At 40.8% G+C, this 57671-nt stretch carries 33 protein-coding genes (2 of these 33 running past the window's edge); all 33 read left to right on the top strand.

From position 1 onward, the window contains the following. Positions 1-467, top strand: the 3' portion of a protein-coding gene (locus tag M472_RS29315; protein ID WP_021069433.1) for an N-acetylmuramoyl-L-alanine amidase. 241 nt of this gene lie to the left of the window's left edge; only the last 467 of its 708 coding nucleotides appear in the window; the start codon falls outside the window, past its left edge; it ends in the stop codon at positions 465-467. A 689-nt stretch (positions 468-1156) separates the two neighbouring features. Further along, positions 1157-1753, top strand: a complete 597-nt coding sequence (locus M472_RS29325; protein WP_021069435.1) for an RNA polymerase sigma factor — start codon at positions 1157-1159, stop codon at positions 1751-1753. 152 nt (positions 1754-1905) lie between these two features. Then, positions 1906-3087, top strand: coding sequence for a FecR family protein (locus M472_RS44415; RefSeq protein WP_158499880.1), 1182 nt, complete (start codon positions 1906-1908; stop codon positions 3085-3087). A 95-nt stretch (positions 3088-3182) separates the two neighbouring features. Further along, positions 3183-6740, top strand: coding sequence for a SusC/RagA family TonB-linked outer membrane protein (locus M472_RS29330; RefSeq protein WP_021069438.1), 3558 nt, complete (start codon positions 3183-3185; stop codon positions 6738-6740). A gap of 13 nt (positions 6741-6753) precedes the next feature. Further along, positions 6754-8208, top strand: coding sequence for a RagB/SusD family nutrient uptake outer membrane protein (locus M472_RS29335; protein ID WP_021069439.1), 1455 nt, complete (start codon positions 6754-6756; stop codon positions 8206-8208). Positions 8209-8257: 49 nt separating this feature from the next. Then, a complete protein-coding gene (locus M472_RS29340) occupies positions 8258-9139 on the top strand; it encodes a hypothetical protein (protein ID WP_021069440.1) in 882 nt (293 codons plus the stop codon). Between the two features lie 70 nt (positions 9140-9209). Then, positions 9210-10343, top strand: coding sequence for a TlpA disulfide reductase family protein (locus tag M472_RS29345; RefSeq protein ID WP_022829288.1), 1134 nt, complete (start codon positions 9210-9212; stop codon positions 10341-10343). A 6-nt stretch (positions 10344-10349) separates the two neighbouring features. After that, positions 10350-11381 (top strand): TlpA disulfide reductase family protein, encoded by a 1032-nt coding sequence (locus M472_RS29350; protein ID WP_021069442.1) that lies wholly within the window; start codon positions 10350-10352, stop codon positions 11379-11381. Between the two features lie 664 nt (positions 11382-12045). Beyond that, positions 12046-15063, top strand: coding sequence for a SusC/RagA family TonB-linked outer membrane protein (locus M472_RS29355; protein ID WP_158499881.1), 3018 nt, complete (start codon positions 12046-12048; stop codon positions 15061-15063). Positions 15064-15085: 22 nt separating this feature from the next. Further along, entirely contained in the window at positions 15086-18325 is a 3240-nt protein-coding gene (locus M472_RS29360; protein ID WP_031301474.1) for a SusC/RagA family TonB-linked outer membrane protein, read from the top strand. 11 nt (positions 18326-18336) lie between these two features. Beyond that, the gene (locus M472_RS29365) at positions 18337-20247 is read left to right on the top strand and encodes a RagB/SusD family nutrient uptake outer membrane protein (RefSeq protein ID WP_021069445.1); all 1911 of its coding nucleotides are present in this window, start codon (positions 18337-18339) and stop codon (positions 20245-20247) included. A 12-nt stretch (positions 20248-20259) separates the two neighbouring features. Next, on the top strand, positions 20260-21201 hold the full coding sequence (locus tag M472_RS29370; protein ID WP_021069446.1) for a DUF5017 domain-containing protein: 942 nt from the start codon (positions 20260-20262) through the stop codon (positions 21199-21201). Between the two features lie 25 nt (positions 21202-21226). Further along, positions 21227-23233 carry a DUF5074 domain-containing protein gene (locus M472_RS29375; protein WP_021069447.1) on the top strand — a complete coding sequence of 669 codons (2007 nt, stop codon included), beginning with the start codon at positions 21227-21229 and terminating at the stop codon, positions 23231-23233. 14 nt (positions 23234-23247) lie between these two features. After that, complete coding sequence (locus M472_RS29380; protein ID WP_021069448.1) at positions 23248-25260, top strand: NHL repeat-containing protein; 2013 nt, start codon at positions 23248-23250, stop codon at positions 25258-25260. 60 nt (positions 25261-25320) lie between these two features. After that, positions 25321-26238, top strand: a complete 918-nt coding sequence (locus M472_RS29385) for a hypothetical protein (RefSeq protein ID WP_021069449.1) — start codon at positions 25321-25323, stop codon at positions 26236-26238. A gap of 209 nt (positions 26239-26447) precedes the next feature. Then, the gene (locus M472_RS29390) at positions 26448-27761 is read left to right on the top strand and encodes an acetylxylan esterase (protein WP_021069450.1); all 1314 of its coding nucleotides are present in this window, start codon (positions 26448-26450) and stop codon (positions 27759-27761) included. Positions 27762-27777: 16 nt separating this feature from the next. Continuing rightward, entirely contained in the window at positions 27778-31446 is a 3669-nt protein-coding gene (locus M472_RS29395) for an FG-GAP repeat protein (protein ID WP_144062659.1), read from the top strand. Between the two features lie 56 nt (positions 31447-31502). Then, on the top strand, positions 31503-34646 hold the full coding sequence (locus M472_RS29400) for an MBG domain-containing protein (RefSeq protein WP_081643109.1): 3144 nt from the start codon (positions 31503-31505) through the stop codon (positions 34644-34646). Between the two features lie 3 nt (positions 34647-34649). Continuing rightward, complete coding sequence (locus M472_RS29405) at positions 34650-35543, top strand: PorP/SprF family type IX secretion system membrane protein (protein ID WP_081643110.1); 894 nt, start codon at positions 34650-34652, stop codon at positions 35541-35543. A gap of 32 nt (positions 35544-35575) precedes the next feature. Next, positions 35576-39220, top strand: a complete 3645-nt coding sequence (locus tag M472_RS29410) for a YncE family protein (protein ID WP_158499882.1) — start codon at positions 35576-35578, stop codon at positions 39218-39220. Positions 39221-39264: 44 nt separating this feature from the next. After that, positions 39265-40614, top strand: coding sequence for an acetylxylan esterase (locus tag M472_RS29415; RefSeq protein WP_158499883.1), 1350 nt, complete (start codon positions 39265-39267; stop codon positions 40612-40614). A gap of 146 nt (positions 40615-40760) precedes the next feature. Beyond that, positions 40761-41339, top strand: coding sequence for an RNA polymerase sigma factor (locus M472_RS29420; RefSeq protein WP_144062660.1), 579 nt, complete (start codon positions 40761-40763; stop codon positions 41337-41339). A 469-nt stretch (positions 41340-41808) separates the two neighbouring features. Further along, positions 41809-42837, top strand: a complete 1029-nt coding sequence (locus M472_RS29425; protein ID WP_021069457.1) for a FecR family protein — start codon at positions 41809-41811, stop codon at positions 42835-42837. Positions 42838-42876: 39 nt separating this feature from the next. After that, on the top strand, positions 42877-46410 hold the full coding sequence (locus tag M472_RS29430) for a SusC/RagA family TonB-linked outer membrane protein (RefSeq protein ID WP_081643111.1): 3534 nt from the start codon (positions 42877-42879) through the stop codon (positions 46408-46410). Positions 46411-46415: 5 nt separating this feature from the next. Then, on the top strand, positions 46416-47900 hold the full coding sequence (locus M472_RS29435; protein ID WP_021069459.1) for a RagB/SusD family nutrient uptake outer membrane protein: 1485 nt from the start codon (positions 46416-46418) through the stop codon (positions 47898-47900). 18 nt (positions 47901-47918) lie between these two features. Then, positions 47919-49163: a zinc metalloprotease gene (locus tag M472_RS29440; protein ID WP_021069460.1), complete on the top strand. Its 1245-nt coding sequence runs from the start codon at positions 47919-47921 to the stop codon at positions 49161-49163. 14 nt (positions 49164-49177) lie between these two features. Further along, a complete protein-coding gene (locus M472_RS44420) occupies positions 49178-50299 on the top strand; it encodes a TlpA family protein disulfide reductase (protein WP_081643112.1) in 1122 nt (373 codons plus the stop codon). Positions 50300-50318: 19 nt separating this feature from the next. Then, entirely contained in the window at positions 50319-51485 is a 1167-nt protein-coding gene (locus tag M472_RS44425; RefSeq protein WP_022829290.1) for a TlpA family protein disulfide reductase, read from the top strand. Positions 51486-51489: 4 nt separating this feature from the next. Beyond that, positions 51490-52035 carry an SRPBCC family protein gene (locus tag M472_RS29450; RefSeq protein ID WP_144062661.1) on the top strand — a complete coding sequence of 182 codons (546 nt, stop codon included), beginning with the start codon at positions 51490-51492 and terminating at the stop codon, positions 52033-52035. 524 nt (positions 52036-52559) lie between these two features. After that, positions 52560-55721: a SusC/RagA family TonB-linked outer membrane protein gene (locus M472_RS29455; RefSeq protein ID WP_031301480.1), complete on the top strand. Its 3162-nt coding sequence runs from the start codon at positions 52560-52562 to the stop codon at positions 55719-55721. Positions 55722-55737: 16 nt separating this feature from the next. After that, the gene (locus tag M472_RS45595; protein ID WP_021069465.1) at positions 55738-56640 is read left to right on the top strand and encodes a SusD/RagB family nutrient-binding outer membrane lipoprotein; all 903 of its coding nucleotides are present in this window, start codon (positions 55738-55740) and stop codon (positions 56638-56640) included. Continuing rightward, positions 56624-57481 (top strand): SusD/RagB family nutrient-binding outer membrane lipoprotein, encoded by an 858-nt coding sequence (locus tag M472_RS45600; RefSeq protein ID WP_021069466.1) that lies wholly within the window; start codon positions 56624-56626, stop codon positions 57479-57481. Before M472_RS45595 ends, M472_RS45600 begins: the two co-directional genes overlap by 17 nt. Positions 57482-57526: 45 nt before the next feature. After that, positions 57527-57671: the 5' end (the start) of a hypothetical protein gene (locus tag M472_RS29465; protein WP_021069467.1), read on the top strand. Its footprint extends 722 nt past the window's final position; 145 of the gene's 867 nt are visible here — the first part of the coding sequence; the start codon lies at positions 57527-57529; its stop codon lies beyond the right edge, outside the window.

The raw sequence follows: 57671 nt of genomic DNA on the forward strand, positions 1-57671 counted from the left end.
AAAATATGAGCGTAGAAGCTACGTTCAAAACTTTTAATCCCGTGTTTCTTCCCGGGAGGAGAGATTTGCAGACGGCCAGTTCTTTAAATGTTTCTGCGCAATTTGTGATCGGACGAGATGGTCGTATTTATCAGCTATTGGAAGAAAATCAATTTGCCCGACATACCATAGGGCTTAATTATTGTGCGATTGGGATAGAGAATATCGGTACACCAAGAAACCCATTGACAGAAAAGCAACTGCAAGCCAGTACAAAACTTATCAAGTACCTTCGTGAAAAGTATGCTATTGAATATGTCATAGGTCATCATGAATATCAGGCTTTCAAAAAGACACTTTGGTGGAAAGAGACGAATCCTACTTATATGACTTCAAAGCGGGATCCCGGAGATAAGTTTATGCATGCTTTGCGCAAAGAATTAGGGCTTCCGGTGACGCTTAAAATTGCTCCTTTGCCATCACAATAGTTTAGTGTGAGTGTTTAAATGAAGGATTTTTATGCGCCTCTCTGCCGGCGCGGGGCATGTTCGTTTCCTCCGGAGATTGCTGCGCAATTTTTCTTGATAAAAAGAAACCAAAAATCAAGGCTGTATCTTATTTGTTGCTCCAGTAACGTCATGGTGTTAAGCGCAGTCCCTAGGTCTCTTACACTCCAATCCCACGCAAGGACTGGGATCTGCTGGACATAGTGCAACATGCAAGAAGTAGCATACACCATGCCTACTTTCACGACCAAATAAGCTAAGGCCGTTTTAGGGCCTGTGAATAACAGAAGGGAACAAGCGATCAATAATCTACACGTGAAAAAGACGACCTTGTAACATATGGAGACTAAGGCCGTAAAGCTATCACATAGATTATCGTACATGTTGCAGTCACTAGAGGGTTCCAGTCATGGAGTGGGGCAGTGTTGTGGCGACCTAGGAAACCGCACGTGTAGCTTTATGTGCCGTGATGAACATAGGTTACACAGTCTTGATTTGTTTGCTTCTTTATTCATCAAGGAATAAAGAAGGTCCTGTCCTGACAAGGACTATTTTAATCCTTCATTTAAAAGCAACAATAGCCTATTACTCGAATGTTGTGTAGCATAAGTATTTATTAAAACGTTATTAATAAAAAATTTATAATTTTGTTGCGTTAAAAGTAATGTAGCTTGGAAAAGGAAGAATTTGGTGAAGGCAGATGGATCTCTGGTTTAATAGCGGGAGATAGAGAGGCTTTTTCTAAGCTTTATGAGTTGCATTCACCGTCTTTACTGCATAAATTAAATCAGTTACTTCCTGATGAAGACAGTGTGCTGGAAATCCATCAAATTTCGTTTGTTCGACTGTGGGATATTAGGGAGCGTATTCTACAAGAACACGGAGTGTGGCCTTTGCTGCATACCATTGCTCGTAATCTGGTGGTGGATTATTTCCGGAAATCCGCATCTAATGAGGCTGTTCGCAAGGCACTGTTGACACAAGCAACATTGTATTACGAAATGGAGGATGGGAGCGATCATATCGAATCAATGACGGAAGCACTGTCCGCAGCTATTGATCGATTGCCATCCAAGCGTAAGGAAATCTTTTTGTATTGTAAGTTTCAGGGGAAGAGCTATGAAGAGGCTGCTGAGGCTCACGGTGTGTCTGTGGGGACGATCAAAGATCACATGGCCAAAGCAATGCGCTTCCTGAAGAGTGAACTGGGCGAAAAGCTATTTGCCTTATTGGTAGCCTTGGTGGGGCTTTGGGTTAATAATAGATAGATTTCTCCATCTTCTGAAACGTCCCTTTGGAGGGATATCCCATATCATTTATATTTTTTTTGAAAAAAATAATTTTTAGAGCATAGACTTTGTCGTATCGCTGCGTATATAGATAAATGCGCATCACAGTGCGGCACAGGAAAACTGAAGTTATGTATAATAAAAAACAAGTTTTTGAACAATACTTGATGGGCAAATGTACGCCTGAGCAAGCTGCTTGGCTCGTGGATACATTTTCTGATGAGGAGTTCCGTGTCGAACTAGAACAGTATGTTGATGCGGTTTTTGAGGCAAAGGATGACGAGTCGGATCGGATAGCGGGTATTGTGGAGATATCCAGAGAAGAGTATCCTCAAATCGAGGCGGTCATTTTTGGCGAAGAGAGACCTGAGAAGATACATTTCTTGAGACCTCTGTGGCGATGGGTAGCGGTGGCAGCAGCAGTGGTGATCGGTTTTGTCGGCTATCAGCGAAATAAAGAGACCGTAACACCAGTAGCGGATAAAGTTAAAATCGCAGCGGAGCTACAAAAGCAAAAACCTGTATCGGATGGTGTGACATTAACATTGCCAAATGGTGAGGTTGTCGAGCTGTCGGATGGTCTGGAAACGGCATACACAAGTACAGAGAAAGAAAATGGTGATTCATTCTTTGAAATTAAAAAACTGAACGAAGCTACAGAGCCGATGATTCAAGTGGTGAGTGTGCCTGCTGGAAAGATAGGTGCCCTATTGCTGACGGATGGTACGAAAGTGTGGTTGAATGCGAGCTCTAAACTAACCTACGACGTAAACTTTATCGGAGGTGTCCGTAAAGTAGAGCTGGAGGGAGAGGCTTATTTTGAAGTTGCCAAGAATAAGGATAAGCCTTTCTTGGTGTTTTCTAACGATCAGAAGGTGCGAGTATTGGGCACGCACTTTAATGTGAAGGCTTATGGGGAGAATCGTACGACGACAACGTTGATGGAAGGAAGTGTGGAGGTTGCTACGGAACATAGGGCTTATACGTTAAAGCCTGGTCAGAGCAGTGTGGTCACTTGGGGAGGCGAAAATATTAAGGTCGGTCCCGCTCAGATGGACAAGGTGAATGCTTGGCGCGACAGTGAGTTTGCATTTTTCGACGCTGGTCTTGATCAGATTGGCAATGAATTGTCGAGGTGGTATGGTGTCGAGGTGCAGGTCGTGACCCGAGGAAAAGGTTATGGATTTACAGGTGCAATCTCTAAAAAACGAAGTTTAGAAGAAGTATTGGAAATACTCAATAGAACCGGTCAGATTCGATATCATATCGTACCTGTCGGTATAAAAGAAAGGAGGGTAGTCTTGATGGTGTAATTTTACGTGAATTCGAATTCAATCTAACTAACCGCTGCTTTGATGGGAATAAGCAGTCGTATACCGTAAATATTGAACTAATAAATTATTACTGAATGAATTTATCTAATGCTAGAGCATTACTGAGAAGTATAGCTTTGGGGAAACGTACAACTATCTTACTGGTTGCGCTAGCCTTTGCGCAAATGAGTATGGCGGCTTTCGCACAGCGCGTCAGCATCAAGAGAAAGGGCATGACACTTTCTCAAGTTTTTAATGAAATCAAGAAACAAAGTAACGTTGATTTCTTTTACAATGAATCATTGGTCAAATCCAATAGATCGGTCGATATCGATATGCAAAATGCAACGGTACAAGAGGTCTTAGATTATTGTTTTAGGGATCAGCCGTTGCAATATAGTATAGACAATAAGACGATTGTGATCTCCGCAAAGCCACAATCGATTGCACAGCAAAAAGTGCAAGTGCGCGGACGAGTGATGGATTACAAGGGTAAACCGCTAGCGGGTATCACAGTCAGCGAGAAAGACAATGCACGCAATACGGTAGGTACCGATGTGGATGGTACGTATGTGATCAATGTCAGCAATGGTAATGCTACGTTGGTATTCAAAAGTATGGGTTTTGAGACTTTGCAAATCCCATTACAAGGAAAAACCTGGACCGAGGTACGCCTTACAGCAGTAGAAAACCAATTGGAGGATGTCGTAGTTACAGGATATCAGAATTTGCAGAAAAAATCATTGACAGGATCGGTTGCTACTGTCAATATGGAACAATTGGAGACGATTTTTCAACCAAATATTGACAAGTTGCTTCAAGGACAGGTACCGGGAATGACGGTGATGAGTACTTCAGGTGCTCCAGGAGCAATGCCACAGATCCGTATCCGTGGTACAGCAACGTTAAGCGGTAATGCACAGCCGTTATGGGTGGTAGATGGTATTATACTGGATGATGCGGTGAATGTATCCGTAGATGATATCATGACCAACCGTAACCTGATTGCTTCGGGTATTGGCGGGGTCAACGTTGAGGATATTGAAAGTATCAACGTGTTGAAGGATGCGGCAGCTACTGCTATCTATGGTACGCGTGCTGCGAATGGTGTTATTGTCATTACATCGAAAAAAGGTAAAGCTGGTAAGACAAGAATTAATTTTACAAGTAACGCTACTCTAGGAGAGAGGCCCCGAATAGAAGATGCGTATATGATGAATTCGAAAGAGCGTATTGACGTAAATCGGGAAATGATCCGTCGTGGTGTTTTTGGGGCTACGACGCCTGGTCCTGGAGAATATAATACCGTGTCAGATTTCGAACGGTATTTTATCGATGTGATGGATAAACGGATGACCTGGGACGAGTTTAATCAAAAGGTTAACTATTTGGAAGAGGTAAATACAGATTGGTTCCAGCATCTATTCCGGAATTCGTTTTCAAACCGTCAGAATTTAAGTGTATCTGGTGGGGACGAGAAAACGACATTTTATGTTTCTGGTAGTTACCTGAATGATCAAGCTACAGCTAAAGATGTAGGTCAGAAAACATATACAGGGGCTGTAAAAGTGTACACTCATATTTTTAATAAGCTAAGGCTCGGAGCGACTATTGATGTCAATGCACGTGAAAATGATAGTTTCTTTGCGGTAGATTCGAAAGAGAATCCGTTTGAATATGCTATTTATACGACGCGAGCTATGCCGGCGTATCGTGAGGATGGTTCTTATAACCCTTTCTATATAAATGGTATGGAATATAACTTTTTGGAGAATAGGGACAGAGGATGGAGAGATTCCAGAAATTTTGGTATGAGAGGAAATTTGGATTTGGAGTATCGTATCATAAAAGATCTGACTTTTAGTTCCTTGTTCTCTTATGCTAAACAGAGTACGACGGATGAAGATATAGCTGTGGATGATAGTTATTTCGTACGTATGGGGAAACGTGCAAATCGCGAAATAGTCGAGGGTGACTATGTATATCCTTGGAAAGAAGGCGGCTATAGAAAAGATAGAAATGCTTATAATGGTTCCATTACTTTTCGTAATCAATTAATGTATAACCCTTTGATCAACAATGTACACTATCTGAATGTGATGGTAGGACAAGAAGTGAGAAAAAGTAAGACCACTAGTGTAACTACGGAGTTATATGGCTATTCGCATGATAGAGGACATCAATTGGTGCCGCAGTTTGACTACATGAAAAAAATGGGAATTCCTTATTGGAGAGAGAGTCTTGACGAAAGTGCCAACCTATCTTATTTTGGAGCCTTGAATTATACGTATGATAACAGATATACAGTAAGTTTTAATGTTCGGACAGATGGTTCGAATCGATTCGGCTTGAAGACAAATGAACTTTTTCAACCCTTATGGGCTGTTGGTGCAAACTATCAGATGAAAGAAGAAAAATTTCTTAGAGATATAGATTGGGTATCTTACCTTACTTTGCGTGGATCCTATGGTAGTCAAGGAAATGTTGCTGCTCAGGCTTACTCTGATCTAGTGGCTAGTATAGGTATTGTAGATCCAATAAATCCATCTAATTACTTAAGGATTAATGCTCCGAAGAACCCTAATCTAAAATGGGAGCAGACTTATACTGGAAATATTGCTTTGGAAATGGGCTTTTTCAAACGTAGGTTAATGGCCAATGTAGAGTGGTACCATAAAAAAGCACTCGATTTATTAGGTAGCCGTCAGGTATCGCAAGTAACAGGATTTGATCAAGTACAGGTTAACTGGGCGTCCATGCTAAACCAAGGATGGGAGTTCTCCTTTAATACGATCAATATCGATAACGAGAGTTTTAGATGGTCTACGAATATGAACTTTGGGTTTAACAAAAACAAAGTAATAGATATCTATGCTAAACCGACTGTTGCTGGAATGACAGATCAACGTCGTTCCAATTATTCGGCTACAGCAAAGATTGATTTCCCGATTGATGGAATTTGGTCTTACCGTTATGCAGGACTGAATGAGCAAGGACGTGCAACATTTTATACAGCTAAAGAGGGGGAAAAAGTGTTGAGCGGTATGATTAATACAGACGGGCTAGCTTATTCTGGTGTGATTAACCCGACTTCACAGGTCGGTTTTACTAATACGTTCTCCTATAAACGAGTGACATTGTCGGCATTATTCATCGGTAGTTTTGGTAATGTGATGCGTCTACGCAATTTATCTGATGGTCGTTATCTGACTTTCCCTGATCCTACCCAGAATATGTCAAAGGAATGGGTGAATAGGTGGCAAAATCCTGGAGATGAGTTAAATACGGATGTTCCTGTTTTGGAGACCAGAGAAGATATTGCTCTTACAGCGCTGAACCCTACGAATGGATCAATGTATGATAATTCTGATTTGCGCACGGTTTCGGCAGACTTTATTCGGTTACAGAATCTCTCCGTGAGTTATGATTATTTTACACCTCGTCTTCGTGCTGCTGGTATTCAAAATATTCGCTTGTCTTTGCAAGGCAATAATCTGCATGTATGGAAAAATAAAGCATTAAAAGGACAGGATCCCGAAGCGCAAGGGTCTGCGATGGCGTATAGAGATGCGACATCTGCAACCATTAATTTTGGGAATACTTTTTTGCCAGTTCCTCGTTCCTACTCGCTGTCTCTTATGGTTCAATTTTAAACCTCGAAGAATAATGAAAAAAATTTTAAAATATAGTTTGCTTTGTGTAGGGTTGTTGACCTTAAATGGATGTAAGGATATGTTAGATATCAAGCCCGTACATAGCATGATTCCAAAAACATTGGAGGATTTCGAAGCGGTTTTGTTGGGCGGCTACCCACGGTCTGACTTCTTTGTCAACACAGAAATGCTTACCGATAACGTGTATGTGAATTTAGAAGCAGATAATTATCCTGCGAGAGATCAGGTGCTATGGTATACTTTTGCTCCATCGATGTTGCAACCTGGTGTTTTGTCAGACCCTTATTGGGGGCAGTTATATAAAAGTATTTATTATGCAAACACCGTGTTGAGTTACTTGGATGAATATAGTGTTAAAGAAGGCGAAAAAGCTCTTTATGAGCAAGTAAAGGGAGAAGCTTACGCTTTACGTGCATACGCTTATTTTTATTTAGTTAACCTTTATGCAGATGTTTACAGTCCTGAAAATTTAAAATTACCAGGAGTACCTCTGTCTCTTGATGCCAGTGATGTAACAGAGACATCATCAAATAATACGAGAGCAACGATAGAAGCCGTGTGGAATCAGATTGTTGTGGATATAGATGAGGGAAGCCGACTATTATTAGGGAAACGTATTACCGATCGTTACCGTTTTTCGCATAATACCTTGCAATTGTTTCGTGCTCGGGTTGCGCTGATGATGGGCAATAATGAAGATGCTACTAAGTTTGCTGGACAAGTAATAGGAAACTATCCATTGGCCGATTTGAGTGGATTAGAAGAACGTATAGGAGAAGGAGTAGGGAAAGTCTTGAATTACCAATTTGGCTTTATTGATACGCAAGTTAATAAAGAATTAATGTTCTTTACCGGAGGAAAAGCTAATACAAACATTTATTATTTTTCTACAGGACCTCTTAAGCCCACAGAAGAACTATTGAATCTAACAAAACGCTACGGAGAAATGACCGATTATCGTCAATTGATTTATGATTCTTTTGAAGATCAGGGTACACAACAAGGAGTGAAGGTCGGAAGGACTGTTTATAAAATGTTTGCTTCGCAAGATTTGTTGTGGTACTATGTAGGTTTTAAGGCCTCGGAAGCTTATTTAATCCGCGCGGAAGCAAATGTACGTTTAGGGAAAAAGGACTTAGCTATAGCAGATGTTAATACGCTGTTGAGGAGCAGAATGCGCAAGGATCATATCGTCCAATTAAAGGTCGAGGATTACACTGAAAACAAGGATTTGCTAGATCGTATATTGGAAGAACGACGTTTAGAGCTGGCCTTCGATGGAGGACATCGTTTTATGGACCTTCGTCGCTTAGGAAAACCACAGATTCAACACGCATATAGAGATGCACAGGTGTATACTTTGGAAAAGAATGATCCTAGGTATATTTTGCAAATTCCACCCTCGGAAACAGAGAATAGTCCTGAAATGCCAATAAATCCAAGATAAAATGAAAGCAAAGAAATACTTATATAGTTTATTGTGTACAGTAGCAATAATGCAGCTAATAGGATGTACCAAAGAAGAAACGCCAATCCCCTCTGAGCATGTAGGAGTAGAAGAATTATTCAGCCCAGCTCTCGATGCTCATCCATTAGAGAAAAGCATGTTTAAAGAATATGGAGTCTGGGCTAGAATGGAGTTTAAAGACTCAAAAGAAGTCTACAATTCTTATTTAGGGGAGGATGTGAACAGCTCCCGTTATCCGGTAGAAAAAGTTGATGCTGGTATGCGTGAGAGTGCTTACATCTATTTGAATACCCTTTTATCTAATGTGAATAAAAAGTTCTCTAATGAACTAATGCCCAATGAGGTGTTCTTTGTGAAAACTTATGGAAATCCCTATTACCCACCCAAATTTACTACTATAGGGCGTAACCGTTTAGTGATAACTTGGCCTAATGCCGTCTCTGAATTACCAATAGTGGATCCGGAGATGTTGTATTATGCAGACGAAAGTCTGACCTGGGGGGTGTGGGATAAGCTTACAGAACTGATTTCACAAAGACTTTTGGATGAAATTGATGGTTTTGAAGAATTAGGTAAGCCTTATGACGGCGGTGTCGCTTTCACAAAGATTAGAGATCAGTATTTTATTGATTATGACATAGAAAAGAGAAATAGAGATTGGCAAACTTTGGCGGATGAAGGTGGTTATCTGGATCATTATTCTTCATTTTCTTTTAAAGCAGAGTATAAAGGATGGTTACAGCTGATTCTTACTGAATCATCAGAAAATATCAATGCTTGGTATTTAGATGGAAATCCTATGCGCAAAGCAAAGTATGAACTTTTTGTTACTTATTTTAAAGAGAAATACAACTGGGACATTCAGGCAGCAGGAAATAAATTTAGAGAAACTGCCGATAGCTTTCAATAAATGATAAGATCGGCAGGTACATTGACCTGCCGATCTTGATATATGCTAATACGTTAAAATTAATAGATAGATGAGAGTTTTAAAAATGATGTTGTTGTTGGCACTACCAGGTGCAGCGATGGCACAAAAGTCAAGTTTCAGTATTGAAGGAAAAATACAGTCCCCTCAAAAAGAAGGTAAGGTATTTATGTCCATCCGTACGCCAAGCAGTGAAGTGTTGGATTCAGTAGCGGTAGTAAAGGGTAAGTTTTCTTTTAAAGGGGAGGCTAATGGCCCTACGATGGTATACATGATCTACGATCAAGAAAATAAGGGTTGGAACCGTGTGAGCTATAATACGGATATGGTAGGTTTCTATGTAGACAAGGGCAAGACTGTCATCCAAGCAAAAGATTCTTTGAAAACGGCTGTTATCAAAGGTTCTGCATTGCAGACGGCTTATACAGCATATCAAAATATGCTGAAAGAGTCTGAGGATGGAATCAAGGATATCAATATGAAATACAGTAGCGCTACACCAGAGCAGCGCCAGGACGAATCATTTGCGACACCTCTTCGTGATCAGTACATGGTTTTTGCAAACAAGAAACGTGAATTGCAAGAAGATTATATCGCTAAAAACCCATCTTCTTATTTTAGCTTGATCGCTATACAAGATCAATTGCAGGCAGGAAAGACGGTGTTGGAAATGGAGCCGGCTTATAATGCTTTGGCAACATCAATACGCGAATCAGAGGTTGGATTGGAGTTTGCAAAGCAGATTCATGCGGCAAAAACTACAGCAGTAGGTGTGATGGCACCTGATTTCACACAGAACGATGTGAATGATAATCCTGTGAAATTATCCGATTTCCGAGGTAAATATGTGCTGTTGGATTTTTGGGCTTCATGGTGTGGACCTTGCCGTGCGGAGAACCCGAACGTGGTAGCTGCATTTGAAAAATTCAAAGACAAAAACTTCACAGTTCTAGGAGTTTCTTTAGATCAGCCGGGTAAGAAAGCAAATTGGTTGAAAGCTATAGAAGACGATAAGTTGACTTGGACAAATGTGAGTGACTTGAAGTTTTGGAATAATGAGGTTGCTAAAATGTACGGTGTACGTGGTGTGCCACAGAACTACTTGATCGACCCAACAGGGAAAATTGTTGCTAAAGATTTGAGAGGTGAGCAATTGCATGAGAAATTAGCAGAACTTTTAAACTAGTATACTATGATAAAGTTAAGATCAATTGTAGGTGTATTCACCTTATCGGTACTTTCGTTTTTCAGTGTACAGGCACAGACTTCGGATAAAGTAGTCTTGGTTGGGAAAGTCGACCCAAAGTACAATAGTACGAAAGTGTATTTATACAATAATATCACAGGAGATAACGATACGACAGTTGTTGAAAATGGGGCTTGGCGTATCGAACTTCCATTTACCGTTCCAACCAGACATATGTTGGCGTCAGAGGCTGAATCTAAGAAACACGGTGGCTATGCGCCTTTTGGGGTTTTAGTGGATGAGCCTGGGACGGTTGTGGTAGAAGGTGATCTAGAGTCATTCTACACGTCGAAGGTGTCTGGCTCTAAATCGCATGATGTGTTGAATCAGTATTTTGCACAGACACAGGAACAAGGAGGGAACAATGCGGCTATTATAGCCGATATCGTATCTAAAAATGCAAATGTCTTCGGCTCAGCATTTTTGTTAGAGCGTTATGGTAAAGTGATGACACCAGAAGATGCGTTAAAATCGTATGAAGGGCTTTCGGCGGAAGTGAAACAAACCTATTTTGGAAAGTCAGCAGGCAACCAAATTAAAGGAGCCTTACTTTCTAAAGAAGGCGCTATCGTCAAGGATTTTGCGTTGGCAAATGAAAAAGGAGAGCAGTTGAACTTCGCTTCGTTACGCGGTAATTATGTATTGTTGGACTTTTGGGCATCATGGTGCGGCCCTTGTATTGAAGAATTCAAGACGTTGAAAGAAGTGTATGCTAAGTATAAAGGCAAAGCTCCTTTTGAGATTCTGAGTATTTCAACCGATAAAAGTGAAGCCGCTTGGAAGAATGCGTTAAAGAATCAGCAATTGCCTTGGTTACAGATGCACGACAAATCAGGTGAGGATGCGATTGCAGTAAGCCAATTTGCAGTAACTACGTTGCCAACGACATTTCTAATCGGACCTGATGGTAAGATTGTTGCGAAGAACTTGCGTGGCGAGGAACTCGTAGCTTATTTAGTAAAGCTTTTTGGAAATTAGGCAATAGATTATTTTTAATAGTTAGTGTGTATAAGCCGTTGATGATTAATTTCATCAGCGGTTTTTTTATTGTAGGCTAGTCTGCTTAATGGAACAGCATATTTATGGTGCATACCTTATGAAAACAAAATTTATGAGGTATTCAAAAACGATCGGAGTACACTGTTACGCAAACGATTGAATTTTTTTTAAAAAAAGTAGATGAAAAATTAGTTTAATGAAAAAAGATTTCTATCTTAGCCTTATATCCCACGGGAATTTAGTTAACCAATACGTTTAGATTTACTTTATTATGATTAATTTCCATGTCAAGCAAAAGTATGTAAGCTGTTCAGATAACAATGTTGTTTGTTCGTTTTTTTGCGCGCTTGGTCAGATTAATACTGTCTGCTCAGTCGTTGCATAAATCTGATAGGAAAGTATTTTTAACTATTATTTCGGGTACGTTAACGATTTGCTTGGATTTGTCAAATCGATGTTAGAATTGCTTAAAACAGTTGAGAGTTAATGTTGAATCGGGTACGTTAACGTTTTATGTTTGAAAATGTTTCCTAAGGCTTACATTATGATTGAAATCTTAGGTGTGCAATATGAAGATTTTTAATGAATGAAACTTTTATAAACAATGAATTCAATTTACAATTTAAGATTAAACTTGCATGCATTGATAACAATATGTTTTATTGGACTCATTGTCAACAGTTCGTTTGCTGCTGGCGTGGTTCAACAATCTCATGTTGTAGGAAGAGTCTCTGATGTTAGGAAGGCACCGATTCACGGTGTTCTTGTTGAAGATGTGGATGGAAGCAACAAAACCTATACGGATAAGAATGGTCAGTATAGTATTGAAGTAGCCTCTTCGACTTCCAAATTAAGATTTTCACATGTTGCTTTTGATAGTAAAGAAGTCGGTGTGGGGTCCAAAACAATAATTAATCTGACACTTGCAGCAAAGAAGACCGCTTTGAATGAGGTTGTAAATCTCAACTACTACAATGTGGCAAAGCGTAATACCACAGGAGCCTTAGGTTACATGGATATGGAATCATTGAAATTGGCTCCGGTAACGCGATTTGATGAAGCCTTGGCAGGAAGAGTAGCAGGACTACGTGTTATTGCGCCACAAGGTCAGCCAGGTGATCCTTTAGCCTATGTTGTCCGTGGTGAAAACTCTGTGCAACACACGCAACCATTGTTGGTTGTAGACGGGATACCTGTAGAAAATCACCATAATTTAGTGCTTAATACAGATGATATTGCTAACCTAACAGTATTAAAAGATGCATCACAGCTTGCTTTGTACGGATCTAGAGGCGGTAATGGAGTGATCTTGATAGAAACTAACAAAGGCTTTGCAGGCAAATCCAGTATAAAGTTCAACAGTTTTTTGGGCTTCCAAAATATTGCAAAACAAATGGATATGATGTCGCCCTATGAGTTTGTACGTTACCAGATAGAACTTGATCCAGAACATACAAAACCGATGTATACACCTGCTGACCTTATACCCGGGTCTGTGGGTTACGATTCCCAAGGAAGGGTTTTGATGAACTATAAAGATATCGACGGTATTGATTGGCAAGATGAAGTGTTCCGTAATGCACTTATACAACGCTATAGTTTGTCTTTGTCAGGGGGAGATGCCAATACTAAGTTTGTGAGTTCGACATCTTTTAGTGATCAAAAGGGTGTGCTGATGAATTCGGGAGCAAAGACTTACCAAGGACGTGTAAACCTGACCCAACGTATAGGCCGATTCATTAATTCGGGATTTGGAATAAATTATGGTAAAAGGCCTAGAAATGGGCAATTACTGAATTTTGAGGAAGCTGTAGACTTATCAACCTACTCACTTTATAGAATGTGGGGAGCACGACCTGTTTCAGGAGATAATAACATTGATATCCTGACACCTTTCTTAGACCCAGATTATAATAAAGCACCACAGATAAAATATAATCCGGTTGTTTCTTTAGAAAATGAACAGAAAAAGCGAGCGAATTCCAATTTGTTAAGTCATATCTATCTTGATTTCGACATTCTTCCTAATCTAAAAGCTAAGGCACAAGGATCCTTTCTTTCTGATATGGTTGATGGAACCGGTTTTTACAACACAAAAACACCGTCGGGCTCGGGAGCTAATGGTGTGAATGGTACTTCGTATTATAGCAAGACGCGTCAAAGTACATTAGACTTTATGCTGTCTTACAATGAAGTGTTTAAAAGGGACCATACACTTGATGTACAAGGAGGGTATTCATACAATAAAGGAGTAACAGAAGCTTATGCATTTGATGTGACCCATTTGCCCAATGAGGGTATTGGAGAACATGGCTTTGATGAAGGACTTCCGGTATACACGCTATCCAAAAAATGGGATGATCGTTATTCTTCCTTTTATCTCAGAGGGGGATATAATTTTCGCTACAAATACTTTTTAAGTGGGGTGTTGCGAGGTGATGAAGTGATTGGCAATAAGTTTGTCTATTCGCCAGCTATTGCCCTGTCCTGGGATATGAAAAATGAAGATTTTCTGAGAAATTCAAAAACCATTTCTTCTTCCAAGCTAAGAGCCAGTTATGGTCGTTCGGGAATCCGTATGATGAATTCTTTGACTCCAGTTTTTGCAACGAATATCATAGCACCAGAGGGCACTCTTTGGGAAGCCGTAGATCAATTAGATATAGGTTATGACCTGGGGCTTTGGGGCGATAGATTGATCGTAAATCTAGACTACTACGATAAGGTGAACAGTGCAGATTCTAGGTTCTATAGCGCTGCTCGAATAGAGAATAGGGGAATCGAAATAGGCTTAACTTCCGTAAATATAAATCGTCCGAATTTAAAATGGCGTAGTCATTTTAACATTAGTTTCAATCGAAATAGAGTATTGTCCGTGCATGACCGATCTCCTACCATGAGCAGTATGTTCATTAGTGACTCACCACTTTATACTGTTGTTCCAGGAAAAGCTTTGGCTATGTTCTATGGTTATCAGTTTGATGGCGTATATCAGGTTGAAGATTTTGACGAAAATAATGGCGTTTACACACTCAAATCCGATATCAGTGGAAATGGGTCTTTTAGAGCGAATATACAGCCTGGAGATATCAGGTATGTTGACCAGAATAGTGACGGATTTATAGATGAAGAGGATCAGGTGACATTGGGAAGCAGTATGCCGAAGTATTTTGGAGGTTTTAATAATAGCGTAAATTACAAATCTTTCGATCTAAATATCTTTTTTCAATGGTCATACGGCAATAAAGTATTTAATGGTAATCGTATGGCATTTGAAGGGAACTATTTACAGCAGACCGGTTTGAATCAGTATGCCAGTTACCAAGAGCGATGGACCCCGGAGAACAGGTCTCAAACATTGTTTAGAACTGGAGGCCAGGGCGAGGCTGGAATGCTTTCCGATCGTACATTAGAAGATGGTTCATATCTGCGCTTGAAGACTGTTTCATTGGGGTATACCCTACCTAAAAAATGGCTTAAAGTCAAGTCTGTAAAGGATTTGAGATTGTCTTGCAGTGCACAGAATCTATTGACTTTTACAAAGTATAAAGGGATGGATCCCGAAGTGTCTGTCGGTCATTCTATTTTGACGCAAGGATTTGATTATGGAGCATATCCACAATTTAGGACCGTTTCTTTCGGACTGAATGCAACTTTTTAAAAGAAATTATAACCGAAAAAGTATGAAAATGAAAAGTGTTTTGCAGACTCATAATATAAGTTGGTTAGAACCTGTTTTTTGGAAGGTCTTGATGGCATTATGTTGTTTGGTGCCAACGACGACGAATCTTTCTGCTCATGACATGTATGTCTATCAACAAACTGTGGTTGTCACTGGTAAGGTAGTGGATGATAAAGGAGGGCCTCTAGAGGGGGTCAGCATACAAGTAAAAGGACAAAATAAAAAAACAGCAACTGACGCTAAAGGAAACTATAAGCTCCAGGGAATTCCTGTAAATTCCATATTGGTATTCAGTCATATTGGTTCAGCTCCACAGGAACATAAAGTATCTGTCTCGGGAGTAAAGAACGTGACAATGGTATTAGCGGAACGAGCATTGGAAGATGTCGTTGTCATTGGGTATGGTACCGTGAAGAAAGATGATCTGACGGGATCAGTAAGTCAGGTTGATATGAAAGACCTTATGGAAGCACCAGTCGGATCCTTTGACGAGGCCTTAGCTGGAAGAGTTGCAGGTGTTCAGGTATCTTCCAGTGATGGACAGCCAGGAGCAGGAATGAATATTGTTATTCGTGGGGCTAACTCTCTGACTCAAAGTAATGCACCATTATATGTTATTGATGGATTTCCAATCGAAGACCCTGATAATGCTGCTGTTAACCCCGAAGAAATCGAATCATTGACAATATTAAAAGATGCTTCGGCTACGGCTATTTACGGGGCTAGGGGTGCGAATGGCGTTATTATTATACAGACAAAAAAGGGAAAGGTAGGAAAACCAATAATATCACTGAATTCTTCTTTGGGCTTTCAGCAAGTGGCCAAGACGATGAAAATGATGACACCTTGGGAATTTGTAAACCTACAGATGGAGATATCGCCTAGCCGAGCGAAAGATATATATACAACTGCAGACCTGGATCCCTCCAATGAAAACTATGATCCTAATGGAAGAACCTTGGAAGATTATAGAAATTTAAAAGGTATCGATTGGCAGAACCTACTTTTTAGAAAGTCACTAAATCAGAACCATACATTATCTCTCCGTGGAGGTACTAAGACGACGAGGTATTCCTTCTCGGGATCTATTTTTGATCAACAAGGTATTATTATCAATACAGGCTCCAACAGGTATCAGGCACGGTTGACACTTGATCATGAGTTTAATAAAAAATTCAGAATAGGACTTAATGTCAACTATAGTGAAAACGAACGTACGGGGCAGATTGTGAATGCTGGAGGAGCTTCCAATTATACTGCTTTTGCGCTCTATAGAACTTGGGCATACCGTCCGGTCACCGGAAGGATTAATTATGACCTGATTGATGCCGGGTTTGATGACGAGTACGAAAATGAGTCCGATCTTCGTTTAAATCCAATCATCACCGCAAAGAATGATTATACGCACAGATTGAATTACTACTTTACACCAAATGTCAATCTAGAGTACGATATCAATAATAAATTGAAGTGGAAGTCCGTATTTTCCCTAAACAGTGTACGATCAGAAAATCAGACGTTTTATAACTCGGAGACTCCACATGGCAGTCCAAGAAATAGATTCCTAGCACGTGGTGTGCATGGTATTATGGGGTATTCACAAAGCAATGTTTGGTCTAACGAAAATACATTGACTTATAAAAGAACATTTGCTAAGGCGCATAATCTAGAAGTGATGGGTGGCTTCTCTGTTCAAGAAGGGAGCAGTATAAATAAGGGGTTTGGTACGATGGGAATTACCGACGAAACTTTGATTATGCAAGGTTTAGAGCTTGGGATTCCGTACACGTCCTCTGCCAGTGCGGGAGAGTTTGGCATGGTATCGGGTTTTGGCCGCTTGAACTACGACTTCAAATCTCGCTATTTGCTAACGATGACGTATCGGGCAGATGGTTCTTCCAAATTTGCTAAAGGCAATCGGTTCAGTTATTTTCCTTCATTTGCCGCAGCATGGAATATGAAGAGAGAAGAATTTTTAAAATACAGCGAGCTTATTTCCGAGGCTAAATTAAGGGTGAGTTATGGAGCTACTGGTAATAATAGAATAGGTAACTATGACACTTATGGAACGGTGAATACGGCTTTGTCAAATACATATTCATTTGGTAATAAGCTCCCTCCTGGAGGTGTCTACGTCTCCAAAATGGGGAATGATGAGTTAAGATGGGAGACTACAGAGCAATTGAATATTGGGTATGATTTAAGCTTTTTGAACAAACGAGTGAGCCTAACCTTGGATTATTACCAAAAGACAACAAAGGATCTCTTGCTAAATGCAGATATGCCGATATCGTCTGGGTTTGAGCGGGTGTTTAAAAACATTGGGTCCCTCCAAAATAACGGATTTGAGGTTACATTAAATACGACAAATATCAATAATGGCAAGTTCTCCTGGAGATCTAGTTTTAATATTGGATTCAACAACAATAAAATAATAAAACTGACTCGCAATCAACATAGTATGTTCAGTAATATGGTTGTAGGTGGAAACACGTCGGCATTGTACGTGTCTAGGGTTGGTTATCCTGCAGGTATGTTCTATGGATATATATTTGATGGTATCTATCAAGTTGAAGACTTTAATATTTCGTCTACTGGTAAGTATACATTAAAGTCGGATCTGCCAGAGTATGGCGAAGGTAGTCGCTCAAGTATTCAACCGGGATATATACGATTTAAGGATTTAAATGGTGATGGTAGAATTGACGATAAGGATATGTCCATTATTGGGCGTGGGCAGCCTATCCATGCAGGTGGATTTGCCAATAACTTTTCATATAAGGGATTTTATTTGCATGTTTTTCTGCAATGGTCTTACGGCAATGATGTTTTCAATGCAAACAGGATGATATTCGACGGTAACTATTCTGGGCTTTTCAATGTCAATCAGTACGCATCATACAATGATAGATGGACTCCTGAAAATAGGTCTAATACGTTATATAAACCATCAGGAGGAGGTCCTCCAGGATATCTGTCGAACAGAACGTTGGAAGATGGCTCTTTTTTACGCCTGAAAACGGTATCCCTGAGCTATACTATCCCTGCTCAGTTTTCGAAGAAAGCTTATATTAATAAGTTGAGTTTACGGATGGCTATACAGAATTTGTTGACATTCAGTAACTATTCGGGGATGGATCCCGAAGTGTCGACCCGCCATTCTGTGCTTACTCCAGGATTTGATTATTCACCTTATCCACAACCAAGAACGGTGACTTTTGGTTTAAATGCAACCTTGTAAATAGCTATATTATGAGAAAAATAGTTTATTATCTGATAGGCTTGGCCGCAATTTCGAGCTTTAGTGCTTGCGATAAAATATTAGACAAACAACCCAAGGATTTTTATCCTTCGGTGACGGATTATTATGATACAGAAGAACATTTGGAAGGGAGTATAAGGGGGGTATATAATACGTTGAAAGCTTCTATGTTATACGGCGGACAGATGCATTATATGTTGGGGTTTGAAGCAGATGAAGGCTATTATTCCCGAGATGGTGTGGCCATTGGTCCACACGCTAACAACTTTACTTCGGGACATTCCAGTGTGTACAACTTTTGGAAAGAATTATATACGGGCATAGGCCGGGCAAATATTTTTCTAGCCAACGTAGATCATAATAAGGAAATCGAACAGGCATTTCGAGACAAGCTAAGAGGAGAAGCTCTTTTTTTAAGAGCTTACTATTACTTTATGTTAGTAAAAACCTACGGAGGAGTACCTCTGTCTCTAGAACCTATCAAAGATGTCGAAGACATAGACAAACCTAGAGCAACAGCCAAGGAGGTGTATGAGCAGATAATCCGAGATATGACAGAAGCAGAGGGATTAGTAGACGGCATCCAAAAAATAGGACACGGTGGCCGTGTTAGCAAGTCCGCAGTACGTGGTATATTGGCACGTGTCTGCCTGCATATGGCGGGATATCCAGTTCGGGATTTGACAAAGTACGCAGAAGCGAAAGCGTGGGCTTTGAAAGTCATGAATGACCCTGAGTTCAGGCATGAGTTAAACCCAGATTTCAAACAGATCTTTATCAATTATGCACAAGATATCTATGATCCAAAAGAGAGTATTTGGGAGGTGGAGTTCATGGGCAATGGCTCTGATGCTTATTCCGAAACAGGACAGGTTGGTTACATGTCAGGACCAATATCTACTTCGGATGTGATTGGACAATGCTTTGGAGGGGTGCGGGTCACTTCCAAGCTGTATGACCTGTATACTACTCAGAGTATAAGAGGATCTCAGTCTAGTTCTACAGGTGATCTTAGAAGAGATTGGACTATTGCCAGTTTTACCTATGATGGCAGTAAGCATGATTTCTCTACTTCTTATTCTACATCTTTTACGGCAGTTTATCGGAATTATAGACATGTGGGAAAATTTAGAAGAGAATACGAAACGTTGCTGCCTAAGCACCGAACCCGTACGCCACAAAATTTTCCTTTACTGCGTTATGCCGACGTCCTGCTGATGTACGCAGAGGCAGACTATGAAACCGTTTACCAAGGCAATGAGCTGTCTAATGGAGTACCTAGTGCAGAAGCTGTAGATGCTATTCGGAAGGTACGTTTACGCTCGTACAACGTGGGTGGGATACGCAATTTTGGAATTAATAATCCAGGATCGGGTTATACGACACCACCGAAAATCGCTATGCCAGCAGGTACAGGATCAGGTGCTGTTATTACCGCACGTATACATACAACAGGAGTAAATAAAGGTCAGTTGGCCGGTTTTGACTTGGGAAGAGATCCGGTTACAGGATTTAAAATGGGGAAAGGCTATACAGCAGATAATAGTGGTAATATGCTCGTTATCACCCCTAGACAAGGGAGTGCCCGTGCAAATGCTCGTTTTTATGCAGCTTCAGATGTAGAATTACAAGCTTCAGAACTTGATGACTTTAGAAAAACAATACAAGACGAACGTATGCGCGAGCTGGCTTTTGAGACGATACGGAAGTGGGATCTTACACGATGGGGGATCTTCGAATTTGAAATGCGGCAGGTAAAGAATTTCTTAAACACAAGTGGGATGACGGATCGATATTTCTATAGCTATTTTGCAAATGCCAGAGACAAGCATAAGCTATGGCCTATCCCAGCACGGGAGTTGAATCTCAACAATGAATTGGTACAGAATCCAGGATGGTAAAAAAATAAAGTTATGAATGCAAAGTTAATTCTATATGGGAGTCTGTTGTGCTTCTTGATTATTTCCTGCGATAAAAAGATAGAGCTTTCGCCAGGATTGGACAGTTTTGACGTTACGACGGAGAAGGATGTTTACAAGGTCGATGAAGACGTTGTCTTTAATTTCAGTGGCGATCCCGATATGATTGCGTTTTATTCAGGCGAATTATATAGTGAATACGCCTATAAAGACGAACGTGTGGTCAATTTGGATAAGACCGTATTGAATTTTACAAGTATGCGACCTGAACTACAAAATGCACAGGTACCAGACTTCCAGGTATTGGTTTCCACCGATTTTAATGATACTTATACCTATGAAAATATTACGAATGCTTCTTGGACCGATATCACTTCCGAATTTACATTGGGCGGAACGGCCTATTTGCCTTCGGGTGATTACGAAATATCCAAACTCTATGAAAAGGGGAAACCTTTGTATGTAGCATTTCGGTATAAAAATAAAGCGCAGGAAATAGCAGGAGTTGTAAGAAGGTTGCTGATCCAAAGTTTTCAAATGGTAGGGCAATCCAATTGGGGAAGCCATCTAATCGGTGATCCTGTGTCATCGGATTTCAGAATAATTGAAAAAAATGCAGATTTCAAAACAGCCACATCTCTGACCAATACAACGATAACTTTAGCGGGGTATTCCAGAGAAAAGGGAAGTTCTGATCCAGACCCGGAAACGGATACTTGGACTGTGACCAAAGCGTTCGATTTAGATATATTAGACAATGGGCCAGATCGTCCGGTTGCGTTGAAAGGGAACCAGGATCCTAAAATGAAAAGTCATATCTACAATTTTAAAGAGCCAGGGGAGTACCTTGTGACTTTTATTGGTATCAATGCCAATATCAATGAAAATAAACAGGTGGTTAGACAGTTAAAGATAAAAGTAGAAAATCCTGATTAAGTCGGATAAAAACACATATAAGCAGATGAAGAAGATTTACTTTTACATAGGTATAGTACTGCTCGTCCTTGTTGGGTGCTCGAGGGATATCGAATCTATTTTGGTCGAGGAGTCTGTAGTAGAGAGCGAAACAAAAGTGTTGGCGGATGGAACACAACTGAGATTTAGTAATCTAGGACCGCAGATATTCAATACGGATATTAGTACCGCTGCCTTTTACGAAAACAATCAAGGCAATAAATATCTTTATGCCGTTGTGGCGGGAGAGCCAGCGCATTTGATCGGTTATGACTTGAGTGCAGGTGATAAGTTGATAACGGATATTGCGTTACCGCTAGGCAACACATCCAATTCCATGGTGTTTTCTACGGATGGCATTCTGTACTTTACTGGTGGCGGACGATTATATGCGCATACAGTGGGGAGCAGTACTATAGACGATCTTGGAGTTGCACTGAACAAGCAGACCTCCCTTTACGATCTGAATAAAGGGAAAAATGGTATTATCTATGGAGGAACTTACCCCGATGGAAAGATATTTGAATATCACCCTCAGACAGGCTTTAAGGATTTGGGAGCCATGGCAACAGGAAAGAACTATGTACGATCTATGGTATATCATGAAGCTTCCCATAAAATCTTTGCAGGAATGGGGACTGGAGCTCAGCTCATTGAGTTCGACCTCGGTACGGGGACCAAGAATAATATTCTTCCTGCCAACTTTGAAGATCAAGAGTTTTTGTACCAAATGAGTCTTGTTGAAGGTGTTGCAGGAGAGGACAGGCTGTTTATGACACTGCAGAATAGTAATGTTACATTGGCCTATAATATCAGTACAGGCAAGTTTGAATTTGAAGGGCCTGCGATATGGGTACCCAGTATAGTAAAGGCCCCTTCGTCCGATATTGTTTACTTTACCAAAGGAGCAAACGTATATGCTTTTGATAACCTTGCTGCTGGTAATTATGACCAGCGCGTGGTAACTCCGGTATCGGGCAGTGGACGCTCTTCTGTATTTTTTGGTAAGGTGTTGCACATGTTCTCCAATACCGGACAGTTGTTGCGATACGATATCGACCGAAGTACTGCTAATCCTTCTAATCTGGAGATACCGGGGCAGCCTCGGCAATTGAACGATGTGCATATCGGCCCTGGTCATACGATATGGACGTCTGGCTATCAATATGGAGATAATGCTGCATATAGTACTAAGACAAAGAAAACCACCCCATTTATAGGATTGCCACAGACGGAAAGTGCGGCAATGTATCTAGATAATATGTATTTTGGTACCTATACCAAAGCACGTATCTACAAGTACAATAGCCGGTTGCCTTGGAAAATGAACCAGAACCCCAAATTAGTTACGACTGTTTCTGGTCAAGACCGACCATTTGCTGGGACGGAAGTGTCTACGAAAGGTCGTGTGTTTTTCGGAACTGTACCAAACTATGGGGCCAACGGTGGAGTATTAGTTGAAATCGATGTCAAAAATAATGACCGGGTGACCAACCATAAACCTGTTCCTGATCAGTCCATCATATCTTTATTAGAGCACGAAGGAACTCTTTTCGGTGGTACATCGATTTGGGGAGGATTGGGGAGCGATCCTGTGGCCACAGAGGCCAAGCTATTTGTGTGGGATATTGAGAAAGGAGTCAAGTTACATGAGGTAGTGCCGGTAAGTGGTGCGCGATTTATCTCCTGTCTGTTGAAAGGTAATGATGGTTATATCTGGGGTATAGCGCAAGGAAATCTTTTTAAGATTGACCCAAAAAGCTATGAAGTCGTCTCTACAGTGAAGATCTGGAGTGATAATAGAGCCTCACATGTTTGGCGACCTGATCAATTAATTTTATCACCAAGAGATAATATGTACTACGGAGCTGTAGGAAGTAACTTGTTTCGGTTCAATCCAGAGACTACAGCGGTGGAAAGACTGAATCTGGTTGGAGGGCACTTAACATTGGGGGCTGACGGTGATTTTTATTTTATCCGTGCTTCCGATTTGTGGAAGATGGAAGTTAGATAGCATAGAAAGGCATAATGAAAAATAAAATTGAAATAAGATTAGGGATAATATGGTTTCTGTTTTTGACAGGGTTTATAGCATTTGCCCAGCAAGCTGCCTATCCCAAATTTCAAGAGCAGACCTTAGCGGACGGAAGGAAGATAACCTATACCAATCTTGGTGCCCAACTGTTAGACAAAACGATTGAAGGATCAGCTTTTTATGAAGATACAAAAGGAAAGAAGTACCTGTATACGGTCGTCCGTGGCCAACCAGCCCATTTATTGGGATACGAGTTGGAGAGTAATAATCTGATTGCCGATATCGCTATGCCTTCGAATAATGGGTCACCTTCACTTACCTTCTCTACGGATGGTACACTGTACATTAGCGGTCAGGGCGGTATACTGTATGCCCATACGCCAGGCAGCGACAGTGTTAGGCGTATTGGACAATGCTTGCCAAAGCAGACTGTGATGTATGATTTGAGAGCTGGAGTAGATGGTGAAATATATGGAGGAACCTACCCCAATTGCCAGGTTTTTAGATATCATCCTAAAGATGGGTTTACGGATGTGGGTAAAGGAACCTTAGTGAAGGGAGAGAGTTACGTCAGATCGATGGTCTATCACCAAAAAACAAATAAAATATACGCGGGAGTCGGAGCAAGGGCTTCTTTAATAGAGCTTGATCTATCGACAGGAGCTAAACGAGATATTTTACCAGAGGAATTCCGTGGAGAACAGTTTGTATATACGATGGCCTTGGTGGAGGGAGTATCTGGAGGAGACAGGATTTTTATTACCCTACAGAATTCCAATAATATATTGATTTTTAATATCGCTTCTGGTCGTTTTGAGCATCAGGTTAAAGGTCCTTATATCAAAGGTGCCATCAAATCACCATTAAGCGATGAAGTTTATTTTACCCAGGGAGCGAACAGATTATTACGTTATGATAACATCAATGCTTCGTCCCTTGATCCTGTTTTTGTGACGGATGTGTCTGCAAATGTCATTGTGTCGAAAGCTTACGGCAATCGTTTGTTTATGTTGACTGCCAAAGGACAGGTGATTATTTATGATACAGAAAAGAAAGAGGTGAACAAACAAGAATTGGCTATTGTCGGACAACCAAAGTTGCTCGGTATACTTCACGAAGGACCTGCTGAAAGTATTTGGACAGGTGGTTACTTGAATGGAGCCAATGCGTCTTACGATCCTAAAACAGGAAATAAGGTGGTATACGAAGGGTTGAATCAGACTGAGAGTGCAGCAAGCTATGGTGATAAAATATATTTTGGTACCTATACCAAAGCTAAGTTTTATAGCTACGACAGTAAACAGCCTTGGCACATGGGTAAAAATCCTAAGCAGATTGGTGTGGTCCCAGAGCAAGATAGACCATTTGGAGCCTTAAGTATTCCAGATATGGGTAAGGTTTTCTTCGGGACAGTACCGGGCTATGGTATGAATGGAGGGGTGCTTGTAGAATTCGATGTGTCGAATAGTAATAAAATGTCCTATTATAAGGATGTCGTCAAGGACCAATCGATCATCACTCTTCTGTATGATAATAAAAAGGTATTTGGAGGGTCTTCTATATGGGGTGGACTAGGGGGGCAGCCTCTTGCTGCTGAAGCGGTTCTTTTTGTGTGGGATATTGTTCAGAAAAAGAAAATACATGAAGTGGTACCAGTTAAAGGTGCAAAATCAATTACCTGTCTGATTCATGGTAACGATGGGTATATATGGGGACTTGCGAATGGTTATCTTTTTAAAGTCGATCCAGTCAGTTTTTCCGTTGTATCTCGTGTTCAGATTCTTTCGGATGGCCGATCTAGTCATGTCTGGCGACCGGATTACTTAGTTTTCTGTGGCGCTGATGGCATGTATTATGGTTCTATTGCTCATCAACTCTTTAGATTAAATCCAAAAACAATGGCGGTCGAAAAACTTAATCAGTCGATAAAAGGTCTCTTGGCCGGACCGGATAACGAAATGTATTTTTATCGAGAAGGGGATCTTTGGAGGATAGATGTAAAGTAGGTAGGGGTTCCCAATATGAATTAGTAGATATTTAAAATGACAATAATAAATCGTGTAATTATGAAAATCAAAGCAACATTATTTTTAGCAGCTCTATGTGCTGTATCTCTTAACTCTTATGCACAGCGGGGCGAGTGGACTGGTTCTAATACGGTATGGAGCTATGATATGACGAAAAAGACAGCAGGTCAGGATTCTGTTGGTGGAGATAACTTATCGTTAGTTTCGACAGGTGCTACGGAAGCATTTTTACCAAGTCCATCCTCTGGATCAGCTATAGTGACATCGACGAAGGGAAGTCCCTCCTTTATTCACCAATCGGGGTCTAATGCTTCAGTAAAGGTTAGGGCGGCAAATGAAGACGGATCTCCTGCCAAGTTCTCTCTGTTTGGTATCAAAGAAGCAACACCGGTGGCAGCAATTTCGTTTACTATTACTCCAAACCACCAGGCCAAAAAATCAGATTGGTATATCGTGTTAGGTAAAGAAGCCTTGTTCTTTAAAGATGGCAAGACAACGCTTCCAATCAATAAGACAGGATCATCGCCTAATGCTGCGGTTTTTGCTTCGTTTAGACTACAGTCTAGTGAAGGTTTTGGTGAAAAAGCAGCAGAAAAATATAGATTCCAAACACGTGAACAAGCGGAGTTGGAAGATGATATTACTTGGGCAAATAGTAACACTAACCTATTTACAAGAGGTAAGAAGCACGAAGTAGAGATCTACGCTAATAATACCATGGGAGAGCAGAGCTATACGCTTAACGGTACAACATATAAAGTTCCTAAAAGAAGTTATCATTTATGGATCGATGGCAAGAAAATAGGTGCGGATTTCCAGGCGAATGCGGTAAGACGTAATCAGCCGTTGGACTCTTTCCTGATTATGTCTCGTGATGCTGTATCTGGCAGTGTTGGCAGTAAAAATGCTTCAACGATCGAGGTTCGTGACGTGAAAATTAAATATGCTGCACGCTAATTTGTTCGAAAAGTCAAAATAGAATAGATAGTCTTCATCCGTCACGGATGAAGACTATCTCTAACTGTTTGATCATCATTAATTGAATACATATGAAATATCCATGTAGCAGCTGCTGCACAAACACGAATGAATATAGTTTGGATATACCATATGACAGATAAAAGACAAACCGAGCTTGCGAGCTCATCGAAGATAATTATATACATATGAAATCTAGGCTTATACTTAAACCTATTGGAAAGGTAGGACTGTTATTAGCACTTTGCTTATTATCTCTTGTTGTTTACTCACAACGGAAACCACAAGCTTTAACTTTTGGACTTTCCTTGGACCATTCCGATTGGGTTTACAAAGTAGGCGAGCCAGTTAAAGTGACTGGAGTAGTAAAATACAACGGTAACGTACTTCGAAATATAAAAATCAATTACGAGGCGGGGCCTGAAATGTTGTCTCCATTACTAAAAGATAGTACGTCATTGACCGATGGTACTTTTGCCGTAGATATGGGTACAATGGATCAGCCGGGATTTCTTCGGTTTGCTGTTAGCACTGAGTATGAGGGAACCAAGTACAGAGAGGTTATTACAGCGGGATTCGATCCTTACAGTATACAACCGACAGTAGAAATGCCAGTGGACTTTATGCAATTTTGGAACAATGCTATAGAACAGAATAGAAAGTTGCCCCTGGAAACAACGATGACACTATTGCCAGAGCGATCTACAGAAGATGTCAACGTATATGAAGTTTCTTTCCAAAACTATAAAGAAGGAAGTAGGATTTATGGAATCCTTTGTGTCCCCAAAGCAGAAGGAAAATATCCAGCGATATTCAACCCGCCAGGGGCAGGTATACACAAAATACAAGGTGATCTGAACACGGCGCAAAGTGGTTTCATCACCTTACAGATTGGAATTCATGGAATTCCACTAAATATGGATGCAGCAGAATATAAAAAGCTCGCTAATACTACATTCAAACGGTATCGGGTTGATGGTATGAACAATCGTGATACCTATTATTTCAAACGTGTCTATTTAGGCTGTGTTAGAGCTATAGATTTTATATACACGTTGCCACAGTTTGACGGAGAAAATATTGCTGCTGTAGGAGGTAGTCAAGGCGGAGCATTGTCTTTGGTTACGACAGCTCTTGACAGCAGAATTAAATATATATCGGCCTATGCACCTGCATTAGCAGACCTTCCAGGTTATTTGCACAATAGAGCAGGTGGCTGGCCGCACTTGTTTAAGAGTCATGTTAATGATAGTAACAGAGAAAGAGCGACGAAGAGTTTGCAGTACTATGATGCCGTAAACTTTGCCAAAAACATTAAAGTTCCTGGACTATACAGTTGGGGTTTTAATGACGAGACCACCCCTCCCACGACTATGTTTGCGGTTTACAATTCCATAACGGCTCCTAAAGAGCTTTTTATAGCCAAGGAGACAGGGCATTGGTACAGTAATGAACAGACGGGCTTGAGAAAGAAGTGGTTAAAAAAGACAATGAAAAAATAATAAAATAGGGATTAGGATGAAAGAAATGAAATTGACAGTCTATTTGTTTTTATTGATAGGAATCTGCAGTAGCGGTATGGTTGTCCATGCGCAACAATTGGACGAGTTTTTATATGATAAAGTCACTTATAATCTAAAGCGTACCCCTACAGCTCCTATTTCGGGAACGATGAAAGCCTATCACCCATCGGAATTTATCTCGCTAGCCACCAAAGGGAAGGCTAGTAATGTGGTGATTGTAAAAGCTGATAAAGCTGAAAATAATCATTGGGGAGAATTGTTGCGTACTGCACTCTCCAAGGCCTGGAAAGTCGATGTACCTCTTGTTGATTGGGAAGAAGCTCGACTGGGTAACCGTCACCTTATTCTTTTCGGAAAGCCTAATTATAATATGCCGCTTCGTGAATTGGAGGCAAATACATTACTTGGTAAGAATGAACGAGGCTATGAATTGCGGACTATTCCCAATGCACTTTCTTGGCAAAAAGATGTTTTATATATCAATGGTATAGACGAAGCAGACTTCAAACAAGCGATTCAGATACTACTTGAAAAAACATCCAATCCAGATAAGATTAAGCATTTTATTGCTTGTAAAGGCTGGGCTGGTGAGAACGTAGAAAAAGATAGCAAAGATTTTCTAAAAGAACTCGAAGACCATTATGCAAAGGATGATTCTCGGAGAAATAACCTAGCAATCCAAAATAATTTAGAAAAGGCCGTATATAAATATAAAATGACTGGTGATGAGCGCTATGCGGAGACTTTTTCCAAAATGATGAATTATATTTTGGACCGTTACGATGAATTTGTAGGACCTCAGAAAACTCCGCCTACTTTTGAGTTTCATGTATTCCCGGCCTATATGTATCACATGGAGAATACGAAAGCTTTTTCGGATGCTGACAGATTGAAAGCTATTGAATTCATGCGCCGGATTGGCGAGGAGGCCATGGATTATTGGGAGATGAAAGAACCCATGGAGTTTTATCAAGATGGATTTCAAGGGTATATTACCAACCACTCTTGCTTTGCGTCCCGGACCGTATTTTCTATCTCAAGATATTTGTTGTCGAGATACAATTACGAACCAGTACGCTATTGGAAGGAAGTTGCGGACAATGGGTTTGATGGAGTAGCACTTAATCCCTATTCGCCTGAGGATGCTGCTGGCTACCAATATTTGGTCTATCGAATCTTTGTCGATTATGCATTGATGAGCGGACGTTATAAGATGGATTTTTTTAGAGCTCCTTTATTTCAAGGTTACTTACAATTTGCGAAGGCTCAATACAACCATTTAGGCTATATGGCTGGTTATGGAGATGCTTTTGCCATCGGGCACTACAGTTCGCATCCATTCCTTTTGCAAGCTATTGAACTTTTTGATGATAACGAAGCCAAATATTTATTGGAACTTATCGAACGGAATAAAACAGGAAAGGGAATCGAGACCAAAATCAATCTTCCGCCACCAAGTCCAGAGACACATGGGATGCATTATTTTGTGCTCAACGAGTTTAAGAAGGAACAGTATAAGATAAAGAATTATTTTAAGACACCACTGTTGGACAAAGCTATCTTCAGAAGTGGTTGGGATGATAAAGCAGACTTCCTTACGGTAACGGGAATCAATGGTGATGGTCGTAACCATGGCCACTTTGATGCCAATGGTATCAGTCAATACATTGTCGGTGATAGACTATGGTTGTGGGAGGGGGATTATATCAAGAAATTTCCAGATGACCATAATTCGATGGTGGTGAATAGGGATGGTAAAAACTTTGATTTCAGCAGAAATTTTAAAGTGAGGAATAAATCTGCGGCTTCACAAGTAACAGCTGCATTGCAGAGTAAAGATAAATCACAGTCGTTGATGTCATTATTATTGGAAGAATATAATGGCGTCAATTGGACGCGTAATATCAATTATCTCGCTAAAAAGGGATTATGGGTTATTGATGAAGTGGATGTTCTTTTACCAGGAGACTACGGTATAGAGATTTATTGGAGGAGCGTTGGTAATATGCGTACAAAAGATCAGGGAGTACAGTTCACGCAACGTCCTTCTAGCGATGGAATACCGTATAACTTCTTTGTTGTTGAAGGAAGTGGAGCGAATGTGTTTACCAAGAGTTTCTTTGATTCAGGACATGGTAGAAAGGACGGGAATATCTCGGGCTACAAGAAAAACTTCGATGTCAATACCCGACAGGTCGTACAGCGTAGACAGGGACAGTATCAAAAGGGAGATAAACTCTACTATGTCAATTTTATGATGGCAGAAGCAGGTAAAAACCCACAAGCACCTCAAGTACAGCAAATAGATAAAAATGTATTTGCAGCAGCAGCTCGAAAAGAATATCATGTAGCGGTAATGGGACAATACAAATCAGGAAATATAGAGATCGATGCCGATCGATGCTTTATGGGGCCTGCAGGTATAATAGCCGCAGGTGCAAAAACTATTCGTATGGGCAGCTATACATGGACCTCCGATACGCCAAAAGATTTTGTACTGGACTACAATGAAGGTTTGGGTGAGGAATATTTGGGGTTATTAAAGAGCACTTTTGAGAAAGGTAGCTCGGCCTCCCTAGCGAAGGTAGCAGCGGTAGACGTCCCAGAAGTAAAGGCAAAGAAAATTAAAACATTGAAAAGTCATGTGTCAGCAATGGCACAACAGGGTAAACTTGTTGGTATAGGTACAGCAGACGGTACGTTTATGGTATTGGATGAGTCGGGCAATACCATTGCTGAACATACCTTCCCCAAGCAGATTACGGCTATCACACCGATTCGCACAGAAGCCGGAACGCGATGGGCAGTCGCTGTTTTCCCTGAAAGCCGATCTGCTGGTAAAGCTTCCTTGCATCTAATTGATGAAGAAGGAGCAATAGCCTGGACAAACAGTATAAATTCTTGGCACAACCGATATGGTACTATCACGACGATGTTTACGGCTCAGCTTGATAAGACTGGTGTACCTGCTATCATTGCGGGATCACAAGGCTGGCATTATTACGCTTTTGCACATCAAACCGGCAAACAAATCTTTAGGGCACCTATTACGCACGGAGCGACAGTAGGAGCAGCAGGCGATATGGATGGAGATGGTCTTGACGATATTGCGGCAGGAGCGGAATACTATTATCATCAGTTGACCAATCACAAGGGAGTGCCTTCGGAGCGGTTCTCCGCTTCACCGTGGAATTATTCCGTAGTCGTCAAAGATCTGGACGGCGATGGTATGAAAGAGGCTGTATTTGGCAGGGGCGATGGGTGGCTCTATGTCAATGTACCTAAGGGTAATAAGTTTAAGACCTGGCGGGCGAATGTTGGGGGGCGGCCTATAGCTATCGTGGATCTGGAAGCTGGCGCTACGAAGCTGGCAACTGCTACGGAGATGGGGGATGTAGTCTACTTGGACGGCAGTGGCAAGGTCTTGAAGTATGTTAAACTGCCTGGGCAATTAACTGACCTGAAGGTCAGTAATGGTATATTATTAGCGAGTTGTATAGATGGTTGGGTATACACCTTGAATGCTGATGGACAAGTGTTGGGAAAATCCAGTTATGCACACGATCCGACTTCTATTTATGCCACAAAAATTACTGTTGATTCGGATATGGCAGCTTTCTTTAATGGAAAGGATATTTATTACTTGACCGATTTTAAACGATAAGAATTAAAGATGTGCGGAATGGCACAGACGATATTAACCATTTAACCTAAGTCGTTATGATAAGATTTAATTCAATTCAACGTCTTCTAAAGACTGAATATACTAGCAGAGGCTTTGTTTTTAAACGAACGTCTCTACTGGTATATATCTGTGTTTCTATTCTTTCGTTGTCAATAGCGAAAGTTGGATATGCACAGGAACATACCTTTGACTGGGCTGTATCTATGAATGTGAACGCTACTAGAGGGGATGCTGCGTTGTTTTCTACGGCGGTGGACGCGAGCGGAAACGTTTATGTCGTTGGGCAGTTTGAAGGTACGAATGTCGATTTTGACCCTGGATCAGGGGCCTATTTGATGAGTTCAACCGGTGGGCAAGATATTTTTGTTCAAAAACTAGATGCTAATGGTAATTTTTTATGGGCAAGGAGATATGGTTCGGCTACCGATGATGTCGCTTATGGTATAGCCTTAGATAACATGGCAAATGTCTATTTGACAGGACGATTCACGCAAACGGTGGAATTTGATCCTTCTACCGTGCTTACCTCTAAAGGGGCAGCAGATGGGTTTGTACTGAAACTAAGTACAGAAGGAGATTTTATATGGGCCAAACAAATGGGAGGTACTGGCTTTGACATAGCTAATGGTATTGCAGTGGATGTTGACGGTGACGTGTATACCACAGGAAGTTTTGTGGGAACTGCAGATTTTGATCCAGGTTCTGGTGTTTATAATCTTGTCGGACAGGGGAGTACTACAGATATCTTTGTTCAAAAATTGGATCGTGATGGCAACTTTGTGTGGGCTATCGGCATGGGAGGGCCGACCAATGATGTGGGATATTCTTTAGGGGTTGATGCAGCGAAGAATGTATATGTTACTGGAAATTTTACAGGGATTGCTACTTTTGGGAATGTGACACTTAATGCTGGTACTACTGGTGCTAGAGATATTTTTGTAACTAAAATTAATGCCAATGGGACTGTTTCTTGGGCAAAAAGTATGGGACTTCCAGCTCCTCATGATGATAGCTTCGGTCTCGCAGTAGATCCGACCGGCAACGTATATGTGACAGGAGGGTTTCGCGGAAATAATGCGCCTTTCGGTCCATCGATAAAACTGACTTCTATTAGTGCAGGTGTACATGATGTTTTTGTACAAAAGCTCAATACAAATGGAACAGTGTTATGGGCCAAAAATATTGGTGGAGCTGCTGCTGATTCCGGATACTCCATTGCTTTAGATGGGGAGGGGAATGTTTACACAACAGGATATTTTACCGCTGGGGCTGATATTGATTTTGATCCAGGGGAAGGTAATTTTCCGTTGGTGTCTAATGGTTTAACAGATGCGTTTGTATTGGTGCTCAATAATGACGGTAACTTTGTCTGGGCGAAGTCGATGGGAGGAGCAGGAAGTGACGCTGGCCATTCTGTTACAGTAGATAAGCTTGGCAATGTTTACACAGCGGGTAGGTTCACTGGAACTGTAGATTTTAATTCTAATGGTAATGCGTTTCCTTTGACTGCGGGCAGTAGTACTACCTATGCGGCTTTCATACAGAAGTTAAAGCCTGTTATTAAAATCACAGCAACATGGAATGATGGTACAAATGAGATTCCTGTTGAGGCAGGCGATCCATTGGAGCTAGTCTATGGAGATCAAGGAACGTTGACACTATCACACAACAATCTTGATGTACCAGCTCCGGTTTTTTCCTTTGTCCAAGATCCAGCAGTAGACCCTTTACTCGCTGTCACTACACCATCTGTAGGCAATACGTATACCATCAAAGGTGTCAGAGCCAATGCCTCAGGTGAAGAGGGAACACTGAAAGTAACGTTACCAGGGACATCCAATCTCGATGGTGCTGAATTAGAATTTACTGTTGTGGTGAAAAAAAGACCGATAACTGTTTCATCAAATGTATTGACGAAATCATTTGGAACGGGAGAGCCGACTTTTAATTTTAGTGTTTCAGAAGGGACATTAAATACTGGGCATACGACAACGGGAGCACTGACTCGTAATGCTGGGGAGACCATGGGGTATTATGATTTTCACTTGGGTTCCTTGGCCGTGATGAGTGGATCGGACAATGTGACCAGTAATTATGTAGTCACAATAGATCCTGCACAGTTTCAGATTATTGGTATGCCGCTTACGATTACAGCCACAGGAGAGGTGAGCAAACTCTACGGGGCAAATGATCCGGCATTTACATACATCGTCAGTCAAGGTAGTCTTCCTTCTGGCTATAGTTTGACCGGAACATTGGAACGTGGTGCAGGTGAAGATGTAGGGCATTATCCTTTTATGACAGATGCGTTAGTAGTGAAGGATGGGAATGGACAAGATGTTACATCAAGTTATACGATTACTTCGGATCCTCAGGTATTATTTTCTATTAAGCCGGTAGCGTTAACGATATCTGCAGTAGCCAATACCAAAGTATATGGTCATGATGATCCTGTATTTGCATATACAGTGACAGGCTTAGTACATAATGAGGATCCCTTCAGCTTGTTTAGCGGTTCTTTAAAGCGTGAACCGGGTGAGGATGTTGGGGAATATCAGATCCAGCCTTATACACTTTCATTAAATAGTACGAATTATGAATGGAATCCCAATGATTTTATAGAAGCGATATTTAAGATTACAAAGGCATCACAGGTGATTACGCTATCAGTAGCGACACAGGTACAGTTGAACGCGGGAACACTACCTGTGGTGGCCACATCTGACAGTCAATTGCCAGTTACGTTGACAGTGGATGACGAGAGGTTGGCCACGGCAGTGGGCGCTGAGCTGGTATTGTTAAAAGGAGGAACGCTTACCGTGAAGGCATCACAGGTGGGAAATCATAACTATGAAGCAGCAACTGATGTGACAGCACTGGTTCAGATTATAGATCCTAAAAGCAGTCCGCTCATCGTCGTTCAACAGGCGGTGTCTCCTAATGGGGATGGAGTAAACGATTTTCTGACTATCGAAAATATCGAAAGATATCCTGAGAATCATTTAACAATCATTGACCGTAGTGGCAATCTGATTAAAGAAATCACGGGATATGATAATGATCAACGTGTATTTACGGGAATGGATGTTCCCGACGGTACTTATTTCTATAAGTTGAAAATTAAGATCAGTGGCAATTGGCAGTATTATCAAGGATTTATTGTCGTGAAAAAGAACTAACAGATGAAAAAATACATTATTCTTTTACTATATGTAGTCTCTATGTCATGGATACCCTTGATGAGCTACGGACAGCATAGTCTCAGTTACAATCAATTTGGACAGTTGAGAACTGCCTTTAATGGCTCGCTGAGTTTAATGGATCCAAACGGGGCCGCAACAATCCTCACCAGGCAGCAATGGGTTGGAATCGATGGTGCCCCCAAATCCTATTGGGTAAGTGGCCATATGGGGATCAAACGTTTCGGGGCGACTGTAGGACTAGATATGAGACAGGTCAGCCTTGGTGTTGAAAAAGAACGTGAGTTAAGCGCTTATGTGGCTTCGGCCGTGCGTCTTTCAGAAAAGGAATACTTGGGACTATCTCTAGGAGGAGGGATATTGATGCATACGGGCGAATATTCCAAGTTGGCGCCTTCAGACCCTTTGTTTGCTCAAGATACTCGTACCAATCAAGGTGTTGTAAGTATTAGTACTTCTTATTTTAAGGAAGACACTTATTATGTTGGTGTATCCATTCCACGTTTTGTCCTCAACAAGCGTCATCGTGACCAGGATTATCATTTTAGACAAGTATACTATGCCACAGGTGGGGCGCTATTGCGTATTGATGATGGTTTTCATGTTCGTCCTTCCTTTATTGTGAGCCATATGGAGGGCTCAGGAGCACGATTTGATGTTAATGCCTTAGCCTTCTTTGCCCAAAAGTTTGGTATAGGCTTGGGAGTACAGAATAAAGGAGATCTGGCAGGTCTGTTACAGCTTAATATTGGAAATATAGGAGTGGGATACAGCTATCAGTTTAGCCCTGGCAATGCGGTCAATAGCCAACGGATCTCGAGTAACACCCATGAGGTCGGCTTGCGTTATAGAGTGGGCGGTATAAAGATGCTATAATGTTTACAGGTATTATTGAGAAAAATAAAAACATGCATAAAATTAAATTAACCTTTATCCTGCTCTGCATCTGGAGCTTTCAGGGCCTGGCCCAAAATATAGACAACTATCTCTACTCGACCGTTACTTACGGTCTTCAGAGAGAAGTAACTACGGCAATTCCTGCAGGAACCCGAGCTTATAAAGGAAGAGTGAGTATAGCTATGGCAAAAAAGGGAGCTCAAGCAAATGCTGTGATTGTCAAGGCGGATAAGGATGCAAATAATCAAAAAGGATTGCTTTTGCAAAAGGAGCTGGAGAAAGCTTGGAAGGTAAAAGTTCCTTTAGTCGACTGGGATGAAGCGAGATCTGGAGATAAGAATATTATACTTTTTGGAGCCGCAAAATATAATATGCCCCTACGTGAGCTTGATGCCAATAACTTATTAGGGAATAATGACAGAGGCTATGAGGTACGGACTGTTCCCAATGCTTTGTCGTGGGGCAAAGACGTGCTATATATCAATGGCAATACGGACGCTGATTTTGACGAAGCGATCAAAATATTGGTCAAAAAATCATCTAAACCAGACAAGATCCCTTATTTTATAGCGTGTAAGGGGTGGGAGAATGAAGATGCGACCAAGGATCACAAAGTTTTTATTGAAGAACTGTTGGAGCACTACGCTAAGGATGATTCGCGTAGAAATAATATAGCTTTGGAGACATTCTTGGCAAAGCCTGTGCAAAAGTACAAGATGACAGGTGATGATGCTTATGTAAAGACTTTTGCCGAGATGATGAATATGATATTGGAGCGCTATGACAAATATGATGGTCCTAATAAGACACCGCCGACTTTTGAATTTCATATTTTTCCGACGTATATGTATACAGTCGAAAACTCGAAAGCTTTTTCGGATACGGATCGGTTGAAGGCCATTGAGTTTATGCGACGTATAGCCGAAGAGTCAATGAATTTTTGGGAGATGGTAGCGCCCATGAAGTTCTATGATGAAGGTACTAAAGGTTATATTACCAATCACTCTTGTTTTGCTTCGAGGACTGTCGCTGCTTCTGCTCGATATCTGTTGACGAGATACGATTATCAACCTGCGCGCTATTGGAAGGAAGTCGCAGATAATGGGTTTGATGGCGTGGCGCCACATCCCTATTCGCCTGAAGATGCAGCAGGTTATCAATATCTGGTGTATCGTATATTTATAGACTATGCTATTGTGAGCGGTCGGTATAAACTTGATTTTTTCAAATCACCATTGTTCCAGGGATATTTGCGCTTTGCAAAGGCTCAGTACAACCATCTTGGCTACTTGGCAGGATATGGCGATGCCAATGCGTTGGGACACTATAGTTCACATCCATTCCTCAAACAGGCTATCGATCTTTTTGATGATGAAGAAGCTAAGTATATCCTGAAGCTAATCAATAGAAACAATGCCGGTAAGGGGATTGAGACACCGATAGATATGGCTTCTCCGGGGGCAGATACGCATGGGCTGAGCTATTTCACTTTAGATGAATTCAAACAGACCCAATACAAAATAAAAGGATTGTTCAATAGACCCTTATTGGATAAGGCTATATTCAGGAGTGGTTGGGATGATAAGGCTGATTTCCTAACAGTTACTGGGATTAATGGTGATGGGCGTAACCATGGTCACTTTGATGCAAATGGCCTTGCTCAATATATGGTGGGCGATAGGGTGTGGTTATGGGAGGGAGATTACATCCGTAAATTTCCAGAAGACCACAATTCCATGGTAGTGAATAGGGATGGAAAGCACTTTGATTTTAGTCGTAACTTTAAAGTAAGGAATAAAGCCGCTGCCTCCCAGGTACGAGCCTCTTTAGAAAGCAGTAATAAGCAGCAATCTCTATTGTCGTTGCAGTTGGAACAGTATAATGGTGTCAATTGGACCCGAAATATTAATTACCTTGCTCGCAAGGGGCTTTGGATCATTGACGAAGTCGATGTGCTGACGCCTGGTAGTTATGGAATTGAGATTTCTTGGAAAAGTGTGGGAAACATGCAGGTCAAGGATCAAGCAGTGCAGTTGACACAGAAAAATTTGAATGATGGCATTCCTTATAACTTCTTTATTGTTGAAGGAAGTGGAGCGACGCGCTTTACAAAGACATTTTTTGAAAGTGGTGTGGGGCGTAAAGATGGTAACCTCATGGGGTACCAAAAGTCATTCGATCTGAACAGTCGACAAGTGGTGCAGCGCAAACAGGGGGCTTACAAGAAAGGAGATAAGTTGTATTATGTAAACTTTATGCATGCTGTAGAGGGAGAGAATCCGGTAGCTCCTCGTATCCATCAATTGGCGGGCCATGTATATGCCGTACAATCTGGATCAGAATATCATCTCGCCATTATTGGAAAGTATGTGGATAAAGATGTGGAAATAGATGCTGATCGGTGTTTTATGGGGCCAGAAGGAATATTGGCCTCAGGGGCGCGTACCGTAAAAATTGGAGACTATATATGGACATCAGAAACAGCAAGAGATATTGTTATCGATGCTAAAGAATTGCTTAGCGGGCCTTATTTAACAGTTCTCCGTACACAATTTTTAAAGGGTGTACAATTACAACCATCCAATCCTGTTCGTGTTGAAACAGCGGAAAGTAAGATTGCTACAATCAAAACACTGAATAGTAACATCTCCTATCTGGCAAAGCAGGGGAAAGAGATAGCGGTGGGTACTGGTAATGGAACTTTTGTCCTTATGGATGAAAAAGGGAATACGCTTTTTGAACATCAATTTGCTAAGGAGATTACAGCGATAGCTCCTATACAAACCGGAAAAGGAACAAAATGGGCTATTGCTGTTTTTCCGGAAAATCTAGACGATGCCAAGGCAATGGTATATCTGGTCGATGAGAACAGGAAAATAGCCTGGTCCAAGCCTATAGCTCCTTGGCATAGGCGATTTGGTACGGTGACTACGATGTTTCCTGCAAAATTGGATACCCAAGGGGATTTAGCTTTGATCGTGGGATCCCAAGGGTGGCACTATTATGCTTTTTCACCAACGACAGGCGAACTTATTTGGCGTTGTCCCATTACCCATGGAGCTACAGTAGGCGCTGCAGGAGATATGGATGGTGACGGATTCGATGATATTGCCATAGGAGCCGAATACTATTACCATCAATTAGCTAATCATAAAGGACAACCCTCTAAAGCATTTTCTGCTTCACCATGGAACTATTCGGTTGTTATTAAGGATTTGGATGGTGACGGGAAAAAAGAAGCTGTATTTGGAAGGGGTGACGGTTGGTTATATGTCAATGTTCCTGAAGGAAACAGCTTTAAGACTTGGCGGGCGAATGTTGGCGGACGCCCCATTGCTATTGTAGATGTGGAGGACGGTGAGACCAAGTTGGCTACTGCAACAGAGATGGGGGATGTGGTCTACTTGGATGGCGCAGGTAAGGTCTTGAAATATGTAAAGCTACCTGCACAATTGACTGACTTGAAGATACAGGGGGATAAACTTTTTGCGACGTGTATCGATGGGTTTGGTTATGTATTAAATACGGCAGGACAGGTATTGGGTAAGTATCCTTATCAACAGGATGTCAATTCATTATATCAACCCAAGATTGCAGCGGATGGAGGAGTAGCTTCTTTCTTCTCTGGAAGGAATATTTACGCCATTGGTTTATAGTTGTGTAGATACTAAATTTGGAACGAATGATAATCAATAAAAGAATGAACTTAAAGACTGTATTAGTAGCAGTTGTGCTGGCGACAGGGCTATCTATCGCGTGGTCACCTTTGCAGGCACAACATAATCTCGCAGGTATCGATGTAGAAGAGCCGAAGGTTGTAAAAACAGATGGAGTAGAATTTGCTGTTTTACCCGATAAGAAAGATTGGATCTATAAAATTGGCGAAAAGCCAATGTTTAAAATAAAGCTGTTCGTTGACGGAGAGCCTGTTGCTAATGCAAATATGACGTATATGGTAGGAATGGAGAAAATGGAACCTATTTCTAAAGGGACGATTTCCTTAGAGCAAGGTTATGCCGAGCTTCCCGGAGAAGTGGTCAGTACCGCTGGTTTTCTTCGTTGTGACGTACGTGTACGTGTAAAGGATAAGATTTATAAGTCAGTAGCGACTGTAGCTTTTGAACCTGAAACCATTAAACCTACGGTAGTGATGCCTACCGATTTTAAAGCTTTTTGGGCAGAGGCAATTGCTAAGTCAAAGACGACTCCACTAAATACAAAGCTCACTCCAATATCGGATAGAAGCACGAGTGATGTAGATGTTTACCAGGTTGAATATCAGTTTTATAATGATGGAGTAAAGAGCTTTTTTGGTGTGTTGTCGATTCCTAAGAAGGAAGGAAAGTATCCAGCTATTATTCGTTTTCCGGGAGCTGGGTGGGCGCCGCTTGGAGGGGATCCCGGTACAGCAGCAAAGGGATTTATAACACTGGATCTATATATTCATGGTAAACCTGTCATCCATGATAAAGCTTTCTATGCGGACCTACAGGTTAATGAGTTAAAGGATTACCAATATAAAGGTATTGCCAATAGAGACTCTTTTTATTACAAAAATGTGGTATTGGGTTGTGTGCGTTCGGTAGATTTAGTTTATTCCTTACCGCAATTCGACGGTAAGAATGTTGGCGGCTGGGGTTCCAGTCAGGGTGGAGCATTGTCCATTATTACCACCTCTCTGGAAAAACGGATCAATTATATGGTCGCATTGTGTCCAGCTATGTGTGATTTCACAGGATATCTGAATAACAGAGCAGGAGGATGGCCTCATTTCTTTACCAAGCCAGAATTGTATAAGGACAATCAAGAGACCGTAATGAAGAGTTTGTCTTATTTTGATGTGGTCAATTTCGCTAAAGACATTAGTGTCCCGGCCTATTTATCATGGGGATTCAACGATGTTACAACCCCACCGACGACCTGTTTTGCCGCTTATAATGCAATACAATCTCCAAAGCAGTTGTATATTATACCTGAGGGGGAACATAAAATATATCCAGCACAACGCACCAAAACCTACGCTTGGCTGACAAAAAATCTTGTGAAATAATAAATAATAAGTGAAGTTAGGCCCTTGGTAACTCGTTTTATCAGGGGCTTTTTTATTTATTTTTTTCTTTCACACTTGTTTTTTCTTATACTTGACATCTAAAATGTTACACTAACTAATCTGGACACGGATAAACTACTCATATTTTGAATAGGGAAGATCTTGAAATGGTACAGGCGATCAATGATGCTGATCCCATAGCTTTTAAAAAGCTATTCGACAGCTATTGGAAAAAAGTGTACCGTATGGCTCTTCAGAAACTTCCCCGAGAAGAAGATGCTTCGGATATAACCCAAGACGTGTTTTATATTATATGGAAAAATAGAGGATATTGGCATGTGAAGACTAATATACAGGGGTATCTATTATCTATGTTGAGGCATAAGATATATGATTTCTATGCACAGAGAGACAAGTTTCCGATTTTCGTTCCTCTTGATGAACAGGAAGAATATTGGGATTATAGCTTCCGCGAAGGTGAGGAGGATGATTTTTCGGAAGAAAACCAATTGGTAAAGAAGGAAATAGATGCTATGCCTGATAAGATGCGGGAAGTGTTTCTATTGAGCCGTTTTGAAAATCTTTCTGCCCAACAGATCGCCGACAAACTGGGTATATCGGTACAAACAGTGAGAAACCAAATCTCATCTGCTTTGAAACGTTTAAAGCTGCGGTTTGGAGATAAAGTTACTTGGTTGCTGTTTTTGTTTTTCATTAAGTTTTAAAAGGTGCGCCTCTCTGCCGGCGCGGGGCATGTTCGTTTCCTCTGGAGGTTGCTACGCAATTTTTCTTGATAAAAAGGAACAAGCGATCAATAATCAACACGTGAAAAGGCGACCTTGTAACATATGGAGACTAAGGCCATAAAGCTATCACAGATTATCGTACATATTGCAGTAACCAAGGATTTCCAGTCTATGGGTGGGCAGTGTTGCGGCGACCTAGGAAACCGCACGTATAGCTTTATGTGCCGTGATGAACATAGGTTACACAGTCTTGACTCTTTGCTTCTTTCTCGTTCAAGGAGAAAGAAGAGCCCTGTCGCGGCTCGAGCGACAAGATGATGTTGATTTTAATCCTTCCTTAAGCACCATATACCTCACTTTTCTACAAAGAATAAAAAAATAAAAATATTTCATTCCTACATAGTATGTTTTCAAAAAAAGACAGACTATACCTATAGAACTCAAAAATATGATGCTATCCAATAGGCCAAATAAGTATAAAAAGGAAGAACTGTGGAGAGGAATTGTTGCCAAAGCTCAGCAGGATGGAGATTACAGTCTCGATAGTATTGTCGATGCGAAGGTCGTTCCTTTTTATAGGAACCAATGGGCTGTAGCTGCTGCAGTAATGGTATTGTTTCTGTCCGTATCGGTATGGATGTATCGTAGTGCTACGAATCATCAGTATCTCGGCGAAAATCAGTTGAGAGAGGTTTTTGCGGATGCAGGCACGCTATCAAAGCTCGTGCTATCCAATGGAGACACCATTTTATTGGATGACCAAAATGGGTTAGATACTAATATTGCCTATTTGGCCATTGCCGATCAAGTCTTGGATTTTCGGAAGCTACATCAAGAGGATTTACTTGATCAGGAACAAATTGTAGAGACTGCGCGAGGAAAGCAACTGCGGATTATACTTTCTGATGGTACTGCAGTATGGCTTAACGCTTCTTCAAAGATTGTTTTTCCTGCTCGTTTTCAAGGTGACAGGCGGGAGGTAACGATTGATGGAGAAGCGTATTTTGAAGTTGCACATAATCGGAAGTCACCATTTATCGTAAAAACAGATGGGCAGCAAGTACGGGTGCTGGGTACTCATTTTAATATCAGGCAATATAAAGAAGAAGGAACAAAGGCGGTCACTTTACTAGAGGGGGCAGTACAAGTGACCAGTGCTGATAAAAGTAGTAGACCTGTTGTATTAAAGCCTGCTGAGCAGTTTATTCAGTTGGATGGAAAGACAGGACCTATTGTACAGACGTTGAGTAATCCGGGAGCGGTGATAGCCTGGAAAGACGGAGATTTCTATTTTGATGATGCTGATGCAGAGACTATTGTTAAGGAGTTGGAGCGATGGTATCCTGTGTCGATCGGTATAAAGCAGCAAGATACAACCAAGAAAATATCTGGACGTATCAAACGAACGGATTCGATGAAAGAAGTCGTTGATATGCTTCGATTCTTTGATATCGAAATACAAGTCGAAAAAAACTAACAATCAATTAATTATAATTTATTTAACCTCAAAACCATTATGAAGCATTTTTTCATGAAGTATAGGCACTGGAGAGCTTATCCAATACATTGGGTACTACTGTGTCTAGCTGTTTTTCACGTGGGGGTAGTGCTGGCTCAGATTAATATCTCCGTAAGGCAGAAGTCACTACCTGGTATTTTTAGCCAGATTGAAAAGCAAAGCAATTATGTCTTTCTGTATGATAAGGCTGTTGCTGCTGTACCAGCGATTTCAATCGATTGTACCAATTGTTCTATTGAACGTTTAATCCAACTCTTAGAGAAGGAAACCAAGTTGGAATTTAAGTTGTCCGGACAGCAAGTATTGGTGAAAAAGAAGACTGAAAAGTCCGCCGAAACTTCTACTCCTGCGGTAGCCATGCAAACTGATCAAAGAGATACCATCAAAGGAAAGGTTGTTGATGAAAACGGCAAGCCAGTTGTAGGAGCGACTTTATTGATTAAAGGAACTAAGATTGGAACGTCTACTGACAAGAATGGTAATTTCAAAATGCAGCGAATCTCGCCTGCACAGACTATCATTACGAACAGTATAGGCTACCACCCAATGGAGGTGCTGGTAGGAGCACAAAAAACATTGACGGTAGCTCTAAAAATCAAAGCACAGGAGATTGAAGATGTTGTTGTTTCCACAGGTTTGCAAAAACGTGAGAGAAGCAAGCTGGTAGGGAATGTTTCCTCGATCAAGGGAGAAGATTTGGAGGGGGCTGGAATTACGACTATCGATAAGGCACTACGTGGGAAAATGACAGGGGTGTATGTTCGGTCAAATTCTGGCCGTCCTGGAGAGACTGGTTCTATAGTGATTCGAGGTAGCAATACTATGACCGGTAATGCTGAACCATTAATTATTTTGGATGGAATGCCTTTACAGAATGGTGATGTGGCTGGCATGGATAAAACGAGTTCGAATATCAATAGCCTATTGACCAATGGTATTGGTAATATTCCGCCCGAAGATATCGCCACGATAGATATTCTCCGAGATGCTACTGCAGCCTCTATATATGGAGCACGTGCAGCCAATGGCGTTATTGTTATTACCACGAAACGTGGGGAGGTAGGTAAAGACTACATCAATTATTCCACGAAACAAGGATTGACGATGCGTCCTGAGAATTCATTTAGTTTTATGAATTCGGCAGAGAAGATTGCGTTTGAAAGACAAATATATGACGATTTTCATCCCGGATATGGTGGTCGCGTTAATCAGCTTTTGATGCAAGCAGATAATGGGACTATTACCCAAGACGAACTTGAAAGAAGGATAGGAGAATTAGGTGACATCAATACCGATTGGATGGGTGTCTTGTACAGTCCTGCTTATCAGCAAACGCATAATGTCTCCATGTCGGGGGGCAGTACTAAATTACAGTATAATGTATCCCTGAATTATCAAGACGCAAATGGCACTTTGATGGAGAATAAGTTTAAACAAGGTGGTATGAGTGCGAAACTGACCAGGAATATTAATGATAAGTTGTTGGTCGATTTTAACCTTTATACCACAATCAAAAAGAACAAAGAAGGCCAGTCTAAGTTAGATCCGTTCCGGTATGCTATGTTTGCTAACCCATACGAAAAGCCATATAATTCTGACGGCACCTATGCTTGGGATAAAAGCTATAGAAGTGTAGATAATGACCTTAACTATTACTCTGATCTCAATTACAAGACCTTTAATATTCTTAGAGAACTTCGCGAAAATACGTTGAGTACAGATTATGGTAATGCTAGAGGTCAATTAGGAGTAGAATGGAAGTTTTTAGATGGTTTTCAATACCGGGGGTCAGCTGTGTTGAATTATACGAATGTACAGTCTATGGATGAGTCTCGTGAGGGAACTTACCGTTCATGGGCAGATAACAGGCTTAATGGTGCAAAAACTACAGGAGCGGGTATATTGGAGAAATTCAACTATGGATTTTTGGAGGAAAATTCGGGGAAAACCATCGACTATACTGTGCGCAATACGATAGAGTATAATAAGACATTTGTGGAGAAGCACTATGTTCAAGGATTTTTTGCCAATGAGGTTTCCGAGCGTACAAATAATCGGTTTTCACACTTTAATCCGGTCTATCTGCAAGATTATCGGATGGCGGGATATCCATCTTGGGATGATATTCCTGCTTCTAACTATAAAAAAATGGATTTGAGTAGGTTGGGCGGTACATATTACGAAAAAGATCGTTCGGTTTCGTTCATTAGTTCGATCGCTTATGCTTATGCTAACCGATATGTGCTGAATGCCAATTTTCGGTCAGATGGTGTGGACATTATCGGATCAAAAAATCAATTTACACCCTTGTGGTCTGCCGGTGTTAAATGGAATGCGCATGAAGAAGCTTTTGTTCGGGAAAACCTTCCTTGGTTAAATCGTTTTGTGTTGGCGTATGGTTATGGGTATACTGGCAGTATCAACCGTTCGGTTTATCCGTTTCATACTTATGAATTGGGGGCCGTAATCTATGATGATATTGCTAAGGCAACTGCCTTTAATTATGGTAATCCTGTGTTGAAATGGGAAAGAAAGCGTGACATCAACTATGGGATTCATATGTCCGTATTGAATAGTCGTGTTAATATTGAAGCCAATTATTACGATAATAAAGTGACGGACCTATTGGATGATGTAGCTTTGCCAGCTTCAGTGGGGCGTACTTCTTCTATGATGAATGCCGGCATTTTGTCTAACAAAGGCTGGGAGTTATCTGCTCGTGTCGACGTTGTAAAAAATAGAGACTGGTTGTGGGAGGTGGGTGCCAACCTGACAACTGTGAAGAACAATTTGGATAAAGTATATAATAAACGAACACCGAATGTGTCCTCACTCGATCCTAGAAATGTTGAAAACTATGCAATGCGGTCGTGGTTTGGATATAAGTTTAGCCATATTGATCCGACTAATGGACATATGATGGTTAATGCACAGCGTATCGATGGGCAAGGGGCTGTCGTTGGTGATGAAGTCATTGATCTGTCCACGATTTCTACAGCTGATCTGCAAGCCAAGTATACAACCTATTATTTAGGCCAGCAGGATCCGAAGATGTATGGTGGATTTAATACACGCATTCGTTACAAAAATATAACCTTGACGAGCAACTTCGTATTTGCAGATGGTAATATGATCAAAGGTTTTCAGGATCGCCGTGAAGGACCAAGTGGAGAGACCGATGATGTGACGGCGAGTCGTACCAACCGTTTGAAAAATCAACAGTATCGCTGGAGGCAACACGGTGATGTGACGGATATTCCGTTTTATTCGCAAGGGACATCTAATTACACACGATACTTGGTGGATAAGGATATTGAGTCAGGCGCGTATATCAAATGTACTGAACTCGGTCTGAACTGGCGTGCAAATCCAGCAATGTTCAAGAAGTTTGTGAAACAGCTTCAAATAGGTTTGCTTGCCAACAACTTATTTACGATAACGCCTTATTCGGGTACTGATCCGGAAACTCAGATGGCATTTGGCTATCCGACAACGCGTAGTTATACATTTTCCTTAAACATTGGATTTTAATTGACATGAAGAAGCTATTTTTATTTTATATATTGATTGGAGGGGTATTGCTCCAGGGGTGTAAAGAATTTTTGGACCTACCTCCAAAAAATCAGCGGGCAGTCACGACCTTAAGTGATCTGAAGTCGGTACTTGCTGGGTACCTTGATGCCTTTGCTAAGTCGAACACACAACCAATTGTAGGTCCATATCCTATTGTCACGGAAGATCAGAACATGATGTTTGAAGCTTATTCGGATAATTTCGACTTCAAAGCTAATATGGGACAATATGTGAATCCGCAGAATAACAATAAAAACGAAAAGTTTTACGCGAATAATCTACTGTTTAACAATATAGAGACTGTAGATGCTATTTGGAATAAGTATTATGAAACAATTGGTTTTCTCAATGCATTGATCGATCAGAGCGATGAATTGGTAATAGCGGATCCGAATGAGTTACTACGTGTGAAAGGAGAGATGTTGGTACACCGAGCATATTATGTTTTCAAGTTACAACAATATTTTGCTCCAATGGATGATGAAAGCATGGGTATCCCTCTGTATCTGCATAGTGGCAAAGAGGTGATCGGTGTAGAGATGAAACGTAAGAAATCCTCTGAAGTATATACTGTGATTATTGAAGATTTGAAAAAATCGCTGGAATACTTTCATTCAGTTGGAGCCAAAGAAGGATACTCTCGGTTTTTCAATGAACGTTTTATCCAGAATCTATTGGCTCAGGTGTATTGGTTTAAGGCTGAAACCGCTTCTAAAGCACCAGATGATTATCAAAGTGCTATTCAATATGCGAAAGGAGCTATTGCCGGGGTGGATGAACGGATTCCTAGCACCCTAGCAGCCTTTCAAAGTGTACAACAGAATTTGGATACACAATATCCAGCAATCTATATGCAAGGCCGTAATTATGGTGGTATTGCGGGCTTTTTTGGATCACCCTGGGATTACATGGGGTTTGCGCCCGCTAACCTTATTGTAGCTTCAGATTTGTTGGCTTTATTTGATAATAATGATTTTCGTAAAGAGGCATATTTTGTTAATAATACGTTGTCTTCAGCCTGGCCAGATGGAGCAGCATATGGAGCTAAGTACGTACGCGTACACTTATTTACACCGGAGGAAGCTTATTTGATTCTTGCGGAAGCCTACTTCAGGAATAATGAAGAAGGAGAGGCTTTAAATACACTGAATAAATTTAAAGGTTTTCGAGGAGCGACGGTTAAAAACAATTTGACCGGAGAGAATTTATTAAATGAAATTATTAACGAACGTCGTAAAGAATTTTTTACGGATACGGACAAACGATGGATAGATTTGAAACGTTACAAAATTGGAAATATCTCTAGAAATTTGAGGTTTTTTGATAAGAATTTTGACGTTAAGGTGTCAGCCAATGATTACCATTATGCCTTGCCAATTCCTTTAGCAGAGCTTCAGGAAAATCCAGATATCGTGCCTAATGAGGGCTGGAATCCAATCATTTTTTAATCTAATCGAAATACGATAATGAAAAAGTTTTTTTTGTTTTTTATTGGATTGATCCTTTTACAAGGATGTAATAAAGAGTCCTTTAATTATGAACTGTATTCTCCTACGGGATCGGATATTGATTCACTATATTTTTCAACAGGGAGTCCCACTTTAATAGCCAACGGTCAAGCTAAATTACAGTTCGTGGTCGAGCTGTTTAGGAAGGTTAGGATTAAATCAGAGACTGGTGGAGAGAAAGATACTATGATGTTTGTGGATTATCGGAAGCTTCCGTCTGCTGCGTTGAAGATTTTTGTGAATGGTCAACTGGTAGACGGGATGGAATATGGGACTAAAGATATGAGTAATCCGAAGCTTGATATTTATGCTGAGTTAGGAGGATATAAATCTGAAGTGAAATCGGTGCAGCTTAAAGAGCCAACTCCTCTTCCGGTAAAGCGTTATGTTGATGTGGTTTTTCATGTCTTTGATCTCGCAACGACAGATGCCACGTACGATCCACTTACCTATCAGCTGATTCAACAGAAACATCTAGAGGGGGGAATAACTTATGCTAATGCGGTGTTTTCGAATGCAATGGGCAAGGATCCTAATGGCGGTAATGCACAAATTGAGTTTAGATTGGCTAAGTACTCCCCAAGTGGCGCGATACTGCCACGTCCTGGCTATAATAATATTGTGTATAATTCAACTTGGAGGGCTAGTTCTTTTTTTAGTCTGTCCGATTTCACCAATAGGATTAACACGACTTCTAGCTATCAATGGGACAAATCAAAGTATTTAAATATTTATGTTTTACCTATGACTGCTAATAGTTCTTTAGGGAATAACAGGGCAAATTATCAGATAGTCGGCGCTGGTGAGACTCCTTTGGGAGGTGTCGATAAAATAGTCGTTTCAGAATCCGAAGTGCCTCAGAACGATTTTTATACCACATATGGTTTAGGTGTCCACCGCAATGTTTTTATTCCAGGCATGGAAAAAGAGGTGGAATTAGCATCCTATCTAGGTACATATTATGGTGTCTTTAGAACTACTGTAGTCAATGATTTCGTATATGACACCCGGAAGTATAATACCAGTGACAACTCATTTAAGACATTGTTGAAAGTTGGACTTGATGGAGATAAGTTTTTGGCAAACAATGCGATGGATGATATTCGGTATCCTTCGTTGCGGAACTGCTTTACGCAAGGACAGGTGGATCGGATGCGTCTGGTGATGGATCGTTCTCCTGTACGTAAGGCTTGGAAAGAATAATAACAAATAATTATATGATGAGAATAATTTATACAGCGGTAGGTCTATTGGCAGCACAATTGGCTTTTGGACAGGTCAAGATCAAAGTGATAGGCCATGTAACAGGAGATACTGAAGGGCACAATAAAGTGTACATAGCCAATCGGATGGCAACAGATTCGGCAGTGATTAAAGATGGCCGCTTTGAAGTGGAGTTTGAAGATCAAGGTGTTGGTTCTCGGTCAATTTCTATAGAATACGACCGGGCCAAAAGAAGAATGTACTCTCCTTTGGTTGTTTTTTATGATCAGTCTGGTACTGTCGAAGTTGAATTTGATGTGGTGAAAGGCTTATCATCGGGAAAAGTAAAAGGATTGGAATCGGCAGCAGCATATTATAACTACAACCAGGAAAAATCAAAGATTTTTATGGCTGCTTTTAGTGCTGCTAAGGCAAAATATGGAGAAGATGCTCTAAAAAAAGAAAGCGCTCATTTTGACGAAGCTACGAGCTTTAAAGATGAGTTGATGGTGCGTCTTAATGATTCTCTATTAAATATTTTCGTCAAAGCAGACGCTATGGTATCACCTGTTTTTATCCTGTCTCAAGCTTCTAGTTTACCTGTCGATCGCTTAGAAGCATATTATAATCGATTGTCAGAACGTGTCAAAGCTGGTGATGATGCACAATCTTTGTATGCAAGGATACAAGGTCTTAGGAATGCCTACATAGGCGCTGTAGTTAAAGATTTTCAATTACCTGATCAGCATGGTAAGGCACAATCTTTTGAACAGTTCAAAGGTAAATACGTGCTGCTAGATTTCTGGGCGTCGTGGTGTTCGCCGTGTAGAGCTTCCTTTCCTCGTGTTCGAGAAGTGTATAGCAAGTTGCAAGGGAAGAGCTTTGAGATTGTGAATGTTTCTATTGACCAAAATAAGCAGGCTTGGCTGAAGGCGGTAGGCGAAGAGTCGAATCCTTGGCCTCAGCTATACGACGACAGTAAGATTTCGAGTGCACTATTTAACGTCAGTGCAGTTCCTACTTGCTATCTCATTGACCCGTCTGGCAAGATCATTATGAAAGAGATCGGTTTTGATCCCAAAGGGGGAGGAGAAATGGAGAAGAAACTCGAAGAAATATTCAAGGTGAAATTTTAAATATTTATAATTATATAAGATGAGAAGAATAATTTTAAGTGTAACAGCGGGTCTGTTGATGGCAACAAGTTTATTTGCACAGACACGTGATTATATTACAGTAAAAGGTAAGGTCAATTTCCCTCCAGCTAAAGAACATCAGGAGAAGTATCCGTTTACCTTGAAGGATAAACCGATGAAGGATGCAGAAGTATTCCAAACGATTCAATTGAAGGCAGATAGCACGTACGAGATTAAGGTCCCTGCTAAGACACCACGCTTGTACTCCTTGGATGTATTTGGTTGGGATCGTATTACATTTTGGGCGGGTAATGATGACCTAAAGATTGATTTTCGAGGAATGGATACAGCAAAAATTGTAATTAAAAATCCTCCCTATATTTTTATTGAATCCGAAGGTAAAGACAATCAACTGATCAACATGTTGAATTGGGAGACACACCAGAATTATCAAACTTCTATTGCTGCAGGTAAATCACAATATATGGCGATGCAGATTAAAGATACTGCGCTGACGAAAAATTTGCAGGATTTGGTCATGGATCAGTTTTCTAGAAACAGTGCTACAGCTAAAGTATTTGTCAAGGCTTTCAAAAATGACCCCCAGGTGGTATATGCATTAGGCTACGTGAGTCCACGTAGAGATCAGGATTTCATTCTAGAGTATGTCAATCCATTGATAGAAAAATACCCTTGGTTAACAGAAGCTAAAGAAGTGAAAGAGAATATCGACAAAGCTATTGCTGCTGCAAAGAAAACAGAAGACGGGGCTAAGTTTATTAATATCACACAGCCGGATCCTAATGGTAAAAACATTAACCTTTATGATTACCTAAAAGGCAAAAAATATGTATTGGTAGATTTTTGGGCATCGTGGTGTGGTCCATGTCGGGCAGAGAATCCTCATGTATTAAAAGTGTATGACAAATACAAAAACAAAGGATTTGATGTATTTGCAATCTCTTTGGATGATAAGAAGGATAGGTGGATTCAGGCAGTTAAAGATGATAAAATGCCATGGGCTCAGGTTTCTGACTTGAAAGGATGGAAGAATGAAGCTGCGCAATATTATAATATTACTGCCATTCCGATGAATTATCTGTTGGATGCTAATGGAAAGATCGTTGCTAAGAATCTTCGTGGCGAGGCTTTGGAGAAAGAGGTTGCGAAGCTTTTAGACAAATAACATCATGAAGAAGGTCTTATTATTATGCTGTGTCTTAGTAGGGATCGCTACTAAGTCTAGTTATGCCCAGATGGCGGCAGCACAGCAGGTACAGTGGGCGATTGATGAAAAAATGGAGGTCCCAGTAGAACGTGACGTCCTGTGGGCTGCAATGAAAGATTACAGCTTGGTAGAAAAGCTTTCCAATGGATTGGTACTATCCATCATCAACAAAGACGATATCATGCCTATTCTACGTGAGGTGACTTTCAAAGATGGTAGCAAGCGAGAAGAATTACTGAGTCAGGTCGAGGACCAACATCGCTTTCTGGTATTCAAGCTGAAAGACAGCTCTTTGCCCAAGGGAATTAAGTCTGCTCAGTTTGCTTTATTTACCAAGGAAAAGGGAGATGCAAGCTCGGAGCTCAATTGGCGTGTTCATATCGAAGGCTCCAAGGATGCTAAGGAATTGTTGATACAACAGTTCAAAACCGAGATCGAAGCATATAAGATTGGATATGCCAAATACTTGAGCAAGCCTAAGTCAGTTCCTGCTATGCGAATGAATTAGTACTGTTGCTAAAATGAGTTAATATGAAAGGTGTTCCTTGTGAGGAACACCTTTTTTTATACTAAAAAGGCTAATTGACAACATATCAGGATATATTTTGTTACAAAGTACATTGATTTGATGTGGTGTGCGGTATTGTGTCGGAATGCTTGTTTTTGCTGCTTTTTACAAGTTTAAAAACGTAATTCAACCGATTGATTGGTGTTGTTTGTGCGTTATATTGCAACTTTTATTTTATTTTGTTAAATAAAATGCAAGATTATAGAATATTAATCGCTATAATTGTTGTAACCAAATTATGATGATATGTGTGTCGGTAGTGCAAACATATTTGGCTGATTAATTTATACACCTAAAATCAATAAGTTTATGAAGGGATGATTAATTCCTGTTTAGATTATTTTCTAACCTAAATAAATATGTTTAGTAATAGCGAAGCATAAAGGAGTTCGTCTTTATTTCATAACGAGATTTGTAATAAAGCAAGTTATGATGTTTAACCATTTATTAAAAAGAAACCAATCATGAGGAAATCGATGTTATTTTCTGTGGTAGGAGTGGCATTAGCTATTTCACCTCAATTTTCTTATGGAACGCCAAGCCGAATGATCGGAAAACCGTTACTTCTTCTAGAGGGATCCAGTTTTACCAACACCGTTCTCCAACAAACGGTTAAGGGGCGCGTTTCAGGGCCAGCAGGTCCTATTGCAGGGGCCACAATTGCCATTGTTGGCGGAACGGTAGCAACAAAATCTGGGCCAGATGGGAGTTATTCTATTCAGGCACCTATAGGTTCTACGTTACGTTTTAGTTCTGTCGGATATCAATCTAAGCAGGTGGTTGTGTCTTCCAGTTCTTTGTCCGTCAGGCTTGAGGAAGGATCCGGTGATATTGAAGAGGTAATGGTGACGGCAGAGTTTGGAATGAAACGCGTTGGTCGTGCTATAGGTTCCTCTGTGCAACAGATTGACGGTGCGACAATAAGTGAGTCGGGAAGAGAAAATTTTATTTCTGCATTGGCCGGACGTGTACCAGGGCTTAATGTAACCTCAACAGGAGGTTCGCCTGGTTCTTCTTCAACTGTTATATTGAGGAATATTACCTCGATATCGGGCAATAACCAACCGCTGTATGTTGTGGATGGCGTACCAATGAATAATTCTACGTTTGATCCTTTGAGTGGAATGGCGGGTGGTGGAGTAGACACCTACTCCGTCAATAACCTGGACTTTGCGTCTCGAGGCAGTGACTTTAATCCAGAAGATATAGAGTCTATTACTGTTTTAAAAGGAGCGGCGGCAGCCGCTTTGTATGGATCTGATGCGTCTAACGGAGCAATTATTATCACTACAAAGAAAGGTAAAGCAGGGAAAGGAACGGTTACTTATGGAAACTATTTTAAATGGGATAAAGCGTATGGCTATCCAGATATGCAGACCAAATATGCCAATGGTAATTATGGCACGACCAATTACTATAATACGGCACGGTTTGGTGGACTGTATCCAGACGGTATGAAACTGTATGACAATATCGGTTCGATACTGCAGACGGGTACACAGCAAAGGCACAATATTTCTGTTGATGCTGGTACAGAAAAGGCGACTATACGTGCTAGTTTTTCTCAGCTGAATCAGGATGGAGTGTTGAAAACTACTGGATATGATAGAACCAGTTTGAGTTTGGCTGGGCAGGCTGCTGTGACTCCTTGGCTTAAGTTTGAGGGATCTATGCAATATACCAAGATGGGGAACGATAAGGTTTTGAGGGGTACCGACGGTCCTCTGTATAGAGCGATGTTATGGCCTGTCGTTGATGATATGAGCAACTATCTAGCGGCCGACGGAAGCCATATGAGAAAGCCGGATTATTATGTCGACGAAGATCTTTTGAACCCACTTTTTGCGATGTACAGGAACAAGTTCTATGATAAGTCGGATCGGTTTTTGAGTAATATTGCTATGAATTTAACACCTATCCAGAATATGTTCCTTCGTGCACAGGTAGGTTGGGATGTGGGTATGCAGACCTTTGAGACCTCTACACACCCCTATTACTATAATAAAAATCTAGGAACTGGCCAATATAATTTAGTACAATCCAATTTTTCAGACCCTACAATCAACATTCTTGCAGGATATAACAACAAGTTTTTGAACGAAAAACTTTCGTTCTCTGGGCAGGTAGGTTATCATCAGATGGAGAACGGGGTGACACGTTCGGCAATGAATGGTACAGATTTTACCGTGCCTGACTTTCAATCTATAAATAATACAAATCCGCTTACACAGACAGGGACACAGCGGAATACCAAACGGCGTATACAGGCGCTTTCTGCCCAGATGGAATTTGGATATGATAATATTGCCTTCATTACTCTCAGAGGTCGTAATGACTGGTCTTCTACCTTGCCAGTTCATAATAATAGGTATTTTTATCCAGCAATTGAAGGCTCCTTTATTTTGTCAGATTTAGAATTTATGAAGGCTATCCCTGCGATTAACTACTTGAAGTTAAGAGGTTCTGTGGCGCGTGTAGGTAAAGATGCTGGTCCGTTAGAGATTGAGCCACAGCTTGAGAATAGCGAATTGTCTGGAGGAGGTTTTCTTTATGGATATACAGGGCCAAACCCTAATCTGAAACCCGAGATGACGACTGCCCACGAGGGAGGTATAGATTTAAGGATGTTCAATAATAGAGTGAATGCTAGTTTTACTTATTTCGGTACAAGAAATGCGGATCAGATCGTTAAGGGGTTTCGTCTGAGTTATGCAACAGGATTCGTATTGAATACAATGAATGTAGGGTCGTTTAAAACCTGGGGATGGGAAGGGCATATCGATGGAGATATTATTAAGAAACCAAATGGTTTGACGTGGAATTTAGGGGTCAATGCTTCACAAGGAAAGTCTAAGGTTCTTTATCTTCCAGATAATGTCACAGAGTATTATAACCCTTATACATGGATTTCCGGGAATGTGCGAAATGGTATTATGGTTGGAGAGCCTATTACAACATTAACTGGCCGTGCTTATGAGAGAAATGATAAAGGAGATGTGCTGATCAGTCCGGGTACAGGTCTTCCAATTACAAAAGATACTTGGTCGGTTATTGGCGATCGAGAGCCGAAGGTACGGTTTGGCATTACGACATCGTTGACCTATAAAGATATTCGCCTCTCTGGTTTGTTTGCTGGTCGTTTTGGTGCTACAGTAATCAATGGTACGAAACGGACGATGATGACCAATGGTACAAGTTGGGAGTCTGTAAATCTCAGAGAAAGTGGTTCTTACGTTTTTAATGGTGTTTTGAGGGATGGAAATGAGAATACAGAGAATCCTACGCGTAATAATATTGCTGCTGATTTCAATACCTATGGTGCTACTATTTTCTTGGGGGGTGATGAAGACTGGTTAGAGAAAAATGTGAATTATGTCCGTATGCAAGAGTTACGCCTTTCTTATCGAATACCTAAGAAGGTTTTGAGCAAAAGCAGAATTATCTCAGCGATGGATGTTTATTTTGTTGGTAATGATTTGTTTACCTGGACAAATTATTCGGGTATTGATGCTGTTGGTAATACGGTATCAGCAGCAGCAGGGGGAACTGGTGGAGAAGGCTATGATCTTTGGTCTATACCTAATCCTCGGGGATTTTCAGTGGGATTGAGTTTAACCTTAAACTAAAGTAAATTAGGCAAACATGAAAAAGGGATTTATTTATATGCTCATGCCGTTTTTTTTGATGACGGGGAGCTGCAAAAAATATTTAGACGTTAATAAGAATATCGATGCGCCAGATTATGCAGATGGATATTTATATTTAGCTAATATTACACAACAGTATCAGGGAATATACTGGGATTATCGGGCAGTTGCACCTATGACACAGATGATGGGTACAACAGTAACTTTATATACAAATTTTGCGAATCACTCTTATGCATTGGGAAATGATGCCGGAGGAGAGGTTTGGAGATCGGTATACTGGACCCAAGGAATGAATTTGGAGAATCTGATTAATCAATCTGTGGAAGCCGAGGACTGGACATTAGCTGGTATCGGCTACGCAATAAAGGCCTTTAGCTGGGATGCTTTGACCAAATTGCATGGAGAGTTGCCATTGAAAGACGCCTTTGTTCCGAATATGTTGACGCATAGCTATGATTACCAAGATGAGGTATATGATCAAGTAAGGGCTTGGGCTCGCACAGCAATTGAACTGTTGGAACGGGAGGATAATCATAATTATGGAAATAAGATTAGTAAAAATGATTATATCTACGCTGGGGATAAGTCTAAATGGATTAAATTTGCTAATGCGGTAATCGTCCGGAATCTGGCTTCACTGAGTAATAAGAAAGATTTTAAAGATAAGTATGCACAGGAGTTGATTGATGCTGCAGCTAAGTCCTTTCAAAGTCCTGATGATGATGCTACGGTGAAGATTGACGCTGGCTCTCAGAGCGCGCCTTATTCTGGCTATAATAATTTCTGGGGTACGTCCCGTGGAAATCTAACCTATAATTATTTTCAGCATGAATACGCTGTTCAGGTACTAACAGGTACAGTTCCGGAGTACGGTCAAGTTGGGAACAACGAGTAACCCTACGTATAATAATCTCAATAATGAGGATAGTATTAAAGCATATAAATACTATGGAGGTACTGGTACAGGAAAAGTAGGTCCTATAGGACAAGCTCCGTCTTACTATGGACGTAACATTGCATCGGCTTATAGCGGCACAGAGCATGATGGTATTGGTCGTTGGATATATCGGGATGATGTACCGTACATTCTGACAACTTATGCGGAGGTTCAATTTTGTCTTGCTGAGGCATATTGGAAAGTAGGACGCAAGACAGATGCTTTCGAAGCTTTTAAAAAAGGTGTGGATGCGGATTTGAAAACAACAGCTCGTTATATCTATCCCGGTAAAGAAGGAAGTCCTACAGGGGGGGATAAAATCACCAAAGAGCTGTTCAATACACTGGGAGTTCAATATGTAAACGGACCCTTTGTCGGTGGCCTGTCGGAGCTTACGTTGTCTCATATTATGATGCAAAAGTGGGTTGCATTATATCCTTGGGGTGCAGCCGAGGCGTGGGTAGATATGCGTAAATACCATTACGATATTGACTATACAGGTGAGTATCCAAGTAATGGGAATGGCTGGATCCAAGCTTTATTGGAGCAAAAATGGGATACTGATCCTAATAAAGTGTATAAAGGTCTTTATTTGTCTCCTGCTCAGGTAGAAAATAGGAAGGGACGCTATGATATCCGAAATGACGGTTCGCCAAGTTATAGACTGAGGCCGCGATATAATTCGGAGTATATGTGGAATCTTCCTGCATTAGAAAGTCTCAAGCCTATCGCGGGCACAGCAGACAATTATCATACGTCCATTCCATGGTTTGCTTACCCTGGTGATATGCCTAAGTAAGAACTCTTGTATGACAAAAGATGTTTTATTTAAAACTATTGAGCAATGAAAAATCTAAATATACTATTAATAACTTTGGTCTTTTCCCTCTTTGTGACGAGTTGTGAAAAACATGTTGTCGAATATGATACTGTGAAAGTTGATGAGGAGACCACAGCACAATTTCAACTTTTTTATATGGTTCCGGTGA

Source organism: Sphingobacterium paucimobilis HER1398 (assembly GCF_000416985.1).
In the GTDB taxonomy this organism is placed as follows: domain Bacteria; phylum Bacteroidota; class Bacteroidia; order Sphingobacteriales; family Sphingobacteriaceae; genus Sphingobacterium; species Sphingobacterium paucimobilis.

Coding starts and splice junctions, on each gene's coding strand:
- M472_RS44415 (WP_158499880.1), top strand. CDS start 1,906: ATGTATAATAAAAAACAAGTTTTTGAACAATACTTGATGGGCAAATGT.
- M472_RS29330 (WP_021069438.1), top strand. CDS start 3,183: ATGAATTTATCTAATGCTAGAGCATTACTGAGAAGTATAGCTTTGGGG.
- M472_RS29335 (WP_021069439.1), top strand. CDS start 6,754: ATGAAAAAAATTTTAAAATATAGTTTGCTTTGTGTAGGGTTGTTGACC.
- M472_RS29340 (WP_021069440.1), top strand. CDS start 8,258: ATGCAGCTAATAGGATGTACCAAAGAAGAAACGCCAATCCCCTCTGAG.
- M472_RS29345 (WP_022829288.1), top strand. CDS start 9,210: ATGAGAGTTTTAAAAATGATGTTGTTGTTGGCACTACCAGGTGCAGCG.
- M472_RS29350 (WP_021069442.1), top strand. CDS start 10,350: ATGATAAAGTTAAGATCAATTGTAGGTGTATTCACCTTATCGGTACTT.
- M472_RS29360 (WP_031301474.1), top strand. CDS start 15,086: ATGAAAATGAAAAGTGTTTTGCAGACTCATAATATAAGTTGGTTAGAA.
- M472_RS29365 (WP_021069445.1), top strand. CDS start 18,337: ATGAGAAAAATAGTTTATTATCTGATAGGCTTGGCCGCAATTTCGAGC.
- M472_RS29370 (WP_021069446.1), top strand. CDS start 20,260: ATGAATGCAAAGTTAATTCTATATGGGAGTCTGTTGTGCTTCTTGATT.
- M472_RS29375 (WP_021069447.1), top strand. CDS start 21,227: ATGAAGAAGATTTACTTTTACATAGGTATAGTACTGCTCGTCCTTGTT.
- M472_RS29380 (WP_021069448.1), top strand. CDS start 23,248: ATGAAAAATAAAATTGAAATAAGATTAGGGATAATATGGTTTCTGTTT.
- M472_RS29385 (WP_021069449.1), top strand. CDS start 25,321: ATGAAAATCAAAGCAACATTATTTTTAGCAGCTCTATGTGCTGTATCT.
- M472_RS29390 (WP_021069450.1), top strand. CDS start 26,448: ATGAAATCTAGGCTTATACTTAAACCTATTGGAAAGGTAGGACTGTTA.
- M472_RS29395 (WP_144062659.1), top strand. CDS start 27,778: ATGAAAGAAATGAAATTGACAGTCTATTTGTTTTTATTGATAGGAATC.
- M472_RS29400 (WP_081643109.1), top strand. CDS start 31,503: ATGATAAGATTTAATTCAATTCAACGTCTTCTAAAGACTGAATATACT.
- M472_RS29405 (WP_081643110.1), top strand. CDS start 34,650: ATGAAAAAATACATTATTCTTTTACTATATGTAGTCTCTATGTCATGG.
- M472_RS29410 (WP_158499882.1), top strand. CDS start 35,576: ATGCATAAAATTAAATTAACCTTTATCCTGCTCTGCATCTGGAGCTTT.
- M472_RS29415 (WP_158499883.1), top strand. CDS start 39,265: ATGAACTTAAAGACTGTATTAGTAGCAGTTGTGCTGGCGACAGGGCTA.
- M472_RS29425 (WP_021069457.1), top strand. CDS start 41,809: ATGATGCTATCCAATAGGCCAAATAAGTATAAAAAGGAAGAACTGTGG.
- M472_RS29430 (WP_081643111.1), top strand. CDS start 42,877: ATGAAGCATTTTTTCATGAAGTATAGGCACTGGAGAGCTTATCCAATA.
- M472_RS29435 (WP_021069459.1), top strand. CDS start 46,416: ATGAAGAAGCTATTTTTATTTTATATATTGATTGGAGGGGTATTGCTC.
- M472_RS29440 (WP_021069460.1), top strand. CDS start 47,919: ATGAAAAAGTTTTTTTTGTTTTTTATTGGATTGATCCTTTTACAAGGA.
- M472_RS44420 (WP_081643112.1), top strand. CDS start 49,178: ATGATGAGAATAATTTATACAGCGGTAGGTCTATTGGCAGCACAATTG.
- M472_RS44425 (WP_022829290.1), top strand. CDS start 50,319: ATGAGAAGAATAATTTTAAGTGTAACAGCGGGTCTGTTGATGGCAACA.
- M472_RS29450 (WP_144062661.1), top strand. CDS start 51,490: ATGAAGAAGGTCTTATTATTATGCTGTGTCTTAGTAGGGATCGCTACT.
- M472_RS29455 (WP_031301480.1), top strand. CDS start 52,560: ATGAGGAAATCGATGTTATTTTCTGTGGTAGGAGTGGCATTAGCTATT.
- M472_RS45595 (WP_021069465.1), top strand. CDS start 55,738: ATGAAAAAGGGATTTATTTATATGCTCATGCCGTTTTTTTTGATGACG.